Here is a 50,901-nt window from a genome sequence, read left to right on the forward strand (position 1 = left end):
GTCGAGCAGGGCGCGGTCGCCGGAGGTGGAAAAGTCGGAGAGGGCATTCATGAGTCGGTATTCCGTGAGGATGGTGCCGAGCGCCCATACGCGCGCCCACGCATTCCACAGGTCGAAGTCCACCCAGGCGGCATACGAGCCCCGAACGAGCCGGTCGTTGTAGGCGAGCACGCGGCGATGGAGCGTTTCGAGGGGCCTGAAGGCATCCTCCGAAAAGTCGCCGCTGTCGAGGGCGGCGAGGAGCGGATCGATGAGCGTCTGAAGCATCTCCAGCGTGTTGATCAGTCCGCGGGAGTACAGGGGGTCGACGAAACCGGCGGCGTGCGCGGTCAGGCTGTACCGGTAACCCGTGCACCGGCTCGAGGTGTACTGGAGCCTCCCCGTCGAGACCCACGGGCGCACGGCGCGCGCCTGCCGAAACTGCCGGGCTATGGCGGGAAAACGGTCGAGGAACGCCTTGAACTCGTCTTCGGGCGGCCCGTCGGGCTTGGGATACCTGCGCGGGTCGAGCGTCAGTCCGACGCTCACGAGCGGGTTGCGGGAAGGTTCGTAATTGTTGAAGGGGATCACCCAGAACCACCCGCCCTCGAAGACGTGATGGAGCGTGCATTGCTCCCAGGAGAGCGAGAGGGGATTGCGGTCCTGCTCGAATGGGGCCACCTCGACCATGTGCGTGAACAGGCAGCGCGAGTGATGCCGGAGCCCCGGCGGCGTTTCTCTGAGGCCGAACTGACGGGCGAGGACGCTCCGGAAGCCCGTCCCGTCGACGACGTACTGCGCCCGGATCGACCCGCCGCCCTCGAGCATGAGCGTCGCGCCGTCCCGGTCGATGGCCACGGAGGCGACGCGCGTGTTCAGGCGCGGCGTGACGCCGTATCGCACAGCGGTGTGAAAGAGGAATGCGTCGATGTCCTGCCGGAAAAGGTGGTTTTCGTCTTTCGAACTCGTGCCGAAGAGGAGGCCTTCGGCAGGGTCGTAGTCCCGACCGGGGCGGTGATAGGCGAAGCCGAAGGCGCGTTTGATGCCGCACGTCGTGCATACGCGCTCGGCGATGCGGTCCGGATAGGCGAGGTAATCGATCTCCGGCACGTCGTGCCGCTCGGCGAGGGCGGAGAGGAGGAGCGACGTGTGGGGGATGGTCGATTCACCGATGGCGAAGCGGGGATGCGCGCCGGCGTCGATGATCGCCACGCGCACCCCCTTCCGCGCGAGGATGGCGCCGAGGATCGTGCCCGAGAGCCCCGCCCCGAGGATGGCGACGTCGAACGTGTGGCCGGTGTTCAGTTGCATGATGCGGCGTTCTGTGGGTCGGGAGCAATCCCGAGGTCAGTGACGGATGACGGCTGCGCCCCAGGCGAAGCCCGCTCCGTTCGTGGTCACCATCACCGTGTCACCCTTGCGGATCAGCCCCTCGCGGACGGCGTCTTCATAATTGAGCACCATGTCGGTCTCTTGAAGATGCCCGTGCCGTTCGAGCCCCGACGTATAGATTTTGTCCGGGGGAATGCGGAAGCCCTGACAAAAGCTCCGCTGGTCCCACGTCGAAAAGGTCGGATAGATGAAATAGTCGACGTCCTTCATCTTCAGCCCGGCCTGTTTGAGCGCCCCGCGCATGACCCGGCGGAACATGAAGAGGTTGATGGGGATGACCTCGGCGTTGAACTTCGGGAGGTCGCTTTTCATGTGGAGCCACGTCGGGCTTTCTTCCGCCGGATCACGGTGGTGGAAGCCGGGGATATACCACACATCGTGAAGTTTGCCGACGGTGGCCGTCTCGACGCCGAGGATGACGCGGCGGTCGTGGTTTTTGCGGAGGAGGGTGGCGCTCCCCCCGTCGCAGATGACCGTGATGGGATAGTAGGTATGGTTGCGCGCGGGGGTTTTGTCTCCGGTGAAGAGGAGGGCCGTGTGGAGGCGTTCGTCCCCCCGCATCCAGGCGAGGACGGTTTTGAGCGTGGCGTGGAAGCTGGCGCACCCGCCGGTATTCACGGCCGTGGCGAAGGCCCGCCGCGCGCCGATCGCTCGCTGAACGAGTCCTGCAGCCGACCACGTGGGCGCGGGATAATCCTCGGGGATGCTCGTGAAATCCACGATGAGGTCGATCTCCCCGGGGTCGATCACAGCCTCGTCAATCACCCGGCGAACGGCTTCGAGTGCGAGGTCGGCGGCGGCCGATTCCCCTGCCACATGCACGGCCTCGATGCCGATGTCACGCTGGAAATCCACATCCGCCGAGAGTCCGCCGGCGGGGATCTCCTCGTCGCGGAAGACCTCTTCGAGGGGTTTGCGGGTGGGGGGAAGGTAATATGCGGAAGCAAGGATGCCGACAGGCGTGCTCATCGGGGCGGTCCCGGTTTGTGGAGGATCAGGACGGGGAGTCGAACGCGAGAAGCCCGACGCCGTACATGAAGCCCATGCCGTGGGAGCACAGAAGCGCGGTGTCGCCGTCGGCGCGCGCCTCTACGAGCGCGAGGTAGTTCCGCACGAAGTCTGAGCCCTGCACGTGACCATGGTCGGAGAAGGGCGCGTGAACGGCCCGGCTCGGATGGAGGGCGAAGGCATCCAGGAAGGCGTCACGGTCGTGGGCGGAGAGGTTCGGATAGACGAAAGCGGTACGGTCGTCACGCGCGCGTCCGGCGCGGGCGAGCGCGTCGTCGGCGAGGCGTTCGAGGGTGGACCACTTCGGCGCGGCTTCGAAGCGCTCCCGGTCGAGGTGGAGGCGGTAGAGGTCGGGGCGATCCGGATGGGCGAGCGCGCCTCCGGGAATGAAGCACACGTCGTGATAGTCGCCGTCCGACCACAGTTCGACGTCTAGGACGCGGGTTCCGGGGGCGTCGCCCTGGAGGAGCATCGCACTCGCTCCGTCGCCGAGGACGATCACGGGCGCGTCCGGGTTGAGGATCCGGTTGCCGGGGATGGTCACGTCCGCCGCGACGAGCAACGCCGTGTGCACCCGCTCGTCGCAGCGGATCAGGTCGGCGGCAGCTTTGAGGGCGACGAGGAAGTTGGTTGCGCCGCCGCCGCTGAAGCCGAGCGTGAAGGCTCGGGTGGCGCCGAGTTCATGCTGAAGCTTGTTGCTCATGTTCCACGCCGGCACGAGGTATTCCTGTGGGAGGATGGAGAAGTCCACGATCACGTCGACGGTCGAGGCATCGACGCCGGCGCGTTCGAGGGCGTCGCGGGCAGCTTCGAGCGCGAGGGCCGAGCCCGTTTCTCCGTCGCAGAGGCGCACGCTCTCTACGCCGAGTTTCTTCGCCGTCTCGGCCGAGAAAGACGCGCCTTCCTCCCGGAAGAGGGTATCCACGCGCTGCCGTCGCGCCGGAAAGCGGCAGGCAGCGGATCGGATGGAGACGATGGCGGCCATGGAGTGATAGGGGAACGTGCAGGATCAGCGGATGCGTCATCATACACATCGGCCGGGCAAAAGCAAACGTTTCGGAGAATAAGGCGGCGCGTGGGCAGCCCGGAAGACCTCAAGCCTCCGTCTTCTCCCGGATCACTCGGGCGATCTCCTGGACGGAGATGAGCCGGAAGAGGTCCTGCGGCTCGATCATGAGGTCGTATTCCTCCTCCATGAACTCGACGAGGCTCAGCACCCGGATCGAGTCGATGATGCCGCTTTCGACGAGATGCGTGTCGTCCGAGAGGTCGTCCGGGTCGGCGTCCGGAAGATACGTCTCTAAAATAAAACCTCTGACCTGCGTTTCTACGGATGAGAGGGTTTCCATAACCGTTCAGAAAATGAGAGGATCAAAGGAGCCGGGGCGAGAGCCGGCCTGAAAAGCTCGACAACGGCGTCTCCCGGGCGACCCGCTCGATGGATATCGGCGGTATAAGCCTATGAATAATAGCATTATGGTACGTATATCGCCAGAGAAAGGCAAGCCGCGAAAGGGGCTTGGGAACGATGGTTCCGGAGGGCGGCGCATCGTTTGCATCGACCGGTCCGAAGGGCCCGCAGCCCGGGTCAGGCCACGGTAGCCGCCGCCGGCTCGGTCTGTTCGATCAGGGCGGCCAGTTGCTCGTCTGCGCGTTTCTGCCACCGGAAAAGGAGCAGCAGAAGGATGCTGTTCAGGACGAAGATCTCGAACGTAAAGAAGATGTACAGGTTGCCCAGCAGAAGCGACGCATAAAGGACGATCATACGCGTGTTCGTCGTGAGGGCATTGTAATATTTGAGAAGGGGCTTATTCAAGCGGCGATAGGCTTCGCGGAGCCAATCCGGGAAGTCGGGGCCGAAGCGTTCGAGTGCCTTCCGCTGAAGGGCGATGGATTGTGCGCACCAGCGCTCCTGCCGCGTGGTGTACGTGATGTACCCTCGCATGAGGAGTTTCTCGATGGGGTTCTTTCGAAAACTGAGAGCGGCGTATTCCTTTTTGAGCGCTTCGGAGATTTCCAGTTCGGCTTTTCCGGGGTCGTAGACGAAGAAGAGATAGGCGTTGCGGTAGAAGTCGGCGAGGGTGCTCTGATACGAGTGCGTGATGCCGGCGACGGCGGCGATGAGGAAAGCCCATCCCGTGCCGGTCTCGGCGACGAGGCGAAGGCCGAGGAAGAAGTAGAGGCTCGTGAACTTGGCGTTGTCCGAGATGCCGTCGAGCATGCGTCCGAGCCGCGAGCGCATGTCGGCCATGCGGGCGAGTTGCCCGTCCGCGCCGTCGAGGGCCTGGCCGAGCATCCAGAACCCGATGCCGAGGAGGTTGAGCCGGAGGTCGTTGAAATAGAAGAGAGGGCCGGCCATCATGCCGACGATCATGCCGATGACCGTCACCTGATTCGGCGTCATGTGCAGACGGTGGGCGAGCACGGCAAGCGCATAGCCCCAGGGACGGTAAAGGTAGATGTCGACGATCTCCTCAACGTCGCGCGCTTTGTACGTCTTTTCTATACGCCCCATAAACTCCGTCTGCCTCAGCGTCGAATCGATGCGTTGGAATAAAAAACCGGTTCGTCTTCGCGGGAAGATCGCTCCGCCGGAAAGAAGGAAAAGAAGCTGCGCAACCGCACGACGCACGGGATTGCCGTCGGGCACAAAATACCTTTTCTCAGGGATATTTGCTTCGATAAGCCGCCCGCTATCCGGCGCAGGTCACACCCTTTTGCCCCGAGCGGGTCGTTGCGCGCCCTTCAACGGGGCAAGGCGGGGGAGGTTCGTGACGCCGGCGGGCGATTTGGGCAAGTGCCCGTCGCTTTCATAGATTGGGGCCGAACGTTTCATCTGAATGCACAGGGAATCCATGAAAGAAATCCTCGTCCCCATCGATTTTTCCGAAATGACGGCCGCCGTCCTCGACGTCGCCGAGCGCATGGCGCGCGCCTTCGGCTCGAAGCTTCGGCTCCTTCACGTGGCTCCTCCGGACATCTCCTACGCGGGCCTGGATGCCTCGCCGAAGGAGGTGCGGGATCATCTGGCGGAGGAGCTTCGCGAGGAACACCGGCGGTTGATCGAGATGGCGGATGCGCTCAACGAGCGCGGCGTTCCGGCCAGGGCCTTGCTGGTCGAGGGCGTCCCGGACGAGGAGATCGTGGCGCAGGCGAAAGCGCACGACGCCGAGTTCATCGTGATGGGTTCACACGGGCGCAGTGCGTTGTTGCAGGCGTTGCTCGGCAGCGTCAGCGAGGGCGTCATCCGGCATGCGCCGTGCCCCGTCACGGTGGTGCCGCATGCCTCGAAGGTCGGCTGAACCCTGGGCTGCCTGCCTCAGGACTTCTCTTTGACATTTGAGAGGATGACCCCGAGGAGCGCTTCCTTGCGCACGAAAAGGATCACCCCTTCATCCGCTTCCTGCATCAGCGGGATGCTGACTACCTTCTCGTCGCTCTGCATCACGCGGCCGAGTTCGTGCAAAAGCGTGACGCCCTTGTCCGTCTCGAAGGCTTTCGTTTTCTGGCCGTTTGTGAAGTAAAAAGTGGCGCGTTTCTTTTTCATGGGATCCCAAGTATGTTAAATGCTCCGGAATGCGTCCTTTTCGAGGGGGTCAGGTTCGGGAGGGTCCGACGAGTCGGCGGGCGGCGGCGAGGGCGGAGGAGACGAAGGCCGCCGCGCGCTCGGTCTGCGATGCGGCGCGTCCTTCTCCGACGAGCGCTTCGGCGGTGAGGACGGCTCCGGTCCACCCTTCGGTGTGCCAGTGCCCGCCGCCGTCGAGGGGGGGGAGCGCGGGATGCTCCGGATACGGCCACGGCGTCACGTACCAGTACGGCGCGGCATAGCTCCCGTCACCCGGCTCCATGCCCACGCCGATGCTTCGGGCTTCCTCGGGGTCTTTGTCCGGGTCGAGGGTGAGGAGCACGGCGAGGTCGAAGTGGTGGGGCCAGCACCGGGCGGGAGAGGCGGTGGGCTCTTCGGCGCGAACGGCTTCGAGGAGGAGGTGCGCGTTGGCAAACCACCGTGCCATCTCGGCAAAAGCGGGCGCGGGCGCTCGGGCGAACGCACCGCCGTCGCCGACGGGATGGGGCGGCATCTCGTGATCGGGACGGACGAGCGGCTTGTCGAGCGCGCCGTCGGTGTGTTCGGCGAGGCTCATCGCGAGCCACGTGTATCCTTCCGTGAGCGTATGCCCGTCGAGCGGGAAGGCCGCCACGGCGACGTTCAGGTCGTCGAGGAGGAGGAGCGTCAGGTCGGCGGGACGGAGGGCGGCGCGGTACGAGGCGGGGCCGGGCGTGCGGCCGGAGGCGAGCACACAGCCGTCGTTCTGCCACGTGAGACTGACGTGGCTCCAGTCCGGGGCGGGGTCGAGGTGCGTGTATCCCACCGAAGCGGGGATCTGCGCGGCCCAGTGAAGCTGAAGACGCGCGTCGATGAGGGTCTCGGGGGGCGGCGTGCCGAGGCGCTGCCAGAAGTCGAGGGCGGAAGTAGGGAGTGACATGGGCGGAGACGAATGGAAGGTGAGGATCAGATGAGCGAGGGGTCGGCCATGACCTCTACGAGGGCGGGACCCTGATGCGCGAGGGCGTGACGGAGGGCGTCGTCGAGCGCTTCGGGATCGGTGACGCGGAGGCCGAACGCCCCGCAATTATGAGCGAATTTAGCAAAATTCGGATTGTGGAGGTCCGTCTGCCAGACGTCCCATTGCCCGGCGCGCTGTTCTTTCGAGATTTTGCCGAGTTCGGCATTGTTCAGCAGGACGTGGGTGATGTTCATGCCGTACTTCACCGCCGTGGTCAGTTCCCCCATGTATTGGCCGAAGCCGCCGTCGCCGGAGATGGAGAGGACGGGACGGCCTTCGAAGGGCGAGCCGGCCTCACGGGTCGCCGCCCACGCGCCCATCGCCGCGGGAAAGCCGAAGCCGATCGAGCCGAGATAGCCGGACATGAGCACGGCCTGCCGCGCACATTCGAAGTATCGCCCGAAGGAGTACGTATTGTTGCCCACGTCCACGGCGATGATGGCGTCTTCCGGAGCCTGACGGGTCAGTGCGGCGAAGATCGAGGCCGAGTTGAGGCCCCGTCCGCGATCCTCGGCGAGGCGGCGCGTTTTCTCCGCCCGCCAGAGCGCCCACCGCTCGGCGATCTCGGCGCGGTGGTCGAGGCTGTTCGTGCCGCCTTCGAGGCGCGCTCTCATGAGGGTCGTCGTCACTCCGATCTCGCCCCAGACGGGCACGTCCACCGCGTGAAACTTGCCGAGGGCCATCGGATCGAAGTCGACCTGGATGGTCGGGATTTTGTCTGTGATGCCGGTGTGGTTCGAGAAGCTTGCGCCGAAGACGAGCAGGAGGTCGGCTTCGTTCATGAACCACGAGGCGATGGGGGTGCCGCTGCGACCGAGGACGCCGCATCCGAGCGGGTGATGGTCGGAAATGAGGCCTTTCGCCTTGAACGTCGTGAGGACGGGACAGGTGAGCCGCTCGGCCAGATCGGTCACGGCGTCCATGTGGAAGCGCGCGCCGTGGCCGACGATGATGACGGGTCGCCGCGCCGCGCGCAGGAGCGTGAGGGCGCGTTCGAGCGAAGCCTCGGGCGGCGCGATCGTGCGGGGCGTGAGGCGTCCCTCGGGCGAGCCTGCACGGGCGCCTCCGGGGGCCGGGAGCTTCTGCACTTCGTCGGGAAAGATGAGATGCGAGACGCCCCGGTTGAGAATGGCGCTTTTGCACGCGAGGTTGACGAGTTCCGCGTGGCGGCTCGTGGGGAGCACCGTCTGGCTCCACTGGGCCACCTTGCCATAGGCGGCGTTGAGGTCCACCTCCTGAAACGCGCCGGGACCGAGCACCTGCGTGTCCACCTGGCCGGTGAGCGCGAGCACGGGCGCGCGATCGACGTTCGCGTCCCAGAGGCCGGTCAAGAGGTTCGTCGCCCCCGGCCCGGCGATGGCGAGGCAGGCGGCCGGACGCCCCGTGAGCTTGCCGTAGGCCGAGGCGGCGAACGAAGCCGCACCCTCGTGACGGATGCCGTAGTACGAGAGACGTCCCGCCTCCGCCTGCCGCCGGAGCGCATCGGCGAGGCCGAGGTTCGAGTGCCCCACCATGCCCCACACGTGCCGGATGCCCCACTGGACCATCGTCTCGACCATCACGTCGGAGACGGTCGCCGTGTGCGGCGGCTCCTCGGCGAAGCCCACATACACGCCGTCCTCCCGCACCTCGACGGGGAACGTCGGTACGCCGTCGTCATAGCCGGGCGCCTTGCCGGTGATCGGGTCGAAGTCCCAGCCGTGCCACGGACAGCGCAGCACCCCATGCTCGATGGAGCCCTCGCCCAGAGGCCCTCCCTGATGCGGGCATCGGTTGTCGAGCGCGCCGAAACGGCCTTTGTAACGGGTCATGCACACGGTGGTGTGCGCGCAGGTCACCTGCGTGACGCCGCCCTCGGGCAAGGCGTCGGGGTCGAGCACTTTGAGCCAGCGCAGCTTCTTCGGGGTCACAGGGTCGGACATGGTTCTTCGGGATAGGGTCGGTCCTCTGCGGAAATCCCGCGGGGGAGGTGAAGATCAGGGCAGTGCCCTCCATAAACTAGGTGATACGCGACGGAAAAAAAGAGGGAAGAGGAGTGAATCGCGCCGCGCTTCCCGGATACGTGCGCAGAACCGACATTCCGTTTCCGAACGGTTGAAATGCATCAGAGCCTTCCCCGATGGTAATTATAATCTTTGAGCACGGTGCGGAGGAACGGAACGGGCGGCAGGTCCGAGGTGAGGCCCATCTTTCGTTCGAGCGCGGCCTTCATCTTTTGTCCGAGCGCCTCGGAGGCGGGGGTGCGGCCCTCCGCCCGGATCGTGTTGAGGACCTCGCGCGCGGTCTCCACGTCGGCGTCCGTGAGCGCGTCGAGGTCGTCAAAGGTGGGGGTGTAGTCGTCTTCGAGGCGCGTGTACAGGGTGTCGCCGAGGTGGATGCGGGGAAGGACTTTCACCACCGTCGTGCCCGCCGCCAGGTCGCCGAGGCGCTGTCCCGTATCGGTCACGAGCACCGTCGCCACCGCCGCGAGCCCGGACGTGAGTTCGACGTCGATGAACCGGAGGAGCCATCGGAGAAGATACTGCCCGAGCGTCGGCTGCCCGCCGTCGAGCCGGACGACCTTGATCCCACGGATGCGCTTGCCGATGCTTTGCCCGTTCATGAACACTTCGGACACGAGAAAATAGAGCAGGTAAGGCAACGATCCGACGATGAGGAGCGCCTGCGAATCGAAGAAACCCGCAAAAATCATGAGGGCCAGAACGTAACAGATCAAGAGGAAATAGTCGATCATGGCGGCGAGAACCCGGTCGCCCAGGCCCGCCACCTCGAAATCTATCTCGACGTTCTGAGCCGTTCGGATCTGTACGTGCGACATAGCGCGTTACTTCGTTATTTCGTTTATTCGACCCTGCGATTTTCCGGAAAGAGCCGCCCGCGCCCCGGAGTCGTGTCAATCTAAGAAATCCAGATCGGAAGAGGCGCCGTGCAAGAAGTAGCCTTTCTTCGTCAGAATGCGGAAAAGTGGGAACAGTTCGAAGCGCTCCTGCATCGGCGCTCGCCCGCCGACCCGGATCGTCTGGCCGAACTGTTCGTGGAGGTGACGGACGACCTCTCGTATGCGAAAACTTTTTTTCCGGAGAGCAAGACGACTCGGTATCTGAACGGGTTGGCGGCGGAGGTGCATCAGGCCATCTATCGGAATCGGAAGGAGGATCGGGGGCGTCTCATTCGGTTCTGGAAATACGAACTCCCCCGCGAGGTCGGGCGAGCGCGCAGGGAGATGCTCCTCGCGCTCGTGCTCTTTCTCACCTCGGCAGGCGTGGGCGCGCTCTCGGCGGCGAACGACCCCGGCTTCGCGCGCCTCATCCTCGGCGATGCCTACGTGAACATGACGCTCGACAACATCGCGAAGGGCGACCCGATGGCGGTCTATAAACAGATGGGCGAACTCGACATGTTCCTCGCCATCACGGTCAACAACGTCTGGGTCGCCTTCAAGGTCTTCGCAATGGGATTGCTCTCGTCCTTCGGAACGGCGTATCTGCTTTTTCAGAACGGCGTGATGCTCGGCGCCTTCCACGCGCTTTTCTTCGAGCGGGGGCTCCTGCTCGACTCGCTGCTCGTCGTGTACATCCACGGCGCTCTCGAAATCTCGGCCATCATCATCGCGGGCGGGGCGGGGTTCGTGATGGGCAACGGTCTGCTGTTTCCGGGGACCTATTCCCGACGGGTCTCGTTCATGCGCGGGGCCCGCCGCGGCCTTAAAATCGTCATCGGACTCGTGCCGATCTTTGTGGCGGCCGGCTTCCTCGAAGGCTTCGTCACACGGCACACCGAGATGCCTCCGGCGCTCGGGGTCTCGATCATCGGGGCATCGCTCGCGTTCATCGTGTGGTATTTCGGAATCTATCCCCTGCGCGTCGAGAGGCGAGGTCCATGAAGGACGAGTCCCCCATCGAGTTCCGCCGGAAACGCGATTTCGGCGAGGTGCTCAACGTGACGTTCCGGTTCATCCGGCAAAACCTGGCGCCCCTGTCGAAGAGCCTGCTGTTCTTCGTCGCGCCCTTCCTCGTCGTGGCGATGCTCTTCAACGTGGCGGTGCAGATGCAGGTCTTCTCGGGCGGCTTCCTGAACGCGGACGGACAGACCCTTGCGAACCTCTCCGGGCTTCTTTTCAACTATGCGGGCATCCTGGTCTTCAGTCTCCTCGCGGGCGCCATGGCCTGGGCGGTGATCCTGGGGTTCATGCGGTTGTACGAGGCGCATGGTCCCGGCGGCCTTACGGTGAAAGCGGTGTGGGAAGCGGCGCGCGGGCTATTCTTCGGGATGCTCGGGACCGTCGCTTTTCTCCTGATGAACCTCTTTTTGATCTATTTCCTTTTCATCTTTTTCGTCGGCTTCGGAGCCGCGGTGTTCGCACAGGCGGGAGCGATCGTCGCGGGATTTTTTACGTTCGTGGCCGTCGTCGCCTTTCTCGCCGCACTGGCCTACGTCGTGACGGTTTTCGCGCTCCTTTTTCCGATGCGGGTGTTCGAGCGGATCGGTCTCATCGAGGGAGCGGGGCGATGCCTTAAGCTCGTCCGGGGCTACGGGTGGCAGACGTTCGGCGTGATCGTTATCTCATGGATCATCTCGTCGGTGCTCGGAGGCATTTTCAGCATGCCCTCGGTGCTGCTGTCCTTTCTTCAGGGGATGAACACGCTGGAGGGCGACGGCTCGGCGTTGCGGGTGTTGCTCGTCGTCTCCGGCGTGCTCGGGGGACTGGCGAGTTCACTGCTCTACAGCATCCCCATGGTTGCGACCGGGTTGCAGTATTTCAACCTCGTCGAGCGGAAAGAGGGGGTCGGGTTGATGGCGCGTATCGAGCGTCTGGCGGAGCCGGAGACGCCCGGCGAAGCGGACCCGGACGGGAGCGCGGGAGCGGAGCCGGAAGGATGAGGCGCGACGTGGCTCAAGACGCAATCGGTCGTTCGCGGCGCCGGGCGGGGCGGGCGCTCGTCGCGGCGCTCATGCTCGTGTCGCTGGCCGCGACGGCGCGCGGGCAGACGCCCGGGATCCGAACCGACACCGCGGGCGTCGTCGTGCGCCGGCCGCCGCCGGAGGCGCTCGAGCCCTTCCGGACCGACCCGGCTTTCGACTACGACCGATCCGCTCCCGAACGGCCCTCACTCTGGACAAGGATCAAGGCATGGCTGTGGGAGCACATCTTTGGCCCCCTCGGCGCGTCGGCTCTGCGGCCCGTGTGGCGCTTCGTGTATTACGGCGTCGTCGCGGCGGCGATGGTGTTCCTCCTGCTTCGGCTCCTGCGCATGGACGTCCGCGGGGTGCTCCGGGGGGAAAGAAAGCGCATGCGCACCGAGGATCTCTTCGAGGAAGATCTGACGACGGCGGACTTCGACGCGCGCATCGAGGCGGCGGCGGCGGCGGGCGACTACCGCCGGGCCGTGCGCCTCCTGTACCTTAAAGCCTTGCGTGAACTGGCCGACCGAAACCTTATCGTGTGGCGGCGGGAGAAGACGAACCACGCCTACGTGGACGAACTCCGACACGCCTTGCTCCGGCGGCCGTTCGCCGAACTGACGTACCTTTTCGAATACATCTGGTACGGAGCCTTTCCGGTGGACGAGGCTGCCTTCGGGCGGATGCGCCGCGCCTTTGCCCGCTTCGGTGAACATCTCGGGGGGGAGTGACGGATGCGCCGGGACGAATGGAAATACGTCGCGCTCCTCGCGGGGCTGATCTTCGCCGTCGTGGCGCTCGAGCTTTTCGGGCCGAAGCCGGTCGATTGGACGGAGAGCTACGTGCGCGACGACGCCCGGCCATACGGCGCGCGCATCCTCTACGAACTCCTGCCTTCGCTCTTCCCGGAGGTCCCCGTCACGCCCGTCGTGCGCCCGCCGTACCTCGTCCTCCGGGACTCCACGCGCGTGGGGACGAACTATCTTTTCCTCACGAGCGTGTTCGCGCCGGATCCTGCCGAGACGGAGTCGCTGCTCGCCTTCGTCGAGCGGGGGAACGGGGTCTTCGTGGCGGCGCACGAGGTGAAGGGGCCCTTCGCCGACACGCTTCGTCTGGAGACGACCCGTCGTTTCGGCGCGATCCTCCCGGCCGACCCCGGCGAGCGGGACACCGTCGCCGTGGGCTTCACCGCCTCCACGCTCTCCGACGCGGCGTATCGGTATCGCGCCGGCGTCGTGCGCGCGTACTTCTCCCGCTTCGACACGCTCCGCGCCGTCGTGCTCGGCGAGGACTCCGCCGGCGAGGTCAACTTCCTACGTTTCGATCGGGGGAGGGGGGCCGTGTTTGTGCATGCGCTCCCGCTCGTCTTCACCAATGCGAGCCTCCTCGACGGCGAGAACGCCGAATATGCCTTCGCGGCGCTTTCGCACCTGCCCGTCCGTCCGGTGCTCTGGGATGGGTACCTCAAACCCGGGCGGACGGAAGCGCGCACGCCGCTCCGGTTCGTTCTCCGCGATCCGTCGCTGCGGCAGGCGTATTATCTCGCGCTCGCCACCGTGCTGCTCTTTATCTTCTTTCATGCCCGGCGGCGACAGCGCGTCATCCCCGTGATCCCGCCGCTGGAAAACACGACGCTCGAATTCGTCGAGACCGTGGGACGCCTGTATCTCGATCACGGCGACCATGCGAATCTTGCCGACAAGAGAATCACCTATTTTCTCGATTACGTGCGCCGCCGGCTCCGGCTGCCGACGAACCGCCTGGACGAGGCGCTCATCGGGCAGGTGAGCGAGCGCTCCGGCGTCCCGCTCGACGAGGTGCGCGCCCTCTTCGACGCCATCGCCGAGGCGCGGGCGCCGTCCAAACACTCGGCCGAGACGCTCCTCCGGCTGAGCGCGCGTCTGGACGCCTTTTATGAACAAAGCCAACGATGATCGCCCTGTCTTTCTCATTCGCATCCGGGACCCCGCATGGAGCAGGAAAACCTCTTTGAAAACCGCATCGACCTCTCGGGGCTGGAGGGCGCCGTCGCCCGCGTGCGCGCCGAGGTGGGCAAGATCATCGTCGGACAACGGCGCATGGTGGATCTGCTCATCGCCGCGCTGCTCGCCGACGGTCACGTGCTCATCGAGGGCGTGCCGGGCGTGGCCAAAACGCTCACGGCGCGGCTCCTCGCCCGCACCGTGTCGGTGGCGTTCACCCGCATCCAATTCACCCCCGACCTCATGCCCTCGGACATCCTCGGCACGCCCGTCTTCAATCCGAAGGCGACCGAGTTCGAGTTCAAACGCGGACCCATCTTCTCGAACCTCATCCTCATAGACGAGGTGAACCGCGCCCCGGCCAAGACGCAGTCGGCGCTCTTCGAAGTGATGGAGGAGCGGCAGGTGAGCATGGACGGGACGACGTATCCCATGGCGCGTCCTTTTCTTGTTTTCGCCACGCAAAACCCGCTCGAACACGAGGGTACCTACCGTCTGCCCGAGGCCCAGCTCGACCGCTTTTTGTTCAAGGTAGAGGTCGGCTACCCGACGGAGGCTGAGGAGGCGGCGATCCTCGCGGGGCATCATGCCGGGCGCGGCCCGCGTCACCTCGACGCCGTCGCGCCGGTGCTGACGGCGGAGGAGTTGGAGACGTATCAGGGGGTGGTGCGAAGGGTGCACGTCGAGCCGAACCTGATCGCCTACATCGCCGCGCTGACGCATCGCACGCGCGACCACCGGGCGCTCTACCTCGGCGCTTCGCCCCGCGCCTCGCTGGCGCTCATGGCCGGCGCAAAGGCCCTCGCCGCCATGCAGGGCCGTGACTTCGTGACGCCCGAGGACGTGCAGGCCGTCGCCTATCCCGTGCTCCGGCACCGCATCCTCCTCACGCCCGAACAGGAGATGGAAGGCCGCCGACCCGATGACGTCGTGAAGAACATCCTCGAAAAAGTAGACGTGCCTCGGTGAGTCTCACGGCAAAAATCCGGTCTCCCCGGGGAACGCCTCGGGGGAGATTTCTTGACGAAAAGGAAGGCGGGGGAGCATGGGTTCCGGAGCGGGGTACAAGATCTATTGATGCGATGCTCCCGTCCTCACCGCAAAGGGGTCCACGTATGATGACCGAAGACGCCGAAGTGGTTGCGCCGCCGGAAGAGGAAACGACCTCGCGGCAGAAACGGAAGACGAAGGCGTTCCACGTGCCCAGGTACAACGTGGTGCTCCTCGACGACGACGACCACACGTACGAGTACGTGATCGAGATGCTCATGAAGCTCTTCGGGCACTCGATGAGCAAAGCTTTCCGCATGGCTCGCGAGGTGGACATGAGCGGACGCGTGGTGGTGGAGACGACCCACCGGGAGCGGGCGGAGTTCAAACGAGATCAGATTCACGCCTACGGCGCGGACTGGCGGATCCCGGAATGTCGGGGCTCCATGTCGGCGGTCGTCGAGCCGGCCTCGTGAGCCCTTCGGAGCTACCGGACGGGCGGCGACGAAGCGGAAGGCATGGGCGTTGCCGAGGCCGACCCGGCGGGACGAATCCCTCGACGCAAGGATCGGGCGTCTCGGCTTTTTTTCGGTCCCGTTCTCCGTTATCTTGGCGAAGCGCGGAGGCAGCCGGACAGACACACGTTCCCGGCGAAACCGCGCGTCGTCCCCTCCCTTCACGCAACGAAGACGCATCCATGAAACGCATCCTCTTTCTCGCTTTGATGGCGCTCGTGTCGGGTTTCCCGGCGCACGGGCAGGATCTATCCGCCGAAGAACGGACGGCGATTGCCGGAGCCGAGGCGCTTGCGCCCGAGATTCGCCGGATGGCGCATGCGTTGTGGGATTTTTCCGAGACGGCGCTCGAAGAGACGCGCTCGGCGGCCCTGCTCATCGAAACGCTCGAAGCGGAAGGCTTCACGGTGGAGCGCGGTGTGGCCGGGATGCCGACGGCGTTCGTGGCGAGCTTCGGGAGCGGAGCGCCGGTCCTCGGCATCCTCGCCGAGTATGACGCGCTGCCCGGCGTGGGCAATGCCCCCGTGCCCGAACGGCAGGCGCGCGACGACGGCGTCACGAGCGGGCAGGGGTGCGGGCACAACCTCTTCGGCGCCGGGTCCGTCGGCGGGGCCATCGCCGTCAAGCGCGCCATGGAGGCCGAGGGCATCCCCGGCACGGTCCGGCTCTATGGGACCCCTGCCGAAGAAACCGTCGTGGGCAAGGTGTACATGGCCAAGGCCGGCCTCTTCGACGACCTCGACGCCGTGGTCGAGTGGCATCCGTACACGGAGACCCGGGTGGGGAATAATACCGGGCTGGCGATGAACAACTTCACGGTCGAATTTTTCGGGCAGGCCGCTCACGGCGCCGCCGACCCGTGGAACGGACGCAGCGCCCTCGACGCCGTCGAGATGATGGACTTCGGCGTCAACCTCATGCGCGAGCACATGCACCCGACGACGCGCATCCACTACGTCATCGCCGACGGCGGCGGCGCGCCGAACGTGGTGCCGGCCTATGCACGGGTCTGGTACTACGTCCGCGACATCAACCGGGAACGGGTGGAGATGTATTATCAAAAGGTGCTCAAGATCGCAGAGGCGGCGGCGCTCGGCACGTTCACCGAGCACCGGGTGCATCTCATCACCGGCGTTCATGAATACAACCTCAACCGCCCGCTCCAGGAGCTCGTTCAGCGCAATCTGGAGATCGTCGGTCCTCCCGTGTTCACGGAGGAAGAGCAGGCGTTTGCGCACCGACTTCAGGCGTTCCTCGGCGTGGACGAGGACGGGTTCGACGCCGAGATCAAACCGCTGGCCGATGCCCCCGAACCCGTCAGTGGGGGCTCGACGGACGTGGCTGAGGTGAGCTATATCGCGCCTACGGTCGGGTTCAACGTGACCACGGCGGCGGCGAACATCCCTTGGCACAGCTGGGCGACGTCGGCCTGTCACGGCACGGAGGCAGGCGTCAAGGGCGCCGTGGTGGCGGCGAAAGTCATCGCGCTCACGGGCGTCGATCTGCTCACGGACGCCGACCTGCGGGCGCGGGCGCGGGCGTATTTCCTCGAACAGACGGGCGGCGCGCCCTACGTGCCGCCGATCCCGCAGGATCAGGCGCCGCCGCTCCCGGAACCGTCGAAGAGCGACGGTTGAGCATGCATCAGGGCGGTGGAGGCAGCGTGAAGCAGAACGTCGCGCCGGCGCCGTCGGACTCGACCCATATCTCGCCGCCGTGCACCTCCACGATGCGTTTCACCAGCGCCAGCCCGATGCCCGTGCCCTCGGTCTTGTTGTCGAGCCGTTCGAAAAGGCCGAACACCTTCTCGAAGTACTGCTCGTCGATGCCGGGGCCGTTGTCGCGCACGCGCACTTCCACGTGGTCCCCCAGGTTTGTGCTCCGGACCTCGATGCGCGGTTCGGGCTGATCGCCCATGAACTTGACGGCGTTGTCGAGCAGGTTCTGGAACACTTCGCGGAGGCGAAGCCGGTCTCCGTAGGCCTGCGGAAGGTCGGGTGCGATCTCGAGCGTGACGCCGCGCTCTTCGAGCTGCCGGGCGACGAGGGCGGCGGCTTCTTCGGCCAGTTCCCTCAGCGAGACAACCTCCGGCGGGTTCGTGATGCGTCCGATCCGCGAGAGTTCGAGCAGGTCGTCGAGGAGCCGTTGCATCGTCTCGGTCGCGTTGGTGATGTGCCGAATGTCGTCCCTGACCTTCTCTCGCTTGCCGGAGAAACAGTCTTCCTCCAGCAGGCCGAGGAATCCCCGGATGGTGAAAAGCGGGCTCTTGAGGTCGTGCGAGACGGTGTATGTGAACTGTTCGAGTTCGGCGTTCTTGGCTTCCAGCTCCGCGATGAGTCGTTCCCGCTCGGCTTCGGCCTGTTTGCGTTCGGTGACGTCGGACATCACCCCGCGCGTGCCCACGGGCTGCCCGTCCAAGAGGATGACGCGACTGGAGGTGCGCACGTGCCGGATGCGGCCGCGCTTGTCGAGGATGCGAAACTCGAAAGGCTCCTTTTTGCCTGCCAGCGTGCGTTGAAAACTCTCGAAGAGCAGCTGGCAGTCGTCCGGATGAACGAACCGGGCGAACGGTTTGCCCAGCACCTCATCGACGGTGAAGTCCGAGAACCGCTCGACGGCCGGACTGACGTAGGTGAAGCGTCCTTCGAGGTCGATGGCGAAGATGACGTCCTGCATTTCTTCGACGAGTTGTCGGTATCTCATTTCGCTCTCCCGAAGCGCTTCTTCGGCCTCTTTCTGTCGTGTGACGTCTCGAAAGACGATCTGTGCGGCGGGGCGCCCCTCGAAAGTAATCGGCGCGCCCATCACCTCTACGTCGATTCTGGTTCCGTCGAGGCGTATGAATTGCTCCAGCATGATCGACGCCTCTCGTCCATGATGGTAGAGTTCATCGACCCGGGTCCTGGCCAGGTCATGAAACTCCTTGTCCAGGAAATCCCAGATGCATCGTCCGAGGAAGTCGTCCGGGGAGGCGCCTCCGAGGGTGTGGACGGCCGCTTCGTTCATGAAAACGATGGTTTCGTTTTGATGAACGCCGATGGGAATGGGAGATCGCTCGACGAGCGCCTCGTAGCGGCTTTCAGTTTCTCGGAGCGCGGCTGCGGTCCGGGACGGTGCGACGATGCACTTCCAGAGGGTGGCGAGGTGGGATTTGAATCCCCGGGGGCGGTTCATCGGTTCTTTCGAAGATCAACGGCGGCGTCACAGCAGTGGGCCGGTGGCGGGTTTGGTACGTAAAGATAAGGGATGGCCGTTCCGAAAGGGCTATCCGGAAACGATGAAATCGAGCGAGGGCCCCGGGCACTCAAAGGTCGCCGTTTGCCTCGGCCAGAAAGGCTTCGTACAGGCTGGTCAGCACCGGTTGCGCCACCCGGTATTCCGCGACGATGAGTTCGACGTATCCGGCCATGGGTTCGGAGAAGGGGGCGTCCCGGGAGGTCGCCTCCAGCGCTTTGCAATAGGAGGCGAGGCGCATGTGTCCGATCACTTGACTGCTCGATTTGAGAGAGTGCGCGGCGTTGTGGAGGCCCAGGGCATCCCGCCTCTTCCGATGCTCCACCAACGATTCGAGGAGTGCCGGAGTGGTTTCCAGATAGCTTGCGAGCAGCGCCGCCAGAAAATCGGGCACGGCGTCGTCGAGGTTGAGGAGGCGCCGCCGGATGGAGCGCCGGAGCGCTTCGGTGTCCCGCATCGGAGGGGTGGGTGCGCCGGGATATTCGATGAAGAAGGACACGGTAAACCTTCGGAATGGATGCGAAGTAGTCGTTTAGGGTGTGGGGACTCTCGTGCGCGCTCTGAGTATCGACGGTCGTGAAAGAACCTATAGAGGGGCCGGCTCCGGCCTTGTGAATCTTCTTCGAGAATCAGAAGGAAAGGTATGCTCCGGCCTTTTCAATTCGCAATGATCGTGTCGAGCGGAACCCAGATCTCCTCCATGCGATAGCCTGCGCCCACGAAGCCGAAGCCGTTCTCCACGTTCGACATCACGCCGGGCTGTACGAGGACTTCCGCATCGAAAACACCGCCGGGCGGTTTCCACTCCGCATTGGCGGCGATCATCCGGATCTTCAAGGAGACGATCTTGACCGGCGTGCGCGGGTCGAGGGGGAACCGACGCTTCAGTTCTTCGCGGATGATGCGGAGGTCTTGCGCCACGTTGAGTTCGAGGAGCCAGCCCTCGGGGGTGAGCCGTTGTCGTCCGTCGTACGAGAAAGAAGCCGTTTCGCGCCGGATCTCGGCATTGGATCGAAACCGAAACGTGTAGGTGATCTCGATGCGGATGAGGTTCGGCACCTGCGGCGGCACGATGATGGAGAAAAGGGGGGGCGGCGTTTGCGTCCGGGGAGGGAGGATCATCTCGGCGAAGGGCGGCACGGTCGCCTCCACCTCCGTGACGGCGCCGTCGGAGCGGGTGACTTCGAGGCGGAAGCGGTGGCCGAACGGCGCGGGGAACGGCGACCAGAAGACGTGCGCGTATTGCCCGTTCGCCTCTCGAATGAGCGAGTCGCGCCAGGCCTGCTCGGAGCCGTCGGCCAGGTCGAGCGAGCGAAAACGGGCGTCGAGGGGGACGGGCTCGGCGGGGGTAAGGACGGTCTCGATGGGGAAGACGCGCACCCACTGCGTGTCGGCCTGCGGGGTGAGCACGCCGAAGAGCGTGAACGGGCGTTCCGTGCCGAGCACGGCGGTGACGTCTTCTTCGCATCCGGTCGCCAGCAGCCCCAGGAGGGCGAGCAAGGGGAGGCACGCGCGGAGAAGGCCCCTCCGGTCGCGCCCCCGGGCGCTCGGTCGCTGCGCATCGTGTTCGTTCGTCGCCGTCATTCGAAAGCGAGTTTGAGACCGAAGGAAGGAAAAAGCGGCAGCTGATCGGCTCTTCGAAGCGTGAACACGTCGAAGAAAAAGATATTGCGGCGGTCGTACACGTTGATGAGGCTGAACTGAGTGGAGAGGGTGGCGCGTCGGAAGTGGAAGGCGCGCTCGACGGAGAAGTCGAGCCGGTGATAGGTGGGCAGCCGGGCATTGAAGGGGCGCTCGTAGATGACGCGCCGGGAGCCGGGGATGCGCGCGGCGCTCCGGACGTCGTCGATGAGGGCGAAGCCGTCGAAGCCGATGGCCTGACTGAAAGGCAGCCCCGAGCCGAAGGCCCACCGGGTCGAGACTTCGAAGCCGTAGAGCTTGACGCTCACCAGGGCATTGAGCTGATGCCGTCGGTCGTGGGGCGGATGGAAGGCGAGCGTCTCCGTGCCGTACCAGAGCCGGAGCGACGCCTGCTGCGCCTCATACCGTGTGTTCGAGAAGCCGTACGTGACATAGGCGTAGAAATGTGGTCGCCGCACCTCGGCGCGGAGGTCGAAGCCGTACGAGCGCCCGGTGGCGGGCTGGAGGTTGGTCGTGAAGCGGGGAAAGGCCGTCCACTCGGCGATGAAGAGGTTCGAGAGCTTTTTGTAGAACCCCTCGGAGGAGAGTTCGAGCCACGGAGTGGGGGTGACGCGGTAGCCGATCAGCGTGTGGAAGGCGCGGGGCGCGCGTCCGGCGCGCACGTCGTCGAGGTCGGTGCGGGGGCGGGGCACGTTCGTCCAGGCCGTGAAAACGCTCGCGGCGTCGCGGCGGTCGCTCAGCCCGAGGACGGCCTGATGATAGACGCCCGCCGCCGCGCTCACCTGATGCGGTCCACGAGCCCAGATGATCCGGAGGCGGGGTTCGAGAAACGGATCGAAACGGACGTCGAAGAACTGTACGCGAAGGCCGGGGCGGATGCGGATCCCCGATCCCACGTGCAACTCGGGCTCGACGTACATCGCCGCATGCTCGAGCCGCTCGTTTCGAGCCTCGATGTTCTGGTACAGCCCGCCGAGTGCGCTCCTGAGCTTCACGATGCGCAACGACACCCCCAGGTCGGTGTCGCTCTTGTCGCCGAAAAACGTTGCGTCGGCGGCGAAATGGAGGTTTTCGATGGTCGAGGAGCGGACCGGGGCGTCGCGCGGGCCGAGTTCGGTGGGCAGGCGCGAGAAGGAGATGCGGGCGTCGAGCATGAGGGGCGTGACGCTCGGGAGGCTGAGGAAGCGCACCCCGGCAGCCACGTTTTTCCAGCGCACCTCATCGGGAGGGAGGCCGCCGGTGTCGCGGTCGAGCACGCCCCGGTCGTGCGTGCGGAGGAAGATCGCCGAGAGCCGGCTCGAGCGGCTCACGATGCCGTGGAGTTTGACGAAGAGGTCGCCGAAGGCGAAGGGGAGCGGCTCGCCGACGAGCGATTCGGCCCCCCGCTCGACGAGCGACTCCCGCACCGAGGCGAGCACCGAGAGCCGGTTCCTGAGGATCGGACCTTCCACGCGGACGGCGCTCACGAACGGCGAGAGGGTGGCCGCGCCGGAGAAACGCCGGTTGTTGCCGTTGCGCGTCGTCACGTCGATCACCGAGGAGATCCGCTCGCCGAACTTGCTCCCGAAGCCGCCCGCATAGAGGTCGGTGCGGTTGATGATGTCCGAGGGGAACGCGGAATAGAAGCCGAGGATGTGGAAGGGTTGATAGAGGAGAATGCCGTCGAGGAGGACGAGGTTCTGGGAGGGCTCGCCACCCCGGACGAAGAGCTGCCCGCCCCGGTCGCCGACGGAGACGACGCCGGGGAGCGAGGTGAGCAGCCCCGCGAGGTCGCCCGAGAGGTCGGGCGTGGGCACGAGGTCGATGTCGCGGGGGCGGATGGTCTGCTGCCCGGCCGTGACGCGCGCCGCGCCGGTCGTTCGCTCCGCCTCGACGAGCACCTCGCCGAGCGCGGCGTCGCCCGGGTGAAGGGCAAGGTTGAGCGTGCGCGTCTCGTCCGGTCGGAGGTCGAGCGTGTCCGCGATGGGACGGTATCCGATGAACGAGGCGCGGAGCACATACCGTCCCGGCGCGAGGTTCGGGACGAAGAAGAGCCCGTCCCGGTTCGTCACGGCCCCCCGGAAGGCGCCCTGCGCGTCTCGAAGCGCCACGTTGACGAGCTCGAGCGGCTGACCGTCCGTCGCGTCGATGACGAAGCCGCGCAGGGTAGCCGTCTGGGCCCGAGCGCCGGCGGCGCAGAGCAGGACAAGCACAAGCGCCGTCGCCGCCGGCCGCAACGCATAGGCGGAAGGCGCGGTGACGCGCGTCCGTGAAAGGCCTGTTCTCCGGAACCGGGGCATACGTCGCTCCGTGGCGTGTGCACATGCATCGTCACGCGCCAAGGTAGGCATCGGCGGGGAAGAAGGGGAGGCAAAAACCCACGACGTGAGGTCATGCCCGGCGAAAGACTCTCCTCGCACGACGGCGGCCGGCGGCCTACGGGTTCTGTTGCTTCACGCGTTCGATGATCTGCTCGAAGGCCTGGAGCGGCTGCGCACCGTTGAGGAACTCGCCGTTGATGAAGAACGCCGGCGTGCCCGTGACGCCGAGCTCCACGCCGAGCGAAGCTTCGGCATCCACCTTTTGCGCAGCCGCCACATATTCGGGCGAGGAGGCGTCCTCCGCGCACGTGGCCCACGCGTCGAGGTCAACCTGCGTGCCGGCAAGCGCTGCCCGCGTCCGTTCGAGCACGTTTTCTTCATTCACCTGATTCTGGTTCTTGAAGTAATAGTCGTGCAGTTTCCAGAAGGCGGAAGCGTCCTGCTTGGCGGCGCACACCGCGCCGATGGCGGCCGGACGCGCCCACGGGTGGAAGTTAAGCGGGAAGTGTGCATAGGCGAGCTTCACGTCCTCGGGATACTTGGCCAGCACCTGCTCGACCGTGCTCGAGGCCCGCGCGCAGTACGGACACTGAAAGTCTGAAAATTCGACGATGGTGATCGGAGCGTCGGGATTGCCGCGCACGGGGAAGTCTTTCACGGCGGCCATGAGTCTGGCCTGCTTCTTCTCACGCTCGGATGCTTCGGCGCTCGCGATCTCTTCGACCGACAGGCTCACGTCCAGCGGACCCGCGGCGATAAGATAGAGCTGCTTGTCGTCCGTGGTGACCAGAAATTCCTGGGACTGACGACCCCGCTGGGCCAGGTACGTAAAACTGCCGCGGTCAAGGCCGGGGAGGGCGCTCGGCACGAGGTCTCCCATCTGAGGATCGAGGCGGGCAAGCTGGGGGAGCTGGTGGGTCAGGTTGGCAAGGATCTTCGCCTTACGGGCTTCCGTCACGTCCGGAGTCTGACCGTTGACCCTGGGGTTGCAACCCAGCATCAGGGCCGTAAGCGCGGCCAGCGCAAAAAACTTTTTCATGTATTCGAAGAACGTCAAGGTGAGCGTAGATTAATTCCCGGGACGACATCGACCGACGCGGCCTTGGGGGTGAGGGGAAACGAAAGTCCGGAGACGAAGCGCTCTCGGGATCGAGACAACGCCCAATTTTAGCGCAAAGGCCTCGCGGGGTTCCGATATTGCGGGAAAGGGGAAGCAATTGTCTGAAAATGTGTGAAAGAGCCTGAGAACAGGAAACTGAAGCGAAGGGCAAAAAACATTTTCTTTTCCGCCGGGTTAGCCGTCGAGCACATTTGAGAAAGGGATCGGGTTATGAAGACACGGCAGACATGGATGGTGCTCGCGATGGCGTGCCTCGTGGCGAGTGCGCCGGGACGAATGAGCCGGGCGCAGACGCGCGTGGACGGCGAACGGCTCTTGCGACACGTGGAGACGCTCGCGAGCGATGCTTTCGCCGGGCGCGCCACGGGCACGAAGGGCGGAGCGAAAGCACAAGCATACGTGCAGCGGGCGTTCGCGGACCTCGGCCTCGAACCTTTCGGCGCATACGTGCACCCCTTCAAATACGAGACCCGGGGCGGACGGATGATCGAGGGCGGGAACGTGCTCGGCTTCGTGCGGGGGACCGAGCGCCCCGACTCTTTCATGGTCGTCTCCGCCCATTTCGATCACCTCGGCGTGCGCGGGGGAGAGGTCTATAACGGCGCGGACGATAATGCTTCGGGGGTGGCGGTCCTTCTCGAGGCAGCTGCGTATTTCAAAGCGCATCCGCCCGCTCACTCGATCCTTTTCGCCGCGTTCGATGCCGAGGAAGCGGGACTGCGCGGCGCACGCGCTTTCCTGGAGGACCCTCCCGTGGATCCCGCCGCCCTCGTCCTTGAAGTCAACCTCGACATGGTGAGCCGAAGCGAGAAAGGAGAGCTTTTTGCCGCCGGAACCCATCAGGCGCCGTACCTCAAGCCGTACCTCGCCGAGGCGGCCCGGCGGAGCGCCGTCTCCCTCCGTTTCGGACACGACCGCCCCGAACTCGGGCACGACGACTGGACTGCGGCCTCGGACCACGGCGTGTTCTTCGAGGCAGGCATTCCGTTCGTATATTTCGGCGTCGAGGACCATCCGGACTATCACCGGCCGTCGGACGACTTTGCGCGCATCTCGCCGAAGTTCTTCGTTGCCGCCGCCGAGACGATCCTCGACGCGCTCGTCACTTTCGACGCCCACCTCGGCGCGATCCGCGCGCGCGCCGTCCTCAACCCCTGACGGACCCCTCCATGCTCACCGTTCAGGCGCTCATCGTCTATCCGATCAAATCGACGCGGGGATGGGTCGTGCCTTCGGCGGAGGTGGAGCCCCGCGGCCTCCGGCACGACCGTCGGTGGATGCTCGTCCGTCCGGACGGCGCGGCCCTCACCCAGCGCGAGTTGCCCCGCCTGGGACGCATCGCGGCGATGCCTGCCGGCGAAGGCCTCCGGGTGCGCGCGCCCGGCCGCGCCCCGCTCGACGTCCCGACTCCCGGCTCCGGGGCCCCGCGCCTCACCGTGACCCTCTGGAAAGACCGCGTGGCGGGGACGGTGGCCGACGACGACGCGCACCGCTGGTTCTCCGAATATCTCGGTGTGGAGGCGCGGCTCGTCTATATGTCCGGGCACACCGTGCGCCCCGTCGACCCGGATTATGCCGTGGGGGCGTCCCACGTAAGCTTTGCCGACGGGTATCCGCTTCTTTTGACCACCACGGCCTCGCTCGAGGATCTCAACCGCCGCCTCGAAGCGCCCCTGCCCATGCGTCGGTTCCGGCCGAACGTGGTCGTCGCGGGGGCGGAGCCGTACGCCGAGGATCGCTGGCGCACGATCCGCGCGGGGACGGTCGATTTCCACGTCGTCAAGCCGTGCGCCCGGTGCGTGGTGACGACGACCGATCCGGAGACGGGCGCGCGAGGGCGCGAGCCGCTGCACACCCTGGCGACGTACCGGCGAAAAAACGGAAAGGTGTATTTCGGGCAGAACCTGATACCGGACGGGCCGGGCACGATCCGCGTGGGCGATCCGGTGACGGTGCTCGACGAGGGCGCGGCGGTCGTGGGGACGCAACGGTAAAATAATTGCCGGTCTCTTTCGTTTAAAAACTGATCTTTCTTAGATTTGGCAAGCCCGGGAGCACGTTCGGTCCGGGAACCGTTATTGCTCCTCGCCGATAAAATTTCTTCCAATCCAAAAACGAAGGAGGATCAGCTTTCAGGACGGTCTTTTTTGCCTCTTCAGGCGTGTCCCCTCACCGGGGCCCGAGGCTCCGTGAAGCGAGTGGCTTCGAGACGTCTCGTCTCGTCCGGGGCGGAGGGTCGCCGGTATGACCGGACACGTGCTCGTACTCAATCAGGATTACCGCGCGCTGACGATTTGCAGTGTGCAGCGTGCGGCGATCCTGGTATTGCTTCAGAAGGCGGACCTCGTCGAGGCGCTGCCGGAGCGGTATCTACGCTCGCCGAGTTGCCGGCTCCCCTGGCCGAGCATCGTGCGCCTCAAGGCGTACGTCACCGTGCCGTACAAGCGCATTCTGCTCTCGCGCAAAAATGTGCTCCGGCGCGACCGGTTCCGGTGTCAGTATTGCGGAAGCCGGGATCGCCTCACCATCGATCACATCCTCCCGAAGTCGCGCGGCGGTCCGGATTCGTGGGAGAACCTTGTGGCGGCCTGTGTGCCGTGCAACAACCGCAAAGGCAACCGTACGCCCGAGGAGGCCCGTATGACGCTCCGGCGCAAGCCCTTTCGCCCCAGCCATATCATGTTCATCCGCGATTATGTGGGCGCCGTGGATGAGACGTGGAAGCCGTATCTCTTCTTGAAATAATCGCCCGGCAGGCGGAACGTCGAAGGCATCCGAGAATACCGATGGCATTCCTGCGTTCGTCCGTCGCCTCGGGCGGACCCGTCTTCACCAATCGGGAAGCATCGTGGCATCGAAGACTTCGCTGTGGATCGCGCGTTTGCTCTGGCTCGCGCCCGCGCTCATGCTCTTTCTGGCCGTGAATCAGACGAAAGTGGCCTTCGACCTCCGGCAGACGCTCCGGCAGGGGATGCCCGCCGTGGCCGAGGTGACCGAGTATCGGCGCGTGGATCGGAAAGATGTGACGAACGCGGAACTGAGTCTCCGCGTCCGCCTCCCCGACGGCGCCGTGATCGAGCACGAAAAGATGGCGCTTCCGTACACGTTGGCCTTCATGGTGGAAAAGGATTCGCTCGAGGTGCGGGTGCTGCCCGGCGCGGATCAGGAGATCGTCATCGCCTCCATTGCCGCCACACAGAGCCGTATCGCCGCCATCAATGCCGCGATCAGCCTGTTCGGCTTTTTCTTCTTCGGCGCCGGCGTGTTCTGGTGGAACCGTTACCTCCGGAAGAAGGGCGATCCGGCCCTTCGCACGCAGGCGACGCCTCCCGCGTGAGCGGCGCGCGATCTATCGCGCCATGGGCCGTTGCGGGGTCGTCGGCTCGTCGGGGTAGAGCGGTCCCACCCAGTCGGCATACCCGTTGAAAATCTGCGTCGGGATGCGCTGGATGTCGTCCAGGGTCCGCATGAATTTCTCCGAAGCCTGGCTCCATCTCGGGTGCGGGATGTTCGGGTTGACGTTCGAGAGGAACCCGTATTCACTCGGCTGGAGGTCGTTCCAGAACGTGCCGGGACGGCGGTCGAGAAACTCGATCTTCACGATGGCTTTGGGGCCCTTATAGCCGTATTTCCACGGAAGCGCCAGCCGGAGGGGCGAGCCGTTCTGTTTCGGCAGCGGCTCGCCGTACAGTCCCGTGGCGACGAAGGCCAGCTCATTCATCGCTTCGTCCATCCGCAGTCCCTCGTAATACGGCCACTTATAGAACGACCGGGACGCCCTGATGCCCGGCATCTGATCGGGGCGGTTGACGCACTCGAAACGGACGTAGGTCGCCTTCGAGAGGGGCTTGCATCGTTCGATGAGCTTGCGGAGCGGAAAGCCCGTCCACGGCACGGTCATCGACCAGGCTTCCACGCACCGGAACCGGTACAGACGCTCTTCGAGGTCCATCGACGTGATGAGGTCGGAGACGTCCATCTTGAACTTTTTCTCCACCAGCCCGCGCACCTCGATCTCCATCGGGAAAGGCTCGTACGCGCCCGTGACGGGCCAGACGTCCTTGAGGTCCATCGAGTTGTTTTTGAACTCATAGAAGTTGTTCCAGGAAGCCGACGCGAGGCGGTCGGTGACGGGGCGCTCGGGGACCTTGAAGTTGGCGTTTCTCGGGGCCGGATAGCCTTTGCGCGGGGCGTTTTTCGGGATGGTGTCGAGCGGGCCGCCGGAGGTCGGGAAGCGGGCCGCGCCGCCGGGCTCTCCGGCGCACCCGAGCACCGTAGGAGTAGTGACGAGGGCTACGCTCCCGAGTCCCAGTCGCTTGATGAAGGCGCGGCGGCTTCGATAGAGCTTCTCATCGGTGATCTCACGCTCGCGGGCCTGCCATTCAGGGCGGAGGAGGATGTTTGCCATGGTTCTCGGTCGGGTCGGGTGGATTGGGAAGGCGCTCGTTCGAAGGAGACGTCGCACGAAAGGTCGGAATTCAGACGCGGAAAGGCGAGGCTTGTTACCGGGAAGGAGCCGTACCGAAAAAATATGAACCTTCGTGATAGAAATGTGAGAAAGGGGGCTGCGGGTTCGTATCGGCGAAGAACCATCGGGGCGGAGGCGGGTATATAGCCGCTGAGCAACGTTCCTTGTGACACTGACTACGACTGTTGGGGGTGCCCCGTTCGGCGGGGCTGAGAGCAGACCCTTGGAACCTGATCCGGATGATGCCGGCGTAGGGAAACAGCATGCTCATCGTGGAACGGCCGGCGCTTCGACGCGCCCGCCCGCCCCGCTTGCGCGCGCCACCCTCATCAGTCGCGATGACGGGTGGTTTTTTTATGCACGCAAGACAGGGGGTAACGATGACGTACGGTATACGATGGGGCCTGGCCGCGCTCCTGGCGCTTTCGATCTCGGGTTTGGGCGCATCCTCGGCGCGGGCGCAGACGGCCTCGGTGCGGGGCGTCGTGCTCGATGAGGCCGATCATCCGCTCGCCGGCGCAAACGTATGGCTCACGGAGGTGAGGACGGATCAGCTTCGATACGGCGAGGCAACGGACGTCGAGGGAACGTTTTCCTTCGATCGGGTGCGGCCGGGTGCGTATCGGCTCGTGGTTTCGTACCTCGGCTATGCTTCCCATGAAGACACGCTCGACGTGGCGTCCGGCGAGGCGCGCGCGCTGACGATCCGGCTCACGGCGGCGGCGATCGAGCAGCCGGAGGTGGTCGTGACCGAGACGCGGGCGCGGCCTCACCTGACGCCCATCACCTTCACGAACGTCACGGCGCGCGAGCTCGAACGGCTGCCCGCGATGAAAGACCTCCCGGTCCATCTCTCCACGCTTCCTTCGATCACGTACTATTCGGAGAACGGGAACGGCATCGGGTACTCGTACCTCCGTATGCGCGGCTTCGATCAGAGGCGGGTGGCCGTGGCCATCAACGGCATCCCTCAGAACGACCCCGAGGAGCACAACGTGTTCTGGATCAATTTCTTCGACATCGAAGGCGCGGTCGAGGACATCCAGGTGCAACGGGGGGCGAGTTCGGCGTTCTACGGACCGACGGCCATCGCCGGGGCCATCAACATCGTGACGAAGCCCTACAAGCCCTATCCGTACGCCCGTCTCGAAGCGGGGGTCGGCTCGTATGACACGCGCCGTTTCACCGCCGAGGCGAACACCGGCCTGCTGGCCGATCGGTACGTGGTCTACGGGCGCTTCAGCCGGCTCCTCTCCGACGGCTATCGCGACTGGTCGTGGGCGGAGTTCTGGCGCTTCTTCGCGGGCATCCAGCGTTTCGGCGAGCGCTCGACGCTCACGCTTCAGGCGTACGGCGGGCCCCAGCGAGACGGCCTCGCGTTCGCAGGCATCCCGAAGGCGGCCAACGAGCAAAGCATTCCCGACGGCTTCGGCGGCCGGATCGACCGGCGGTACAATTTCAGCGCCTTCTCCGGAGACGTGGAGAAGTTTCACCAGCCCCATGTGGAATTGCATCACGAATGGCGGTTTGCGCCGGATTGGCGGTTGAACCAGGCGCTCTTCTGGATTCGCGGCGTCGGGTATTTCGACTTCGACGGTTCCTTCCGCTCGGCCCGTTACCTGCGCCTGCCCGAAGGCTTCGTGCCGGACGATCAGCGGGACCTGCCCCTCTATCTTTCGAAACCGGAGGCCTCCGTCTTTTTCCGGGCGTTCCTCGATCAGTGGCAGGTCGGATGGATGCCCCGCGTGACGTACGCGAACGGAGACCGGGAGACAACGTTCGGTCTGGAGGCGCGCCTGCACCGTTCGCTTCGGTGGGGGCGTATCGAGGACGGGTCGGGAATCCCTGAAGCCCTCGTCGGTCCGGATAACGACGTGCGTGTGTACCGCTTTCACGGGGAGAAAGCCATCGCCTCGGTATTCGGCAGTCATCGCTTTCGTCCGGCGCGGCGGCTGCTCGTGCAGGCGGACGCGCAGCTCACGTACCGCCACTATCGCGTCTTCGACGACGCCTTCTTCGGCGTTCACTTCAAGAAACCGTACGTCTTCTTCAATCCGCGCGTGGGCGTGACGTACAACCCCGGACGACCCTTCAGCGCGTATGCGTCCGTGGCGCTGGCGAACCGCGAGCCGCGCATGAAGTCGCTCTATGACGGAGAAGAGGCGGGCGCGGGCTTCGAGCCACAGTTCGCCCGCAAGCCCGACGGCTCGTTCGACTTCGACGCGCCGCTCGTCAAGCCCGAGCATCTCCTCGACGTGGAGGCGGGGGCGTCGCTTCGGGAAGAGCGGTTCCGCCTGGCGGGCAACGTCTTCTTCATGGATTTCCGGGACGAGATCGTGCCGAGCGGCGGGCTCGATCAATTCGGCGTCCCGCGCACGGGCAATGCCGACCGGACCCGCCACGTCGGTCTCGAGGTGGAGGCGGCGGTCCGCCTCGCGCCGGGGCTCGACGTCTTCGGCAACGCCACGCTCAGCCGAAACCGCTTCGTCACGTTCACCGAATTCGTCACGACCGACGACGGGGCGACGGTGGGACTCGACCGGAGCGGCAACCCCATCGCCGGCTTCCCCGAACGGACCGCCAACGTCGGACTGACCTATCAGTGGCGGGGCTTCACCGCCTCGGCGCAGGCTCGGATCGCGGGAAAGCAGTTCATCGACAATTCCGGGGGGAAACTTCTTGACGGCGCGCCTTCGTCCGACCTCGAAGTGGACCCGTACGTGCTCGTCGACGCCTCGCTTCGGTACGTCTTTCCCGAACGCTCCGCCTTCCGGGGGCTCGCGCTCGCCTTCGACGTGAACAACGTCTTCGACGACCGGGTGCTGCTCTTCGGAAACGTGGGCTTCGGAACGCCGCAGTTCTTCCCCGCGGCCACGCGCCACTTTTTCGCAGGGTTGAAATACACCCTCCGGTGAACGGGCGGAACGCAGTTTCGGCGTCGTCGTTTCGCCGGGGCGGGCGCTTTACAAACGGGAAACGGACATGACGGCATCGGGCGAGGCGCATCGGGATGGAGGGGAGGCGCTCGAAGTGCTCTTCCGCGACGAGCGTTTCGTGGCCGTGAACAAGCCGCCGGGATTGCTCGTGCATCGGAGCCGCGTCGACCGTGGCGCAGACCGCTTCGCGCTTCAGACCGTGCGCGATCAGATCGCTCGGCGCGTCTATCCCGTCCACCGCCTCGACAAACCCACGTCCGGGGTGCTTCTCTTCGCCCTCGACCCTGAAGCCGCCCGCCGGCTCTCGGACGCTTTCGCGCGTCGTCTGGTGCGGAAGACCTACCTCGCCGTGGTCCGGGGCTACCTCGCGCCGTCCGGCGTGATCGAGCACGCGCTTCGGGAGCGGCGGGACCGGATGACCGACGCGAAGGCGCGGCGCGACAAGCCCGCACAGTCGGCCGTGACGGTCTATCGCCGTCTCGCGACGGTGGAGGTTCCGCACGCCGTGGGACGGTATCCGACGAGCCGGTATGCGCTCGCCGCCGTGCGCCCCCGCACCGGGCGAACGCATCAGATCCGCCGCCACATGAAGCACCTCTTTCACCCCGTCATCGGAGACCGCAAATACGGGGATTGGAGGCACAACCGCTTTTTCGAGGAGCACTTCGGGTGTCGGCGGATGCTTTTGCACGCCGCCGCACTCAGGTTCCGGAACCCGTTCACCGGAGCGCCGACGGTCGTCTTCGCGCCGCTCGACCGGGCCTACCGCGACGTGGTCGAGCGTCTCGGCTGGGGCGGGGCGCTGTAAGGGGATGTCCTACCCTGCGCATGCCGGGAGCCCTCACAAACGGCGGCGGAGATCGCATTTATACTGGCGAAAAGCGCGCGTGAGGATGCCCGCGCGGGGAGACCTTGTTTCACGATTCGTCTTTGAACCATGATTCTGGTGACCGGGGCCGGCGGGCAGATCGGGAGCGACCTCGTGGAAGCGCTTCGCGAGCGGTACGGCGTGGACGAGGTGCTCGCCACCGACCTGACGTCGCCCGGCGGCGAAGGGCCTGTCGAAGCGCTCGACGTGACGGACCGGGCGGGCTTTCGGGAGCTCGTCGAACGGCGCGGAGTCGAGACTGTGTATCACCTCGCAGGACTGCTCTCGGCCGTCGGTGAAAAGCATCCGGACCGATGCTGGGAGGTCAACGTGAACGGGCTCCGGAACGTCCTGGACCTCGCGCAATCGCACGGGTTGCGGGTGTTCTGGCCGAGTTCGATTGCCGTGTTCGGGCCGTACACGCCCCGGCACCTGACGCCGCAGGTCACGGTGGAGGACCCCCGCACGATGTACGGCATCACCAAGGTGACGGGCGAGCTGCTCTGTGATTATTACGCGCGCAAGCTCGGCGTGGACGTTCGCAGCCTGCGGCTGCCGGGCATCATCAGCTATACGACCCCTCCGGGGGGCGGCACCACGGACTACGCCGTCGAGATGTTTTATGCCGCGCTTCGGGACGGGGCCTACACCTGCTTCGTCCGCCCCGAGACGCGCCTGCCGATGATGTACATGCCGGACACCCTGCGGGCCATCCTCCTGCTCATGGACGCCGACGCTGCCGACCTGCACGTGCATTCGAGCTATAACATCACGGGGCTGAGCTTCTCGGCCGAAGAGCTTGCCGCTGCGATCCGGGAGCGGATGCCCTCCTTCTCCATCCGGTACGAGCCCGACTTCCGGCAGGCCATCGCCGACACGTGGCCCACGCAAATCGACGACAGCCGCGCCCGCGCCGACTGGGGCTGGCGGCCCTCTTACGACCTCGACGCCATCGTTGACGACATGCTCGGAAAGCTTGGCGCGCGCCTCGGCGCGGAAAGACCGGCGTCTCCCGCCGAAGCAAAAACGCTTGTGCAACCCTGATCCGGTAAAGACCATGATCGAGACCGTCACCTCCGTCTTTCAACGCACGCTCGAAGAGATCCGGGACGCCGGACTGTACAAGGAAGAGCGTGTGATCACCTCGCCGCAGGATGCCCGCATCGAGGTGGGAGAGGGGCGAGAGGTCCTCAATTTCTGCGCGAACAACTACCTGGGGCTTGCCAACCACCCGGCGCTCATCGCCGCGGCGCAGGAAGGCGTGGCGAAGTACGGCTTCGGGTTATCCTCGGTGCGCTTCATCTGCGGCACGCAGACCATCCACAAACAGCTCGAAGCCAAAATCTCCGCCTTCCTCGGCACGGAAGACACCATTCTGTATTCCTCCTGCTTCGATGCGAACGGCGGCCTCTTCGAGACCATTCTCGACGCCGAAAGCGCCGTCATCAGCGATCAGCTCAACCATGCGAGCATCATCGACGGCATCCGGCTCAGCAAGGCGAGGCGCTACCGCTTCGCCCACGCCGATATGGCCGACCTCGAACGCGCGCTTCGCGAGGCCCGGGACGCCCGCATCCGCCTCATCGCCACCGACGGCGTCTTCTCCATGGACGGCGACGTCGCCCGCCTCGACGAGATCTGCGACCTCGCCGAGAAATATGACGCGCTCGTGATGGTGGACGACAGCCACGCCACCGGCTTCTTCGGCCCGACCGGGCGCGGCTCCATCGAACAGCGCGGCGTGATGGGGCGCGTGGATATCATCACGAGCACGCTCGGGAAAGCCCTCGGGGGCGCCTCCGGCGGCTTCACCTCCGGGCGGAAAGAGATCGTCGAGCTGCTCCGGCAGCGCTCGCGTCCGTACCTCTTCTCCAATACCCTTGCGCCCGGCATCGTCTATACGAGCCTGAAGGTGCTCGACATGCTCAGCGAGACGACCGAGTTGCGCGACCGGCTGGCGGAAAACACGCGGTACTTCCGGGACGCCATGACGGCGCGCGGCTTCGACATCAAGCCGGGCGAGCATCCCATCGTGCCCATCATGCTGTACGATGCCCGCCTGGCGCAGGACGTGGCGCGCGACATGCTCGATGAAGGCATCTACGTCATCGGCTTCAGCTATCCCGTCGTGCCCAAAGGAGAAGCGCGCATCCGGGTGCAGGTGTCGGCGGCGCACACCCGTGAGCACCTCGACCGGTGCGTCGAGGCCTTCACCCGTGTGGGCAAACGGTACGGCGTCATCTGATCGGCGGTGGGGGCGTCATGGACCGGACAACGCTCGAAAGGAAGACGCTGTCGTGGATCGGTCAGGCGTTCGCCGTCGTCGGGTTTGCGGCGTCGGTGTTCGTTCTGGGCAGCGCGCTCGTGCGGGGGGAAGGGCTCCACGTCCCCGCCCTTCTGGGCGTCATGCTCGCCATGGCGGTTTTCCTCACGGCCAGGCGCGTGGGGCGCCCGTGAGCACCTCCGGGCGCGCCTTTTGCCCCGGCGCGGCGGAAACCCGGCGGTTCGCGTACGGTATCAGCGCACAGATCAATGGCCCTCGCCCACCGACGTTTTTGCACGTTATGAAGCTTTTCCCCCGCGCATCCCTCACGTTGCTGGCCGCTTGGCTGTGCCTTTCCGGCCTCGCCGCTTCGCCGGTGGCGGCCCAGGAATTCAACTGCCGGGTGGACGTTAACTATCAAAACCTCACCGGCTCCGATTTCTCTTTCCTTCAGGAGTTGCGGCAGGAAATTTCCCAGTACATCAACCAGCGCACCTGGACCGAAGATCGCTATCTCGACTTCGAACGCATCGAGTGCTCGATTTCACTCTTCTTCCAGGAAGCCGTCTCGTTGACGAATTTTCGCGTGCGCCTGGTCGTTGCCACGAGCCGCCCGATCTATGGCACGACGACCACCACGACGGTCGTGCAGCTCAACGATGAGGATTGGCGCTTCGAGTACACGCGCGGCACACCGCTCATCCACGACATCGACCGGTTCGACCCGCTCACTTCCGTGCTCGATTTCTATGCGTACATCATGCTGGGGTATGACTACGATACCTTCAGTGAACTGGGCGGGACCAGGTATTTTGATCAGGCGCGGCTCATCGCCGAGTTGGCGCGTTCTTCGGGAGCCGTTGGATGGACCCAGCTCGGAGGAGATCGGAGTCGGGGAGAACTCATCGCGCAGCTTCAGGACCCCCGCTTCAGTCGCCTCCGAAGAGCATACTTCGACTATCATTTCCATGGTCTCGACGTCTTCACCTCCGACGCCGACGCGGCGCGAAAGGCCGTCCTCGGCGTGCTCGATGAACTGAAGAGTCTCAACGACGAGGTGTCCCGCGCCTACGTGACGGACATCTTTTTCTCTGCGAAGTTCAAAGAGCTGGCGGCCCTCTTCGAAGACTCCCAGCAGCGCGCACAGGCCTACGATCTGCTGACTGAACTCGACCCGTCGCATCTCTCGGACTACGGTTCGCTGATTCAATAAGGGGGCGGATGGCGGATCGAGCGCGTAAGCTGGAGGAGGTCGCAGCGGACGCCCGTCGCTTGATGGACGAACTCGGGCAGGCGCACCTCGGAGAACCCCTGCAGGCACGCGGCTGGACGTTCACCTTCGACCGGGCGCATCGACGCGTCGGGTCTTGTGCCTGGAAGGTGGGGGAGACCTGCGTGCGACGGCTCAGCCTCTCGCGACATTTTGCCCTTCGCCTGTCGTGGGATGAACTCGAGGATACGGTGCGGCACGAGATCGCCCACGCGCTGGATTACGAAACACGCGGCCGGAGCGGACACGACGCCGTGTGGAAAGACTGGGCGCGTCGATGCGGGGCAAGCCCGGAACGCCTGCGCGCCAATGTCTCCGTGGACCCGAACGCCGCCCGGTATCTCGGCGTGTGCCCTTCATGCAGCGCTGAATATCCATTTTTTCGCCGACTGAAGCATCCCCGGGCGTGTGGAAAGTGTTGTGAGCAGAAGAACCACGGGCGCTATTCGGAGGCGTTCCGCCTGGTCCTTTTGGACCGCGTGACCGGTGAAGAGATCTTGTGAGCTGCGAGCGGGCGTCTGGCGCAGGGAAGGTCGCGCAGCGCGCGTCGGTGGGAGAAGCGGGGCGTTTTCCGTAGGTTCGCCCGTATGGCCTCAAACCGGGGTGAGGGAGAAACGGCACGGAGAGATCGTGCATGGCTCGATGGATCGACATACGGGAAGAGCTGCCGGAAGAGCAGGCGGTGGTCTCCGTCCGCGTGCGCGGGCGGGTGCGACCCGGATATTACCGCGTCAGAGACCGGTGGTACGCCCTCGTCGACCTCGACCGATGGCGGATGAAGACCTCGCCGTACTGGGCGGAGGATCGGGCGTGGTATCTGGTGAGTGAGCAGATAGAAGCGTGGGCCGCCGAAGAAGCGGGCTCCCGGTCCCTGTGCGAAGGAGAGCCGTCGTCGCGCGGATGACGTAAGGAGCCTGTGACATTTTTGCCACAATCTTGGGCCACCTTTGCCATGATTTGCAGGGGAAATGGGAAAAATCCCCACATCTATGGAGGGCCAAATTGCTTACTTTCGGTTGCGTGTAAATCTGTCGTCAAAGTCGTAACGATCTTGCGTCGGCAGTCGCGAAAGACTGTGATTATTCGTACTTAATCACAGATTTTGGTGAAGTAGAGCGAGAAAACCGATGGTGCAACGTAGAAAAAACAGATCGTATCTCCTGCCCTGGCTTCTGTCGATTGGGGTTGGAATCCTCGTGGCTGCGCCGATCGCGGACCTGGCGGCCCGAGCGGCGGGCGATCGCTTCGCCATGGCATGGGGCGTCACTTTCTGGTTCCTCGGAGGCGTCATCTCGGCGGCGACTTTCATCACGCATGAGCTGATCCGTGAAGAGCGGGCAACCTCTCACGCGCGCCGCCGTGTCTCGCGGGTGAACGCACACGCCCACGCCGCCTGAGGCTCCGACGGCTCGCCCCCCTCACCTCCCGGTTGCGCTCAGGTCCGGTGTCAACGCCGGACCCGAGAGCCCGATTACGCGGCTTCTTCTCCTTCCAGCAGCTTCCGGATCTGCTTCAACGCTTCGTCAATCTTTTCCGGAGCATGCATCTCCGACTCGGGGAGTTCTCCTTCGAGTTGCGCCACACGCACCGTTTCCAGCGCCACCACCACCGAGCGCATCATCTCATCCGTACCGTCGAGTTCAGCGAGGTCGAGGAGCGCATTGACGGCATCCTCGAAAAGATAAATCATTGCGGAATCGGTGCTCATGCGCGTTGCCGTTGTGCGATGCCGGGAGCGGCATCCGATGAGAAGAAAGCCGGATAGAATGAAGAACGGCCTCGAAGGACATAAAAAACCTCCCGCCCATCCCGAAGTTTCATCCGGGAAGAACGCCGGAGACGGAGGTCGCGTGTTCCCGGAAGAGGCAGAAGATGAAGCGCATCTTCAAAGGAGATCCTCGAGCAGAGTGAGAAAGGGTTCGTGATCGGGTGAACGGAAAGATGTTGTACCCATGAGGCGCCCGTGATCCTGTAAAACAAGCGCTTTAGAGAAATATTTGTGCGAAAGGGGGGACTCGAACCCCCACGGGTGTTACCCCACCAGATCCTAAGTCTGGCGCGTCTGCCAATTCCGCCACTTTCGCTCGGAAAAAAGCTAATATACGCAGTCGTGAACGGAGTTCCGGCGACGATGCGGCTCGGGGGAGGGGCGCTTAAAAAAAATCCCCGACGCCCTGTTGCGCGCCGGGGAGTGCCTTTCTGAGGGATGCATGACGTCATCCGGTCACGGGCGGGCTGTGGAAGCGTCCGTCGCCGGAGGCCGGGTCGAAGTCGTACGGCACGCCGTTGATGGTGATGGTCATCTCGCCGTCTACGATCTCGATGCGGACCTCTCGGTCAATGTCGTGCTGTTCGAGGACGTCGCCGCGCTTGATGGTCAGCGTGCCGGTGTACCGGCCGATGAGCGTGCCGCTGACCTTCTCGGAGAGATTCAGCCGACTGCCGCGCGGGCCGACGAGGTCGATCACTTCGAGCGTCATGTCATACGTCATCGTGCGCGTGATGCCGGGGGTGAGGCGTTCGTGTTCTCCCGAGCGTTGGTACGTGCCGTTGAGCGTCACCTCGTCCGTGTCGATGCCCGTGGCGACGAGCTCGCCGGAGAGGTCGGTGCGGACGGCCTTCAGGCGAGGCGTTTCGAACACCCCATTGCCTTCCACGAGCCGGAGCACCATCGTCTGCGCGGTGTCGCCCTCGGTGATGTAGAACTTTTGCGGCTCTCCGTCCGCGTTCAGGTACTGCACCTCATAGACGCGCGTGAGGCTCATCATGCGGGTATCCGTGGGATGGCCGGCCTCACGCGAGACCGTGATGGTCCACGTGCCCGTGGCTTCATCATACGTGCGTACGACGGAGGTCCCATTCTTGGCTGAAGCCGAGATGCCCTCCGGAGTCGCCAGAGCGAAGGCGTCGCCGGCCTGTTCGAGCAAGCCGCCCGTATCCTCGGCCATGAGCGCCCCAACGGACTCGGCCACGTCCGAATCGAGGGTGAGGTCGGCTTCGGAGTCCGTCGTGGATTCGACGGTGTCGCACCCGGCGGCGAAGAGGAAAAGGAAAATGCCGAGGGTGATCGAGAGAAGGCGAAGCACAGGGTTCTCTTTCATGGCTCTCAAACGGTTTGATTTCAGATAGTGTTTTCTAGATTCGTCGGCTTGTACCGCCTCGGGCTTCCGGGGGTTGTCACGGAAGCTCGGTGAATGGGGGACGATTCTTCCCCGGGGATGTCTGCGAAATGTGTCGAGAAGGGGACGGGCGCACGGGGGGGGCCGCGCGCGAGCCGGTCGTGTCGGAATGCCTGGCGTCGAGAGGCGCCCGGCACAGGAATCCCGCAGATCTTACCCGGTTTTTCACTTCGGATTTCGTGATATTATGCGGACCACCGATCTTCCCGCATGTATTCCCGTTCGTCGCGTGACATCGAATACTTGTTCCGCATACCAAGAGACCTCATGAACACGTTCCTTTCCTTTTCCAGACCCGTATCCCGTGGGCTTGCACTCATGTTCCTCTCGCTCGTGATGACGGCGGGTGTGAGCCGTGCGCAGACCACGGCGACGGACGTAGAAGTAAAGGCCGGTCGCTTCGACAATGGCAAGATGTGGACCTTCGAACATCCGCCCATCGAATACTTCAAGGAAGCGTACCATTTCGAGCCGGACACGGAGTGGTTCGAGAAGGCGCGCCTCGGAGCGCTCCGCATCCCCGGATGCTCGGCCTCGTTCGTTTCCCCGAACGGCCTCGTGCTCACCAACCACCACTGCGGACGCGGGTCCGTCTCGGAGGTGAGCCGGCCGGGGGAGAACCTGCTCGACAACGGCTTCTACGCGACCTCGCTTGCGGAGGAGCGGCCCGTGGAAGGGTATTATGCCGATCAACTCGTTGCCATTGCCGACGTGACGGATGAGGTCTATGCCGCGCTCGAAGGCAAGGAGACGGACGCCGAGAAGGCGGCGGCCCGGCAGGAGGCCATTCAGGCCATCACCGACCGCATCACCGAAGAGGCCGGCGGCGAAGAGGCGGGCGCTCACGTCGAGGTGATCGCGCTCTACAACGGCGCGATGTATTCCGCCTACACCTTCCACCGGTATCACGACCTGCGCCTCGTCATGGCTCCCGAGCTTCAACTCGGTTATTTCGGCGGCGACTCGGACAACTTCACCTATCCCCGCTATGCGCTCGACATGACGCTCTTCCGCGTCTACGGCGAGGACGGCAAGCCGCTTCGGACCGACCACTTTTTCAAATGGAGCGTGGACGGGACGAAGGAGGGCGATGCGATCTTCGTCATCGGCAATCCCGGCTCGACGAGCCGCCTCGAAACCGTCGCACAACTCGAGTTCCGCCGCGACGTGCGTGAGGTGGATGTGCTCTCGCTCATCGACACCCGTGTGGCGGTGCTCCAGCAGTACTATGAAGCCCGGCCGGACGAGGCGGAAGAGAAGGGGGTCCGAAACCAGATCTTCGGGCTCCTCAATGCCCAGAAGCTCTATCGCGGTCGCGTCAAGGCGCTCCGGGATCCCGTCATCATGGGCCGACGCAAAGATTTCGAGCGGCAGTTCCGCGCCGCCATCGAAAGCGACCCGGCGCTGAAGGCGACCTACGGAGACCTCCACGACCGAATGGCCGACATTCAGATGGGCAAACGTGAGTTTGCGCCGGAGTTCGGGGCTTTCCTTTCCCTTCAGCCGAACTCGACGCTCTCCTCGGCCACCATGCGCCGCGCGATGCTTGCGTACACGTACGTCTCGCGGAAGGCCGAAGGCGTCTCGTCCGAGGCGCTCGCCGGCATCCGGGAGCAGATCGAGGGCATAGAGGATCTCGCGCCCCTCGTGGAGAAAGGCTACCTCACGGCGCGGATGAACGATTTCCGCCGGTATTTCGGCGACGACAGCGAGATCGTGAAGGCCATCTTTGCCCGGGAGATGCCCGCCATGGACATGAATGAGAACGAGCCCATGCATCCGATGCGCACGCCCGAAGAGGTGGCCGAGGATTTGCTGGCCCATTCGGCGCTCTCGAGTGCGGAGCGGACGGCCCGGGCGCTGGACTCCGACGCCCTGAGCCTCGACGATCCGGCGATCCGGGTGGCGGCGGTCATCATGCCCCGCGTGCAGGCTTTTCAGAGCGCCTTCGCCGGTCTCGGCGCGCAGGAGCAGGAGGTCGCCAGCGGCATCGGACGCGCCCGCTTCGCCGTCTACGGCCTCTCCATCCCTCCCGACGCCACGTTCTCGCTTCGCATCGCCGACGGCGTGGTGAAAGGGTATCCGTACAACGGCACCATGGCCCCCACGCACACGACCTTCTACGGCATGTACGACCGGCACTTCGCCTTCGGACCGGGCACCGAATGGGATCTCCCCCGGCGCTGGCTCCACCCCCCGAAGACCTTCGACCTCGACACGCCGCTCGACATGGTCTCCACCGCCGACATCATCGGGGGCAACTCCGGCTCGCCGGTCATCAACGTCAACCACGAACTCGTGGGGCTCATCTTCGACGGAAACATCGAGAGCCTCGCCGGTGATTACATCTACCTCACCGACAAACCCCGCGCCGTGGCCGTCGACGCGCGCGGCATCCTCGAAGCGCTCGACGAGATCTATGACGCCGACCGCCTCGTACTCGAACTGACGACGGGTCGCGCCGTGGACACGGAAGCCGAGGCCGACGAGATCCTCTCGGGCAGTCGTTAACCACGCATCGACGGAACGGGGCCACAGGCAGGATCCTTCGGCGCGCACGCCGGGTCTCGCGCCGGTCGCTCCGTTCCTTCACCAACCAGGTATCGGGCTTATGAATCGTTTTGCCTTTCTCCGCCGGATCGCATGGGCGGTATTGTTGCTGATGACGGCCTGCGCCGCGCCGAAAGAGACCGCCGTCGTGGTGGAACGCGCCGCGCGCACCGAGAAGCCGCCCTCCACCGAGGAGACCGTCCGCACCGCGCGTCCGAAGCTGGACCTGACGCCGTTCCCCGCGGGCTACGACACCGTCCGCGCCCGGCGATTCGACGGAGGGAAGATGTGGACCTTCGACCATCCGCCGGTCGATTATTTCGAGCAGGCGTACGGCTTCCGCCCGGATACGACGTGGTTCGAGGACGCGAGGCTCGCCGCCCTCCGGTTCTCCTCATACTGTTCGGCCTCGTTCGTCTCCCCGAACGGGCTCGTCATGACCAACCACCATTGCGGGCGGGAGAGCGTCACCGAGGTGGATCCGGAACTCCTCGACGGCGGGTTCTACGCCTCCTCTCTCGATGAAGAGCAGAAGGTGAAGGACCTCTATGTCGATCAACTCATCGCACTCAAGGACGTCACCGACGAGGTGTACACCGTTCCGGAGACGGTCACGACCGACGACGAACGAGCAAAAGCCCGCCGGCGCAATGCCGAGGCCCTCGAAAAGCGGATGACGGACGAGGTCAAGGCGCAGGATTCGACGTTATACGTGCAGGTGATCGCGCTGTACAACGGCGGGAAATACTCGGCGTACACGTACCGCCGGTACGACGACGTTCGCCTCGTCATGGCGCCGGAGCTTCAGATCGGCTATTTCGGCGGCGACTGGGATAACTTCACGTACCCGCGATACAACCTCGACATGTCGTTCTTCCGCGTGTACGACCGGGACGGAAAGCCGCTGAGGACCGAGCATTTCTTCCCGTGGAGCGCCGACGGTCCGGCGGCGGGCGAAGCCGTCTTCGTGGTCGGCAATCCCGGCTCGACGAGCCGGTTGAATACGGTCAGCCAGCTCGAATATGAACGGGATTACAACCTGCCGCAGAGCCTCTCGGTCCTCGAAAGCCGCGCGAAAATTCTGTTCGAGTACATCTCGAAGCATCCGGATGAGGCGGACCGGTACGACCTCCGAAACCCGTATTTCTCCATCTCGAACTCGCTCAAGGCGCAGCGGGGACAGCTGGAGGGGCTCCGTGACCCCTATCTCATGGCCCGGCGCGTGGCCGGCGAACGCGACCTCCAGCAGGCCGTGGCCGCCGACGATTCGCTCCTCAAGAGGTATGGCAAGCTCTGGGCCGAGATCGCTCAGCTTCAGCAATCCAAGCGGGCCACCTCCGAACAGTCGCGCGCCTTCACGTTTTTCTCGAACCCGAACCTGAGTTCGCACGTGCTCACGCGGGCGCTTTACGGCTATGTGCACGCGCTCATGCGACAGCGCGGCTTCCCGCCGGATCAGATCCAGGAGGTCTATGCTCAAGCGGTCAAGATCAAGGATTGGCCCGCCGAGGTCGAGCGCGCGTTCATCACGAAGCGGCTCAGCGAACTGCTCGACGTGCTCGGGCCGCTCGATCCGACGACGAAGCGCATCCTCGGAGAACGCTCGCCCGAAGAAGTGGCCGCCGAACTCGTGGACAGCACGGCGCTCATGGATTCGACGGCCTTCCGCGCCTTGCTCGAAAAAGGATTCCTTCGCAGTGGCGATCCCGTGGTGAAGGTGATCGAGGCCATGGGGCCGCTGTATTTCACCCTGAATCAGCAGCTGCAGAGCTTCGAAGAGCGGGAGAAGGCGCTCAATGCCCGGCTCGCCCGCGTGCGGTTTGCCGTCTTTGGAACCGACACGCCGCCCGACGCCACGTTCTCGCTTCGCATCGCCGACGGAGTGGTGCGCGGCTATCCGTATAACGGCACGAAAGCGCCTGAAGTGACCACCTTCTTCGGCCTGTACGACCGGTATTTCTCGTTCCCGGGACGCCGTGAGTGGGCGCTTCCGGAGTACTGGCTCGATCCGCCGGAGACCTTCGACCCCAGCACGCCGGTCAACCTCGTGACGACGAACGACATCACGGGGGGCAACTCCGGCTCGCCGCTCGTCAACCGGGATCTGGAGATCGTCGGGTTGATCTTCGACGGCAACATCGAATCGCTGCCGAACCAGTATATCTATACCGACGAAACCGCTCGCGCCGTGGCCGTCGACGCGCGCGGCATCCTCGAAGCGCTCGACGAGATCTATGACGCCGACCGCCTCGTGCTCGAACTCCGTTCCGGTCGGCTCGTCCCGACGGAGGAGGAAGCCGACGGCGAGCAGTCGCGCCGGGATTAAGCCTGCAACACCTCGACGACGGCGGGCGTCACGTCGGTGATGGAGCGGGCGTGGCGGAACTGCTGCGCCCCGCGCCCGAACGCCGCGAGGGGGACCGGGTGACGGGTGTGCGTCTTCACGGAGAGGTCTTCGAGATTGCCGTGGTCGCTCGTCACGAGCAGGAGGTCGTCTTCGGGGTCGAAGGAGTCGAGGAGGCCGGTGAAGAAGCGGTCGAGCGCATGGAGAACGCGTTCGGCTCCGGCAAGGGACTGCCGGTGACCGGCTTTGTCGGTGAGGAAATACTCGAAGAGGGTGAAAGCGTGTGAACGTCCGAGATCGGACAGGCGCGCGCCGGCGGCTTCTTCGGAGAGGAGCGGGACGTCGTGACCGAGCAGGGTGCGCCAGTCTGCTCCGGTCAGGTCGGCGGTGACGGCGCGACCCTGGCGGAGGTCGTCGAGCGTGCGGATGGGCACGCCGGCTTCGAGGCAGCACAGCGTGGTGACGGTCCACCGGTTGCGTTTCTTCACGCGCTCGAAGAAACGAGGCGGATAGGCGTTGGCGAAGGCGGACGGTTGGGGATGGGGCCGTCCGAGGGCCGCGATGCGGCGGAAGACGTTGTGCCGGGCGAGGACGGGCTTCGTCCGAGAATGGGGATACGGTCCGAAATGTCTGCCGGCCACACGGGCGCAGTTGACGCCGGTGAAGAGGGTGGCCTGTCCGGTGCCGCTCTGCGGGAGGCCCTCGACGCCGAGGTTGGCGTCGAGCGCGAGGAAGAGGTGGTCGTCTCGGATGAGGGGAGCGGCGGCGGCGGTCCACGGCCGACCACCGGCGAGGCGCTCGAAGGCGGGCAGGTCGAGGCGGGCGAAAGGGTTGGTTTCGGGGTCCGGCGGGCCGAGGCCCACGCCGTCGAGGAAGACGAAAAGGATGCGAGGCATGGGGTCAGGCGCGGAGAGCGGCGAGGATCCACTCGAAGTCGACGTCGGTGTGGAGGCGATGAACCCTTGCGGGCATCGGGTGATCCGGGTCCTCGACGCCAAAGACGGGCTTGCCGGCCTCGAGTGCCCATTCGAGCGCGTCCCACTCGGGGGCGCCGGGGCGCGGCTCGAAGAAGACGGCGGCGCGGGCGAGGGCGACAAGCACGAGCGCCCGCTCTCGGTCGTCGTGCTCGTAGGGGCCGTGCGTCATCGGGAAGGGGGACAGGAGCAGGCCGCCCGTGCGGACGGCGGCGCTCGCGATGGGGCGCATGACGGCCGGGAGACGGGCCAGCCCACAATGCGCCACGAGGAGTGAGGGACTCGGCTCGGGGCCGGAGGCGGCCCGCTTGTGCATCACCACGTCGAAGCCGTGCGCGGCCCCGGTGGCCGGCGCGATGCCGTGCGCGGCGAGCGTCTGCACGAGCGACTGGGCCACGTCGAAGGCGGCGTCCGTGATGGGCGGGCGGGCCAGGAGCGCCACCGCGGGGCGGGCCAGGGCTTCGCGGTCGCCGTAGCCGTAGAGAAGCACCGGACGGTGGGCGCGGGGGAGCGCATCGAGCCCCTCCGGCCAGTGCTGCCCGCGCATCGAGAAGAGGACGACGTGTTTCGCGCGCAGCGCCTCGATCGCGGCTCCGGCCCCGGCAAGCCGTGTATGCATCGCCTCACGGTCGAAGAGCCGCTTCACGAGATCGGCCGCGTTCGGCGCGCCTTTCACCCGCGCGAGCACCTGTTCGCGTGGATAGCGTACGAGTTCATCGTACGTGGCAAAGTGTCGGAGCAACCGCCCCGCCGTCACGCGTCCCACGCCTTCCATCTCCAGGAGCGTGAGCGCGAAAAGGGCCGGATCGGAAGGAGAAGCAGCGGGCATGCCGGAAGGAAACGTGGGTAAGGACAGGGGGGATCAGGACGTCAGGAGGGTATCGCAAGGTAGCCAAATCATCGCATTTCTGCCGGGGGGACCGGCGAATGCGCCCGGGGGCTGTTGCGCTTTTGCCCGACGGACGGGATTTTCCCCGGGGAATACTCCGTTTCCTCTCAACCGATGTTCGACGACGTGGTCAAAGGAACGATTCACCGGCTTCGCGGACTCTTTCGCTCCGCGTCCATGGAAGCCCCCGACTGCGCGCTGGCGCTGAGCGGCGGCGGCGCGCGCGCCTCGTATCAGGTGGGCGTGTTGAAATATATCGCCGAGGCTTTCCCGGAGACTCGTTTTCCGCTGCTGACCGGCGTCTCGGCCGGAGCGATCAACGCTGCGCATCTGGCCAACGACCTCAACCCGTTCTCCGTGGCGGTCGATAACCTGGTCGAGTGCTGGCGCGGGCTGGAGACCGAAAACGTCTTCGTCTCGGAGTCGAGCGTCAAGTTTCTATGGAGCATGGTTCGGGACGTCGAGGAGGGCGGTCAACGCGGCTGGGTGGACACTTCGCCTTTGCGCGCCTATCTTGAAGAGAAACTGCATGCCGAGGACGGACGCCTCACCCATGTGGCCGAGAACTTGCGCGCCGGGCGGTTGAAAGCGTTCGCCATCATCACGACGAGCTATTCCACCGGGCAGACGGTTTCCTGGGTGCAGGGACGAGAGATCGAATCGTGGGAGCGGCCCAACCGGGTGGGCATCAATACCACACTCACGGTCGATCACGTCATGGCTTCTTCCTCCTTGCCTTTTCTCTTCCCCGCGATCCGGATCGGCGATGCGTGGTACGGGGACGGCGGCATCCGGCTCTCGGCTCCGCTCGCTCCGGCCATTCACCTCGGCGCCGACAGCATTCTGGCCATTTCGACGCGGTATGACCGCACCCGGCGCGAGGCGGACGAGCCGGCCGTGGTGGGCTATCCGCCGAACGCCCAGCTCGTCGGCCTGCTGATGAACGCCATCTTTCTGGACACCCTGGATCAGGATGCGCTCATGCTCGATCGCATCAACCGGCTGCTCGAAGTGGTGCCGGAGCGGAAGCGCGGGGGGCTCAGGCCCATCCGTTTCCTGCTCCTCCGCCCTTCCGTCGATCTCGGTAAACTTTCGGGAGAATACGAGCACGAACTGCACGGGCCGCTCCATCTGCTGGCGCGGGGCTTGAGCAGCGATCGCACCAAAAGCCCCGACTGGCTGAGCATGCTGCTCTTCGACAGAAATTATACGACGCGCCTCATGGAAATCGGCTATGAGGATGCGTTGCGACAGCGAAGCCGCATCGCGGCTTTCTTCGAGGAAGGGGCCGCTTCATATGCCGCCTGAGCCTCTCGCTTGCCGGTCTGGTAAGATATTTGTCCTCGTGGAGATCGGTTGGGCCAGATCTCCGCGACCGCGGATGACCTCCGGAGTTGTGCCCGGAGTTTGATGTACCGAGGACGGGACGTTGGATGCACCGCGCTCTTTGGGTGCGAAACCCCGTTTTTAAACTCCTACGCGCGTTTTTGAAGTTAGCATTACGATCAGATCCCCGCGATCCGACGCACTCCGGTGCGTTGCGGCGCCTGTTCCGAGACGGCAGGCGGACCCGCTCTCGTGGAAGCACCGGGGGCGCGTGTGTCCGGCCTTCGGGTCCGGCGTTAGGGTCTCAAATCGAGACTTGCCGGCGGAGCCGGACCGCCGTTCGGAGCGCCCTCGGGGTCGCCGGCGTGGGGATGATCGTGTGGCTGCTTGCCTTCCCCGGTGCGGTGGAAGCGGCGCCGGCGGCGCGAACGGTCGCCCGCGCGACGGCGGCGTATGTCGGTGTGGAAGCGAGCGAGGCGGCAGTGACGGCGCTTCCACGGAAGCCGGAGAAGACGCGGCAGTCAACCTCGAAGATATTCGATCCCGGTTACCGTTACGGCTTCTGGGTTCTTCTCATCCTCTTTCTGGTCCTCGGGACGTGGACGGCGGTTCTCTGGGTCCGGTTGAAAAAAATACGGGCACGCATCGGCGAAACGGCTTTTCTTCGCATCGCTTTCGACGAGACCGAAGAGCCGATGCTGGTGCTGCGCCCGTCCCTGCGTGTGGTCGAAGCCAACCTTGCCGCCGCCGCCACCTTCGGTTACGACGGGGACGAGTTGCGCGGGATGCCGCTGCGCGCCTTGCTCGGTATGGCCGCGTTCCCGCGCTTCGTAGAGGCGTCGCGCCGGGCGCTGCGGTCGGGCCGTGAGGAGGTGGACGTGACGCTGCTCTCGCATTCGTCCGAGTGGATCCCCGCCCGCGCCACGCTTCGCGCTTTCGGCGAAGGCGAAGCGCGTCGCTTGCTCGTCGCCTTCCGTCCGGCGTCCGCTTCGACTTCCGAACAGGATTCGTTGACCACCGCGTCGGAACCGGCCTCGTCAACGCCCAAGGCCCCGTCAACGCCCAAGGCCCCGTCAACGCCCAAGGCCTCGTCGTCCGAAGCCTCGTCGTCGTCCGAAGCCTCGTCGTCGTCCGAAGCGGGAATAACGGGGAAATTAGTGGAAGCTGAAGGGCGGGAGTCGATGGGGTTCCTCTCGAACCTGGGCCATGAGATGCGCACACAGTTGACCGGCATCCTCGGTTTTGCCGAAGTGTTGGAAGAAGAACTCACCGGTCGGCAGAAGGAAACGGCTCAACTGGTGCGCCGGAGTGGTCAGCGGCTGCTTCACACCGTCAACGAGATCCTGATGCTGAGCCGTCTCGAAGCCGGAAGCGTGGCGCTCCACCCGCAGGAAGTGGACGTGACGGCGGAGATAGCCGAGGAAGTGCAACTCTTGCTTCGATGGGCCGAGGAGAAAGGGCTTGGCCTCCACGTGCGGCAACCGGCCATGCCCGTCACGGCCCGCATCGATCCGGGCGCGTTCCGGCGCGTGCTCGAGAACCTCGTCAGCAATGCCATCAAGTACACCGAACAGGGAACGGTGGAGATCGGCGTCGATACCGACGCGGAGCACCTTTATCTGACCGTCAGGGACACCGGCATCGGCATCAGCCCCGCCTTCATGCCGCATCTCTTCGAGGAGTTTTCCCGTGAATCGTCCGGCATGGTCGGCAGACAGGAAGGGACGGGTCTCGGGCTTGCCATCACGAAGCGGCTCGTCGAAATGATGAACGGAGAGATACGGGTGGAGAGCGAGCCGGGAAAAGGGACGCGCTTCCAGGTCGTCTTCCCGCTGCACGCAACGACGCCCGAAGGGGAATGACGCGCTAAACGGGAGCGGGGCCCCGGGTCGATGAGTCCGCTTCGAGAAAGGGGAAGAGCGCGTACACGTCGAGGTCTTCCCAGGGACGTCCGTTGACGAAGATCGGGATGCCGTGGGCGTCGGCGTATTGGACGACGCGATGGCTCAGGAGGGCGTATTCCGGGAAAAGGTGCGGAATTTCGAGCGAACATTCATCCGGTCCCACGACGACGAGACCATGGCGCGTGAGCTCGAGCCGTTCGACCTCTCGCCACTCGAAGACGGTCTTTCGTCGGGTGTAATCGTATCCCTCGATGCGGTTGTCGGAGAGCTTGACGCACCAGACGAGCCGTCGGAGTCGGCGCAGGCGCCGGGTGATCCACCAGGCAGCCGCGAGCCAGGAGGAGGTGATGAGCACGCCTGCCGGCGCCGTGGATACCACCCCTTCACGAGTCATCACCAGAAGGGTCAGCGTCCCCACGAACAACGTCGTCGCCAGGGCGATCAGCGCGGCGGCGCGCTTGCGGCTCAGCCGTTGAACCTCCTCGTTGTCGAAGACTTCGTACCAGTGCGGCATTGGCTTGCTCGAAACTCATGGGACGCTTCTGTTTCTATCGAGCCTCGGGAAAAAAGTTCAAGCCGGACGCCGGGAATTCATCCGCGGATCCACGTGAGAAAGCAGGGGACAGTCCCGTTCAAATGACGCCTCCGGCGCACCAAAGAGTGAAGTCCGAGGCGTCCGCGGAGCCGTCGACGACGGCGGCCAGGCGTTCGCCAAAGAGCGGTCCGAACTTGAACCCGTGCCCGGAGAAGCCCGCCAGCACCCACGTGCGCCCGATCCGTTCCACGATGAACCGCTCGTCGGGGGCGACGGCATAAAAGCAAGCGGCGGCATCCGCGAGCCGGTAGCGCTCGAAATGCTTCAACCGGGGACGCGCGAGCGCGAGAATGCGAGCCGCCTCCCGAGGATCGACGCGCCGGTCATCGTCGGGATGGCCGCGCAGGGTGAAGCGGTGGTCGCCCACCTTCATCGGCGTTCCGGCTGCGGGCGGGACGAGGTAAAAGCCGGCGGCCGGGTCGATGTCGAGGATCATGGGGCCCTTTTGCCAGGGCATGCGCATCGCGGACGGGACGCGGACATAGCATACCGTCTGCCGGGAAGGCGTCATCCGCCCTTCGAGGGCGGGCACGAGACGACCCGCCCACGCGCCCGCGGCGACGATGGCGAGGTCGGCTTCGAGCGTGCGCCCGTCCGTCAGGCGCACCCGCGCGCGCGCCGGGTCCACCGCCGTCGCCTCGGTCCGGGGAAGCAGCCGTACGCCCAGCGCCGCGGCATGATCGGCCAGCTCCGCCATGATGCGATCGGCGAAGAGCAAACCGCCGCTGTCGAGGAAGAAGATGTCATCCTCTTCCGTGAACGTCAGGTACGGGAACGCGCGCGCGCCTTCGCCCGGGGAAAGACGGCGGGCGACATGGCCCAGCCCTTCGAGCGTCGCGACGGAGTCCCGCGCCCACGGGTGATCTGCGCGCCCCAGCAGCAGCGTACCGGTGGGGTGATAGAGCGAGACGCCGAGGTCGCGCCAGAGCCGTTCCCACGCGCCATAGGCTTCGGATACCATGCGGGCGTACCCGCGCTCGCGACCGTACGGAAAACGGATGAGCCGGTGGGCGTCGACCGAGGCGGCGGCGGGGTGGGGGATCGCGCTCCGGTCGAGGATGGTGACCGTGTGTCCGGCTCCGGCGAGCGCGCGGGCCGCCGAAAGGCCCATCACCCCGGCGCCGATGATGGTGATGCGCATGAGGGAAGCCTCTCCCGTCTCAAGTGATCGACTCGTACACGAGACGCGCCGCCGCGAGGTCTTCGAGGGCCGTCCCGACAGATTTGAAAAGGGTGATTTCCGCGTCTTCGCGGCGGCCGGGATGACGGCCCCGGCACAGATCGTAGAGATCGGCGGCGACGTCCGTTTCGTCGAGGATGCCCGCGCGGATCGGCTGTACGAGGTCGCCTGCCTCGTGGAGCGCACCCTCGCGCGTGTCGACGAAGACCGTGGCGCGGCGGACGGCCTCGTCGTCGGCCTCTCGCATCTCGGGGGTGTATCCGCCCACGAGGTCGAGGTGCGTGCCCGGACGGAGCCATGCCCCGCGGATGAGCGGGGTGCGGCTGAGCGTGGCGCACACGACCACGTCCGCCGTGCGAACGGCGGCTTCGAGGTCATCCGTCACGTGGACCTCGAAGGCGTCTCCGGCGAGGCGTTCGGCGCAGGCTTCGGCGCGCGCGGCGGTGCGGTTCCACAGCGTGACCGTGCGGAGGGGGCGGACGGCGGCGTGCGCCCGCACGAGGTGCGGCGCGAGCGATCCCGCGCCC

At 65.0% G+C, this 50,901-nt stretch carries 46 protein-coding genes, 1 tRNA gene, 1 pseudogene and 1 riboswitch (1 of these 49 cut by a window edge); of the genes and pseudogenes, 25 read left to right on the forward strand and 23 right to left on the reverse strand.

The window, feature by feature from the left end; translation table 11 throughout:
• From AC1HIY_RS07630 to AC1HIY_RS07650, 5 genes are all read right to left on the reverse strand, one after another.
• On the reverse strand, positions 1–1,290 hold the 5' portion of the coding sequence (locus tag AC1HIY_RS07630; RefSeq protein WP_479576127.1) for an NAD(P)/FAD-dependent oxidoreductase. Its footprint begins 372 nt before the window's first position; 1,290 of the gene's 1,662 nt are visible here — the first part of the coding sequence; the start codon lies at positions 1,288–1,290; its stop codon lies beyond the left edge, outside the window.
• A gap of 36 nt (positions 1,291–1,326) precedes the next feature.
• Positions 1,327–2,340, reverse strand: a complete 1,014-nt coding sequence (locus AC1HIY_RS07635; RefSeq protein ID WP_479576128.1) for a 3-oxoacyl-ACP synthase III family protein — start codon at positions 2,338–2,340, stop codon at positions 1,327–1,329.
• 25 nt (positions 2,341–2,365) lie between these two features.
• Positions 2,366–3,364: a 3-oxoacyl-ACP synthase III family protein gene (locus AC1HIY_RS07640; protein ID WP_479576129.1), complete on the reverse strand. Its 999-nt coding sequence runs from the start codon at positions 3,362–3,364 to the stop codon at positions 2,366–2,368.
• Positions 3,365–3,473: 109 nt separating this feature from the next.
• Positions 3,474–3,728: a phosphopantetheine-binding protein gene (locus AC1HIY_RS07645; protein ID WP_479576130.1), complete on the reverse strand. Its 255-nt coding sequence runs from the start codon at positions 3,726–3,728 to the stop codon at positions 3,474–3,476.
• 239 nt (positions 3,729–3,967) lie between these two features.
• Positions 3,968–4,894, reverse strand: coding sequence for a CDP-alcohol phosphatidyltransferase family protein (locus AC1HIY_RS07650; protein ID WP_479576131.1), 927 nt, complete (start codon positions 4,892–4,894; stop codon positions 3,968–3,970).
• 340 nt (positions 4,895–5,234) lie between these two features.
• On the opposite strand from AC1HIY_RS07650, the gene AC1HIY_RS07655 reads away from it, so the two are divergent.
• Entirely contained in the window at positions 5,235–5,681 is a 447-nt protein-coding gene (locus tag AC1HIY_RS07655; RefSeq protein ID WP_479576132.1) for a universal stress protein, read from the forward strand.
• 17 nt (positions 5,682–5,698) lie between these two features.
• On the opposite strand, the gene AC1HIY_RS07660 is transcribed toward AC1HIY_RS07655, so the two are convergent.
• The 4 genes from AC1HIY_RS07660 to AC1HIY_RS07675 form a co-directional block, all read right to left on the reverse strand.
• Positions 5,699–5,926, reverse strand: coding sequence for a hypothetical protein (locus tag AC1HIY_RS07660; RefSeq protein WP_479576133.1), 228 nt, complete (start codon positions 5,924–5,926; stop codon positions 5,699–5,701).
• A 49-nt stretch (positions 5,927–5,975) separates the two neighbouring features.
• Positions 5,976–6,863 carry a hypothetical protein gene (locus AC1HIY_RS07665; protein ID WP_479576134.1) on the reverse strand — a complete coding sequence of 296 codons (888 nt, stop codon included), beginning with the start codon at positions 6,861–6,863 and terminating at the stop codon, positions 5,976–5,978.
• 26 nt (positions 6,864–6,889) lie between these two features.
• On the reverse strand, positions 6,890–8,866 hold the full coding sequence (locus AC1HIY_RS07670) for a thiamine pyrophosphate-dependent enzyme (RefSeq protein WP_479576135.1): 1,977 nt from the start codon (positions 8,864–8,866) through the stop codon (positions 6,890–6,892).
• 182 nt (positions 8,867–9,048) lie between these two features.
• Entirely contained in the window at positions 9,049–9,762 is a 714-nt protein-coding gene (locus AC1HIY_RS07675; protein ID WP_479576136.1) for an RDD family protein, read from the reverse strand.
• 108 nt (positions 9,763–9,870) lie between these two features.
• Here AC1HIY_RS07675 and AC1HIY_RS07680 point away from each other — a divergent pair, with 108 nt between their 5' ends.
• The 7 genes from AC1HIY_RS07680 to AC1HIY_RS07710 all read left to right on the forward strand — a co-directional run bounded on the left by AC1HIY_RS07680 (position 9,871) and on the right by AC1HIY_RS07710 (position 16,970).
• On the forward strand, positions 9,871–10,827 hold the full coding sequence (locus AC1HIY_RS07680; protein ID WP_479576137.1) for a stage II sporulation protein M: 957 nt from the start codon (positions 9,871–9,873) through the stop codon (positions 10,825–10,827).
• Positions 10,824–11,825 (forward strand): hypothetical protein, encoded by a 1,002-nt coding sequence (locus AC1HIY_RS07685; protein WP_479576138.1) that lies wholly within the window; start codon positions 10,824–10,826, stop codon positions 11,823–11,825. Before AC1HIY_RS07680 ends, AC1HIY_RS07685 begins: the two co-directional genes overlap by 4 nt.
• 8 nt (positions 11,826–11,833) lie before the next feature.
• On the forward strand, positions 11,834–12,577 hold the full coding sequence (locus AC1HIY_RS07690; RefSeq protein WP_479576139.1) for a DUF4129 domain-containing protein: 744 nt from the start codon (positions 11,834–11,836) through the stop codon (positions 12,575–12,577).
• A 3-nt stretch (positions 12,578–12,580) separates the two neighbouring features.
• Positions 12,581–13,780: a DUF4350 domain-containing protein gene (locus AC1HIY_RS07695; RefSeq protein WP_479576140.1), complete on the forward strand. Its 1,200-nt coding sequence runs from the start codon at positions 12,581–12,583 to the stop codon at positions 13,778–13,780.
• A 36-nt stretch (positions 13,781–13,816) separates the two neighbouring features.
• The gene (locus AC1HIY_RS07700) at positions 13,817–14,797 is read left to right on the forward strand and encodes an AAA family ATPase (protein ID WP_479576141.1); all 981 of its coding nucleotides are present in this window, start codon (positions 13,817–13,819) and stop codon (positions 14,795–14,797) included.
• A gap of 146 nt (positions 14,798–14,943) precedes the next feature.
• Entirely contained in the window at positions 14,944–15,294 is a 351-nt protein-coding gene (locus tag AC1HIY_RS07705; RefSeq protein WP_479576142.1) for an ATP-dependent Clp protease adaptor ClpS, read from the forward strand.
• A gap of 221 nt (positions 15,295–15,515) precedes the next feature.
• Complete coding sequence (locus AC1HIY_RS07710; RefSeq protein ID WP_479576143.1) at positions 15,516–16,970, forward strand: amidohydrolase; 1,455 nt, start codon at positions 15,516–15,518, stop codon at positions 16,968–16,970.
• Positions 16,971–16,977: 7 nt separating this feature from the next.
• Here the strand turns inward: AC1HIY_RS07710 and AC1HIY_RS07715 are convergent, their stop codons facing one another.
• The 5 genes from AC1HIY_RS07715 to AC1HIY_RS07735 all read right to left on the reverse strand — a co-directional run bounded on the left by AC1HIY_RS07715 (position 16,978) and on the right by AC1HIY_RS07735 (position 23,547).
• Positions 16,978–18,507 (reverse strand): sensor histidine kinase, encoded by a 1,530-nt coding sequence (locus AC1HIY_RS07715; protein ID WP_479576144.1) that lies wholly within the window; start codon positions 18,505–18,507, stop codon positions 16,978–16,980.
• Between the two features lie 130 nt (positions 18,508–18,637).
• Entirely contained in the window at positions 18,638–19,066 is a 429-nt protein-coding gene (locus AC1HIY_RS07720) for an Hpt domain-containing protein (RefSeq protein WP_479576145.1), read from the reverse strand.
• Positions 19,067–19,224: 158 nt separating this feature from the next.
• Entirely contained in the window at positions 19,225–20,151 is a 927-nt protein-coding gene (locus AC1HIY_RS07725; RefSeq protein WP_479576146.1) for a hypothetical protein, read from the reverse strand.
• Complete coding sequence (locus AC1HIY_RS07730; protein ID WP_479576147.1) at positions 20,148–22,400, reverse strand: TonB-dependent receptor; 2,253 nt, start codon at positions 22,398–22,400, stop codon at positions 20,148–20,150. The genes AC1HIY_RS07725 and AC1HIY_RS07730 overlap by 4 nt, the downstream gene beginning before the upstream one ends.
• A 223-nt stretch (positions 22,401–22,623) precedes the next feature.
• On the reverse strand, positions 22,624–23,547 hold the full coding sequence (locus AC1HIY_RS07735) for a thioredoxin domain-containing protein (RefSeq protein ID WP_479576148.1): 924 nt from the start codon (positions 23,545–23,547) through the stop codon (positions 22,624–22,626).
• Between the two features lie 291 nt (positions 23,548–23,838).
• Between AC1HIY_RS07735 and AC1HIY_RS07740 the strand changes: the two genes are divergently transcribed.
• From AC1HIY_RS07740 to AC1HIY_RS07755, 4 genes are all read left to right on the forward strand, one after another.
• On the forward strand, positions 23,839–24,786 hold the full coding sequence (locus tag AC1HIY_RS07740) for a M20/M25/M40 family metallo-hydrolase (RefSeq protein WP_479576149.1): 948 nt from the start codon (positions 23,839–23,841) through the stop codon (positions 24,784–24,786).
• A gap of 11 nt (positions 24,787–24,797) precedes the next feature.
• Complete coding sequence (locus AC1HIY_RS07745; protein WP_479576150.1) at positions 24,798–25,622, forward strand: MOSC domain-containing protein; 825 nt, start codon at positions 24,798–24,800, stop codon at positions 25,620–25,622.
• Positions 25,623–25,872: 250 nt separating this feature from the next.
• Complete coding sequence (locus AC1HIY_RS07750; RefSeq protein ID WP_479576151.1) at positions 25,873–26,373, forward strand: HNH endonuclease; 501 nt, start codon at positions 25,873–25,875, stop codon at positions 26,371–26,373.
• 103 nt (positions 26,374–26,476) lie between these two features.
• On the forward strand, positions 26,477–26,965 hold the full coding sequence (locus AC1HIY_RS07755) for a DUF3592 domain-containing protein (RefSeq protein ID WP_479576152.1): 489 nt from the start codon (positions 26,477–26,479) through the stop codon (positions 26,963–26,965).
• Positions 26,966–26,977: 12 nt separating this feature from the next.
• On the opposite strand, the gene msrP is transcribed toward AC1HIY_RS07755, so the two are convergent.
• Entirely contained in the window at positions 26,978–28,036 is a 1,059-nt protein-coding gene (msrP, locus tag AC1HIY_RS07760) for a protein-methionine-sulfoxide reductase catalytic subunit MsrP (protein ID WP_479576153.1), read from the reverse strand.
• A gap of 237 nt (positions 28,037–28,273) precedes the next feature.
• Positions 28,274–28,370: riboswitch (TPP riboswitch) on the forward strand.
• 106 nt (positions 28,371–28,476) lie between these two features.
• On the opposite strand from msrP, the gene AC1HIY_RS07765 reads away from it, so the two are divergent.
• The 9 genes from AC1HIY_RS07765 (at position 28,477) to AC1HIY_RS07805 (ending at position 36,830) form a co-directional block, all read left to right on the forward strand.
• Positions 28,477–31,011: a TonB-dependent receptor gene (locus AC1HIY_RS07765; protein WP_479576154.1), complete on the forward strand. Its 2,535-nt coding sequence runs from the start codon at positions 28,477–28,479 to the stop codon at positions 31,009–31,011.
• A gap of 67 nt (positions 31,012–31,078) precedes the next feature.
• Positions 31,079–31,840, forward strand: a complete 762-nt coding sequence (gene truC / locus AC1HIY_RS07770; RefSeq protein WP_479576155.1) for a tRNA pseudouridine(65) synthase TruC — start codon at positions 31,079–31,081, stop codon at positions 31,838–31,840.
• 129 nt (positions 31,841–31,969) lie between these two features.
• Positions 31,970–32,944 carry an NAD-dependent epimerase/dehydratase family protein gene (locus AC1HIY_RS07775; RefSeq protein ID WP_479576156.1) on the forward strand — a complete coding sequence of 325 codons (975 nt, stop codon included), beginning with the start codon at positions 31,970–31,972 and terminating at the stop codon, positions 32,942–32,944.
• Between the two features lie 13 nt (positions 32,945–32,957).
• Complete coding sequence (gene kbl / locus AC1HIY_RS07780) at positions 32,958–34,145, forward strand: glycine C-acetyltransferase (protein WP_479576157.1); 1,188 nt, start codon at positions 32,958–32,960, stop codon at positions 34,143–34,145.
• Positions 34,146–34,162: 17 nt separating this feature from the next.
• Entirely contained in the window at positions 34,163–34,357 is a 195-nt protein-coding gene (locus AC1HIY_RS07785; protein ID WP_479576158.1) for a hypothetical protein, read from the forward strand.
• Between the two features lie 107 nt (positions 34,358–34,464).
• Positions 34,465–35,376 carry a type IX secretion system protein PorD gene (gene porD / locus AC1HIY_RS07790; protein ID WP_479576159.1) on the forward strand — a complete coding sequence of 304 codons (912 nt, stop codon included), beginning with the start codon at positions 34,465–34,467 and terminating at the stop codon, positions 35,374–35,376.
• Positions 35,377–35,384: 8 nt separating this feature from the next.
• Positions 35,385–35,936 (forward strand): SprT-like domain-containing protein, encoded by a 552-nt coding sequence (locus tag AC1HIY_RS07795; protein WP_479576160.1) that lies wholly within the window; start codon positions 35,385–35,387, stop codon positions 35,934–35,936.
• A gap of 131 nt (positions 35,937–36,067) precedes the next feature.
• Positions 36,068–36,337 (forward strand): hypothetical protein, encoded by a 270-nt coding sequence (locus AC1HIY_RS07800; protein ID WP_479576161.1) that lies wholly within the window; start codon positions 36,068–36,070, stop codon positions 36,335–36,337.
• 292 nt (positions 36,338–36,629) lie between these two features.
• On the forward strand, positions 36,630–36,830 hold the full coding sequence (locus AC1HIY_RS07805) for a hypothetical protein (protein WP_479576162.1): 201 nt from the start codon (positions 36,630–36,632) through the stop codon (positions 36,828–36,830).
• A gap of 74 nt (positions 36,831–36,904) precedes the next feature.
• On the opposite strand, the gene AC1HIY_RS07810 is transcribed toward AC1HIY_RS07805, so the two are convergent.
• The 3 genes from AC1HIY_RS07810 to AC1HIY_RS07820 form a co-directional block, all read right to left on the reverse strand.
• Positions 36,905–37,141, reverse strand: a complete 237-nt coding sequence (locus AC1HIY_RS07810; protein ID WP_479576163.1) for a hypothetical protein — start codon at positions 37,139–37,141, stop codon at positions 36,905–36,907.
• Positions 37,142–37,433: 292 nt separating this feature from the next.
• A tRNA-Leu gene (locus AC1HIY_RS07815) sits at positions 37,434–37,517 on the reverse strand.
• 132 nt (positions 37,518–37,649) lie between these two features.
• Positions 37,650–38,534, reverse strand: coding sequence for a hypothetical protein (locus AC1HIY_RS07820; RefSeq protein ID WP_479576164.1), 885 nt, complete (start codon positions 38,532–38,534; stop codon positions 37,650–37,652).
• 396 nt (positions 38,535–38,930) lie between these two features.
• Between AC1HIY_RS07820 and AC1HIY_RS07825 the strand changes: the two genes are divergently transcribed.
• Together AC1HIY_RS07825 and AC1HIY_RS07830 are read left to right on the forward strand one after the other, a co-directional pair.
• Positions 38,931–41,123: a S46 family peptidase gene (locus tag AC1HIY_RS07825; protein ID WP_479576165.1), complete on the forward strand. Its 2,193-nt coding sequence runs from the start codon at positions 38,931–38,933 to the stop codon at positions 41,121–41,123.
• Between the two features lie 100 nt (positions 41,124–41,223).
• Complete coding sequence (locus AC1HIY_RS07830) at positions 41,224–43,488, forward strand: S46 family peptidase (RefSeq protein ID WP_479576166.1); 2,265 nt, start codon at positions 41,224–41,226, stop codon at positions 43,486–43,488.
• On the opposite strand, the gene AC1HIY_RS07835 is transcribed toward AC1HIY_RS07830, so the two are convergent.
• Positions 43,485–44,402, reverse strand: coding sequence for an alkaline phosphatase family protein (locus AC1HIY_RS07835; protein WP_479576167.1), 918 nt, complete (start codon positions 44,400–44,402; stop codon positions 43,485–43,487). The two genes, AC1HIY_RS07830 and AC1HIY_RS07835, sit on opposite strands and share 4 nt — an antisense overlap.
• A 4-nt stretch (positions 44,403–44,406) precedes the next feature.
• Positions 44,407–45,309, reverse strand: coding sequence for a DNA-processing protein DprA (locus AC1HIY_RS07840; RefSeq protein ID WP_479576168.1), 903 nt, complete (start codon positions 45,307–45,309; stop codon positions 44,407–44,409).
• Positions 45,310–45,546: 237 nt separating this feature from the next.
• Here AC1HIY_RS07840 and AC1HIY_RS07845 point away from each other — a divergent pair, with 237 nt between their 5' ends.
• Positions 45,547–46,677 (forward strand): patatin-like phospholipase family protein, encoded by a 1,131-nt coding sequence (locus AC1HIY_RS07845; RefSeq protein ID WP_479576169.1) that lies wholly within the window; start codon positions 45,547–45,549, stop codon positions 46,675–46,677.
• A 389-nt stretch (positions 46,678–47,066) separates the two neighbouring features.
• Complete coding sequence (locus AC1HIY_RS07850; RefSeq protein WP_479576170.1) at positions 47,067–48,557, forward strand: sensor histidine kinase; 1,491 nt, start codon at positions 47,067–47,069, stop codon at positions 48,555–48,557.
• Between the two features lie 4 nt (positions 48,558–48,561).
• Here the strand turns inward: AC1HIY_RS07850 and AC1HIY_RS07855 are convergent, their stop codons facing one another.
• The 3 genes and pseudogenes from AC1HIY_RS07855 to AC1HIY_RS07865 all read right to left on the reverse strand — a co-directional run.
• Positions 48,562–49,113 carry a hypothetical protein gene (locus AC1HIY_RS07855; protein ID WP_479576171.1) on the reverse strand — a complete coding sequence of 184 codons (552 nt, stop codon included), beginning with the start codon at positions 49,111–49,113 and terminating at the stop codon, positions 48,562–48,564.
• A 118-nt stretch (positions 49,114–49,231) separates the two neighbouring features.
• On the reverse strand, positions 49,232–50,335 hold the full coding sequence (locus tag AC1HIY_RS07860) for an NAD(P)/FAD-dependent oxidoreductase (RefSeq protein ID WP_479576172.1): 1,104 nt from the start codon (positions 50,333–50,335) through the stop codon (positions 49,232–49,234).
• Between the two features lie 19 nt (positions 50,336–50,354).
• Positions 50,355–50,901 (reverse strand): annotated as a pseudogene (locus AC1HIY_RS07865) (bifunctional Delta(1)-pyrroline-2-carboxylate/Delta(1)-piperideine-2-carboxylate reductase); the annotation flags it as partial.

This window comes from Rhodocaloribacter sp., assembly GCF_056451265.1.

Coding starts and splice junctions, on each gene's coding strand:
- AC1HIY_RS07830 (WP_479576166.1), top strand. CDS start 41,224: ATGAATCGTTTTGCCTTTCTCCGCCGGATCGCATGGGCGGTATTGTTG.
- truC (WP_479576155.1), top strand. CDS start 31,079: ATGACGGCATCGGGCGAGGCGCATCGGGATGGAGGGGAGGCGCTCGAA.
- AC1HIY_RS07655 (WP_479576132.1), top strand. CDS start 5,235: ATGAAAGAAATCCTCGTCCCCATCGATTTTTCCGAAATGACGGCCGCC.
- AC1HIY_RS07665 (WP_479576134.1), bottom strand. CDS start 6,863: ATGTCACTCCCTACTTCCGCCCTCGACTTCTGGCAGCGCCTCGGCACG.
- AC1HIY_RS07795 (WP_479576160.1), top strand. CDS start 35,385: ATGGCGGATCGAGCGCGTAAGCTGGAGGAGGTCGCAGCGGACGCCCGT.
- AC1HIY_RS07810 (WP_479576163.1), bottom strand. CDS start 37,141: ATGAGCACCGATTCCGCAATGATTTATCTTTTCGAGGATGCCGTCAAT.
- AC1HIY_RS07660 (WP_479576133.1), bottom strand. CDS start 5,926: ATGAAAAAGAAACGCGCCACTTTTTACTTCACAAACGGCCAGAAAACG.
- AC1HIY_RS07685 (WP_479576138.1), top strand. CDS start 10,824: ATGAAGGACGAGTCCCCCATCGAGTTCCGCCGGAAACGCGATTTCGGC.
- AC1HIY_RS07705 (WP_479576142.1), top strand. CDS start 14,944: ATGATGACCGAAGACGCCGAAGTGGTTGCGCCGCCGGAAGAGGAAACG.
- AC1HIY_RS07775 (WP_479576156.1), top strand. CDS start 31,970: ATGATTCTGGTGACCGGGGCCGGCGGGCAGATCGGGAGCGACCTCGTG.
- kbl (WP_479576157.1), top strand. CDS start 32,958: ATGATCGAGACCGTCACCTCCGTCTTTCAACGCACGCTCGAAGAGATC.
- AC1HIY_RS07835 (WP_479576167.1), bottom strand. CDS start 44,402: ATGCCTCGCATCCTTTTCGTCTTCCTCGACGGCGTGGGCCTCGGCCCG.
- porD (WP_479576159.1), top strand. CDS start 34,465: ATGAAGCTTTTCCCCCGCGCATCCCTCACGTTGCTGGCCGCTTGGCTG.
- AC1HIY_RS07640 (WP_479576129.1), bottom strand. CDS start 3,364: ATGGCCGCCATCGTCTCCATCCGATCCGCTGCCTGCCGCTTTCCGGCG.
- AC1HIY_RS07860 (WP_479576172.1), bottom strand. CDS start 50,335: ATGCGCATCACCATCATCGGCGCCGGGGTGATGGGCCTTTCGGCGGCC.
- AC1HIY_RS07715 (WP_479576144.1), bottom strand. CDS start 18,507: ATGAACCGCCCCCGGGGATTCAAATCCCACCTCGCCACCCTCTGGAAG.
- AC1HIY_RS07840 (WP_479576168.1), bottom strand. CDS start 45,309: ATGCCCGCTGCTTCTCCTTCCGATCCGGCCCTTTTCGCGCTCACGCTC.
- AC1HIY_RS07650 (WP_479576131.1), bottom strand. CDS start 4,894: ATGGGGCGTATAGAAAAGACGTACAAAGCGCGCGACGTTGAGGAGATC.
- AC1HIY_RS07745 (WP_479576150.1), top strand. CDS start 24,798: ATGCTCACCGTTCAGGCGCTCATCGTCTATCCGATCAAATCGACGCGG.
- AC1HIY_RS07825 (WP_479576165.1), top strand. CDS start 38,931: ATGTTCCTCTCGCTCGTGATGACGGCGGGTGTGAGCCGTGCGCAGACC.
- AC1HIY_RS07645 (WP_479576130.1), bottom strand. CDS start 3,728: ATGGAAACCCTCTCATCCGTAGAAACGCAGGTCAGAGGTTTTATTTTA.
- AC1HIY_RS07725 (WP_479576146.1), bottom strand. CDS start 20,151: ATGACGGCGACGAACGAACACGATGCGCAGCGACCGAGCGCCCGGGGG.
- AC1HIY_RS07750 (WP_479576151.1), top strand. CDS start 25,873: ATGACCGGACACGTGCTCGTACTCAATCAGGATTACCGCGCGCTGACG.
- msrP (WP_479576153.1), bottom strand. CDS start 28,036: ATGGCAAACATCCTCCTCCGCCCTGAATGGCAGGCCCGCGAGCGTGAG.
- AC1HIY_RS07735 (WP_479576148.1), bottom strand. CDS start 23,547: ATGAAAAAGTTTTTTGCGCTGGCCGCGCTTACGGCCCTGATGCTGGGT.
- AC1HIY_RS07800 (WP_479576161.1), top strand. CDS start 36,068: ATGGCTCGATGGATCGACATACGGGAAGAGCTGCCGGAAGAGCAGGCG.
- AC1HIY_RS07855 (WP_479576171.1), bottom strand. CDS start 49,113: ATGCCGCACTGGTACGAAGTCTTCGACAACGAGGAGGTTCAACGGCTG.
- AC1HIY_RS07850 (WP_479576170.1), top strand. CDS start 47,067: ATGATCGTGTGGCTGCTTGCCTTCCCCGGTGCGGTGGAAGCGGCGCCG.
- AC1HIY_RS07765 (WP_479576154.1), top strand. CDS start 28,477: ATGACGTACGGTATACGATGGGGCCTGGCCGCGCTCCTGGCGCTTTCG.
- AC1HIY_RS07785 (WP_479576158.1), top strand. CDS start 34,163: ATGGACCGGACAACGCTCGAAAGGAAGACGCTGTCGTGGATCGGTCAG.
- AC1HIY_RS07695 (WP_479576140.1), top strand. CDS start 12,581: ATGCGCCGGGACGAATGGAAATACGTCGCGCTCCTCGCGGGGCTGATC.
- AC1HIY_RS07670 (WP_479576135.1), bottom strand. CDS start 8,866: ATGTCCGACCCTGTGACCCCGAAGAAGCTGCGCTGGCTCAAAGTGCTC.
- AC1HIY_RS07820 (WP_479576164.1), bottom strand. CDS start 38,534: ATGAAAGAGAACCCTGTGCTTCGCCTTCTCTCGATCACCCTCGGCATT.
- AC1HIY_RS07675 (WP_479576136.1), bottom strand. CDS start 9,762: ATGTCGCACGTACAGATCCGAACGGCTCAGAACGTCGAGATAGATTTC.
- AC1HIY_RS07635 (WP_479576128.1), bottom strand. CDS start 2,340: ATGAGCACGCCTGTCGGCATCCTTGCTTCCGCATATTACCTTCCCCCC.
- AC1HIY_RS07845 (WP_479576169.1), top strand. CDS start 45,547: ATGGAAGCCCCCGACTGCGCGCTGGCGCTGAGCGGCGGCGGCGCGCGC.
- AC1HIY_RS07740 (WP_479576149.1), top strand. CDS start 23,839: ATGAAGACACGGCAGACATGGATGGTGCTCGCGATGGCGTGCCTCGTG.
- AC1HIY_RS07710 (WP_479576143.1), top strand. CDS start 15,516: ATGAAACGCATCCTCTTTCTCGCTTTGATGGCGCTCGTGTCGGGTTTC.
- AC1HIY_RS07700 (WP_479576141.1), top strand. CDS start 13,817: ATGGAGCAGGAAAACCTCTTTGAAAACCGCATCGACCTCTCGGGGCTG.